Origin of the sequence: Pontibacter sp. HSC-14F20 (assembly GCF_019599265.1) — a bacterium.
Taxonomy (GTDB): Bacteria; Bacteroidota; Bacteroidia; order Cytophagales; family Hymenobacteraceae; genus Pontibacter.
In genome coordinates, this window is sequence record NZ_JAHZTC010000001.1 from 115343 (window position 1) to 173013 (window position 57671).

The following is a 57671-nucleotide window of genomic DNA, read 5'->3' on the forward strand; positions in this document are numbered from 1 at the left end:
GCCCAGCATAGCGTCAATCACATCGTTTAGCAGAAAGCCGATGACAGCCGCAGGTATAAACGCGAGGAGCAGCTTCTTGTAAAACTCAAAACTGTTAATGAAGCGCTTCCAGTAAAGTACCACCACCGACAGTATGGCCCCAAACTGAATATTGACAGCAAATATTTTGGTGATCGGAAGTTCGTTTATACCCATCAGGGCCGAAGCGATGATCATATGGCCTGTAGAGGATACAGGCAAAAACTCGGTAAGTCCTTCAACTATGGCTAAAATAATAGCCTGCCATTCACTCATCTAACTAATCTTGTGTGTTTTCATGTGTTCTGTCTTTTACCATGATCGCAAACAGCTCGATCACGAAGCCGGCCATCACCACGATCGGACCCAGCGTGATGCCCATAAAGCCCAGTCCGTACTGTTCCTTATCGAGCGTCATGATGATAAAGCCAAGGGCCAGCACAACGATGCCAACCAGCATCAGGATGTAGTTTTTTTTGCCAAAGGCAAGCTTATTCTTATTTTCCATATTAATATAGTTCGTCTAGTGAAAGGCCCAGGTACTTGCGTACAGCACGGTAAGAGCTCAGGAATCCGATTACGGCGCCCAGTACAATCAGCGCAATCATGAGCATGTACATCTGCTCATCGTCTTTCAACAGGCTCAGCTCTGTAATCTCGCGATAGGCATACTGCATCAGCGCAAAAAGCAGGATAGAGGCAACAATTCCACTGATAATGCCCTGGAATGCGGCCCGGTTAAGGAAAGGACGCTGAATAAAAAATGACGTGGCTCCAACCAATTGCATACTCCGGATCAGGAAACGCTGGGAGTATAATGCAAGTTTGATGGTATTGTTGATCAGTATAATCACCACCAGCACCAGTATAGCGGCAAAGCCAAGTAGCAGGATACTGATTTTCTGGATGTTGCTGTTGATGGATTCGATCAGGCTTTCGACATACTGTACTTCGTATACCCCCTCAATTCCTTCGATGTCGTTTTTTATACCTTTCAGTTGGGCTGAACTGGAACTCTCAGCGTTGATCCGGATCACATAGGTGTCACGCAGCGGGTTATCGCCCAAGAAGGCTGTGAAATCTTCGCCGGTTTCTTCCAAAAAGGCCTTGGCACCCTCTTCTTTTGACAGGAACCGCACTTGGGCCGTGTCTCCTTTATAAGCAACAAACTCTTTTGCAGCCAGTGTTTTTTGTAAGCGATCCAGCTGCACCTGCGTCAGGTTGCGATCCAGGTATACCTGCATCTCAATGCTTTCTTTCACAATATCCGACAGCTTACCGGCATGAATCAGGAGCATGCCAAACAGACCGATCACAAACAAGGCCAGGGAAATGGAGAACACCACCATGGCATGCGGGTAATTACCGAGCTTCTTCTTCTTAACTGTCTTGGGGGTAGTTGTTGCCATACGATACGCTTCCGTGCAAAAATAGAAATATTATTTAAATATGAGGTGCTTCCGTGCTGCTAATACAAAAAGCCCGGCTTACTATACCGGGCTTTAGAGATTCATGCGTGGGTCAGAGTCGAGGATGATCGGGTCTTCCCGCTGTTCCCGACGGCGTTCGCGACGTGCTTCCCGATCCCGGCCAAAAAGCTCCCGCAAACTATCAAAGTGTTTGGTATGGAGCAAGCTGAGTCGCTGAGTGTTGGTGATACGGCCATTCGTAGTCGGCAGCGTATTATACTCCAGGCGCCCGCGCAACTCGCCGCTCTTTGTAATATAGTACTCCACTGACCAACTGCCCTGGTAAGTGTTGCGGTTAGCACCGCCTGCCTGCCCAGTCTGCAAATTGTTGGACCCCAGGCCTGTCTGACTACTGACACGCAGACGGCCCTGGAAGAAAGAGTAGCTCAACCTTAGCTGTAAAGCAGAGAGGTCAGCCTGACTGATGTCACCCAGGCCAATATCAATTTCCAGGTTGCTGTCAATAGAGTTGAGGAAGCCACTTAGCTGACCGGTGAGCAAACTACCCAGACTTCCGCCTACTGCCGCCGCACCGGGGTTCTCACCGAAGAATGTGCCTGGCGGAGCCAGTCTGCGGAGTACCAGCAAGCTGAATACCTGCCTGTTTAGTTCGTTTTCATCGTTCCTTATCCCCAGCAGAATCGGCTCAAGGCCAAGCCTCACACTGGCTGGCAGGTTCTCAAAATCCAGGTCCAGACGTATGTCTGGTGTCAAGATAGGGCCTTTCAAATCAACAATGGCTGTTACAGGATAGCTGCCCTGTACACTGCCTATTTGAGCGCCGCTCGGTGTAAGGTCGTCTATTCGGGTATTTTGTACATAAGTGGCCCTGATGTCCATATTACCTTCCAGCGGATCGCCGTTCCAGGACAGCGTACCCCCAGGCGTCACCCTGAATTCGCGTGACACCACGCCCTCGAGCAGGTTAAGGTTATAGGCACCGTTAGCTATCACAAAATTGCCAAACATGTTAAACTCGCCACGGGTATCAATAGTCATTTGAATCTGTCCACTTCCTGAACCCCGGATCACATCCCCGGTTTGCCGGTCGATGATGATCTCAAAATAGGCATCGTCGGTTACGTCGAGGTCGAAGTTCATGTTGATGCCGGACAAATCTACCTTTTGCTCTTCAACAGCAACGGCCACGCCGGTAGAGTCGCTGATGTTGCGGTTTACGAAGCGGATAAAGTCTTTGCGGGCCAGGTCCGTCTGGTTATCAAGCGGCACTACAATGCGGGTATTGGCATCGCTGCGGGCGTTCACATCTATCTTAAGGTTTTCAACGGGACCCAACACACTGGCTGTTCCTGTGCCAAAGGCGGTGCCATAGTAGAGCTCGTTCTGTTCGTAGGTCGTGTTCAGAATCATCAGGTTCCGGAAGCGGGCGTTCAGATCGAGCACCATATTTTGGAAACCATCATGAGCAATGCCGCCGGTCACGTAGCCAACGTTACCGTACAGGTCGCGCAGCTGCGCATTGCGGAAGCTGATGCTATTGGCCCCAAAGTATACGCGATCGGAGAAGCGGTAGGTGGTGCCCAGGTAATCGAATCGGAACTGCCCATCGGTTACCATCACCGACCCTGTCAGCACCGGAGCGGTCAGTCTGCCGAGCACCCGGATGCGCCCTTCCATCGTGCCTTCCAGTTCCGACATGATCGGTTTCAGGATCGGCTCCACGATCTTGAGCTGGGTTTCATCCAAAACGGCCAGCATGTCCAACTGCTCTTCTTCGGCACGGGGGAAGTAGTTGCCGGTCAGTGTCAGTACTTTTTTATTATTACGGTCTATGTCCACATCTACCATCAGCTGCTGCTGGGCATTGTTCCAGTCACCTTTACCCTGAATGTCACCGATCAGTACATTGTCCAGGTAAAAAGAGTCTACACGCATACCTGCGTTCAGGATGGCATTATTATAAACATCCTGTGCTGTGAGCTCGGCATTAAGCGTACCCCTGATCTGCTCCGGCATGAGCGGGTTTAGGTTGCGCAGGTCAAAGTTCTTGATGCTGGCTACCAATGTACTTCCCGGGTCACGCCCGACAGCCCCGTCTACCCGAATGATCTGGTTCTGATTGGAAAGTATCAGTTCCTCGAAATCCAGCCGCTTTCCGTTCTCGCTGATGTAAACCATACTGCCGGGCTGGAAGGCCCAGGGGGTTTCACGGAGCGTGATGTTCGATCGGCCAAATACAACTTGCAGGCGATCCTGCAGGAAATTCACATCGCCTACCACGGTTGCCTGGTTATTATAGGCCGGTTGCAGCAGGTTGGTATAAAACCCGATGGTGCGCTCACTCCAGATTGCTTCAAGCAGCAACCGTTCTGTTTCCCCTACAGAGGGCAGCAACTGCTTGTCAGAGGTGAACTGGGCACTGGCCAGTACATTCGGACTATTCTGCAACTTGGAAGTGCTAAGTTCTATGTCATTATGGTAGAGCGTGACGTCGTCATATAATATCGTGTCCACTCGCGCATAGGAAGTCAGGATGACTGTGTTGCCGTGCCGGAAAGTGCCTTCTAGCTTAGAAAAGTCAGAAATAGTGAGTTCCGGCACAAACAATTGGAGCAGCGGATTTACCCGCCTCAGGTATAAGTCATAGTCAAGACTGTATTCGGGCTGTGTATCCGGGCGCTTCCTTCTGTAATAAGCTGCTGTGGCGTCATCATTACTCTCAAAATTCAGCTTGTATTCCTGTACCAGTTGTTTCAGGTCGTCAATCAGGGCAGAATAGTTGAAGTCGCCGCTCACACGTAAAGCCAAAGGAGTAGAGCGCAGGGTCAGGTTGCGTATACCTTCGCCAATGTAGGACTGCACCCGGATCGTGTCGAGCGCGATGCGTCGGCCTTCGTAGGTAACGGCGGCACTATCGAAAAAGGCAGTGCCCTGGAAGTCGTCCAGTCGGAGGCCCTGGAAGTTGAGGTCGGCATTTGCCTGCACGATTAGAGACTTATCCGTAATGCGGAGGGCTTTCAGGTCGGCTTTGTTTAGGTCAGCTCTCAGGTTAAAGGCTTGATTGTTGTTTGCCAGATTTACCTCTCCGTTGGCCGTAAAGACTAGGTTCGGATCAGCAATAGCAAAGCGGCCTTCATAACGCTGATGACTGAAAGTACCATCGGTGCGGATATTACGGTAATTGTAATCCAGCACATGGAGTTGGGCAATGTCAGCATTGATCTGCAGGCGGGCATCCTTCATCGTAAAGCCGGAACCGACCACGCGGCCATCCATTGTGATTGTTTTAATGACATCGGCCTCACCAATCAGACGACCTATGTGGAAATTCTGGGTTTTGAGGCGACCACGGTAAGATGAGGTATTGGTAGCCCGGTTGATCTTCATGTTGATATCCGACTGCACATTGCCCAAGGCCGTAATAAAACTACCATTGGCCACAAAGTCGTTGTAAAAACCCAGAAAGCGCCCGTCAATTTTCACAGTACCCAGCCGGGAAGCAATAGTATAGGCATCGGCAGGCAGAAACTGTTTGATATCTTCCGCATTCAGAGTCGAGGGCTGCAGACGGATGTTGGCAAAAGTTTCACCCCAGTTAGGCAGCCCGTCCACGTTCATGGTGCCTACAATGTGGGTGTTCAGTCCATACTTTATGTCCAGGTTCGACGCCATAAACTCCGCCACGCGGCCCTCCACCTCGGCAGAGGCGATGTAGGCATTTTCATCATAGTCTTTGAGTGGGGGAGCAAACAGGGCAATATCGCGGGAGTAAAGGTGCGAATCCTTGATGCGACCCGTCACAGTCACGCTGTCCATGAAGTTGGAGAAGTTGCCGAAGCGGCTATAGTCGAAGCGTATGTACTCCTGCACGTTGCTGTCGTTCACTCGCAGGTCGAGCTCGTCCCATTCCCAATAAGTGGAAGCGTAGGTCATCAGTACATCGAGGTTGTGCAGGCGTATACCTGACGGACGTTCGCGAGCGGTCAGATCCGAAACCCGTACCTTCAGCGTATCACCGGGCTCAAACTCCGTGAAGCGTGCCGAGATGCTGTCGATGGCCAGGTGAAAGTAATCAATGCCGTAGTCGGTGCGGGAGCGGTTAAAATCGTCGTATGTAAAGGCACCGTTCTTTATGACAAGTTCATCGATTGAAAACTCAAAAGGCTGGGAGGCTTTAGTGGTGTCTTTGGTGATCAGGTCGCCAAGCGATTTCAGGAACGTAGACAGGTTAAGGGAGTCGGTACCCTCATACATTGCCAGGTTAGCCCGCGGCTCTTGTAGTTCCAGGGTAGAGATGCCGAGAGTGTTTGGCTGGAAGATGGAAAACAGGCTGACGTCGGCTTCGGCACGGCCTACGTAGAACAGCTCCTTGCCTCGGTAGTCGAGGACCTTCACCTGCTCCAGGATCACATTGCTGAAAAACTCAATATCTACCCGTCCGATGGTAACCTCATGGTCAATAGTGCGGGAGATATACTCGGCCGCCTTCTGGGCGACTCTGGTTTGCACGCCCGGGTAACGAATGGCCACAAAAACTACCGCAAATGCCACCAAAAGCAACAGGATTACCGCCAAAACTATTTTTAGAATAGCTTTTCCTATAACTTTGAAGAGATTTATGGACTGTTCTTTTTCCAAAAGATGACCGAACCTACAATATTAGCGATTGAATCTTCGTGTGACGAAACGTCTGCTGCGGTTATACGTGGCGGCAAAGTTTTGTCGAATGTCATTGCTACTCAGGCCGTTCATGAAAAATATGGCGGCGTTGTGCCTGAGCTTGCTTCGAGAGCGCATCAACAGAACATCATTCCGGTGGTGCAACAGGCTTTGAGTACAGCAAATGTAAACAAAACTGACTTAAATGCAGTGGCTTTTACCCGTGGTCCGGGCTTGCTGGGTGCGCTGCTGGTCGGTAGCTCTTTTGCCAAGTCATTTGCGCTGGGCCTCAACATCCCGCTCATCGACGTGAACCACATGCAGGCGCATATTCTGGCACACTTCATCGACGATCCAAAACCCAACTTCCCATTCCTGTGCCTGACCGTGAGTGGAGGCCATACCCAGATTGTGCTCGTAAAAGACCACCTGGACATGGAGATTATCGGGCAAACCACGGACGATGCCGTAGGAGAGGCCTTCGACAAAACAGCCAAAATGCTTGGCCTGCCATACCCGGGCGGACCCATGCTCGACAAGACGGCGGCACAAGGCGACCCGAGGGCATTTCCGTTTCCGGTTGGCAACATGCCCGGCTACGACTTTTCGTTCAGCGGCATCAAGACCTCAGTGCTCTACTTCCTGAAAGATAAAACGAAAGACAACCCGAACTTCGTACAGGAGAATCTGGCTGATATCTGCGCCAGCGTGCAGTATACCCTGATCAAGACCCTGTTGAAGAAAGTGGTTCAGGCAACCAAGGACTTAGGTATAAAGGAAGTGGCTATTGCCGGTGGGGTTTCTGCTAATTCAGGCCTGCGGCAGACCTTGCAGGACTATGCCAAAAAGTACGATTGGAAGGTATACATCCCGGCTTTTCAGTATTGTACCGATAATGCAGGTATGATAGCTATAACAGCACATTACCAATACCTTAAAGGTGACTTTGCTGACCAGTACGTGAGCCCGGAACCGAGGATGAGGTTTTAGTAAATTTAGTAGTTTGAGAGTTGGCGATTTGGAGAGTTAACCTGTAGGGTCAGGTCGCGACCTGACCGAATCGTGCGGGGTTAATCATACACGGACATCAATCAACAATTAACAATTCATTAAATCACTCATTCACAAAATCACTCAATCAAAAATGAAACACCCTCTTCAGATCGGCGACACCAAGGTATACCGCAAGATAATAACGGCGGCGGACTTTGCACGTTTTGATGATGGGTTGGTGCATGCGGTTTGCTCTACCTTTTCGTTGGCGCAGGCGGCTGAATGGGCTGGCAGGTTGTTTGTGCTGGAGATGAAAGAAAAAGATGAAGAAGGTATAGGTACCTTTCTGACTATCAATCATAAAAGTCCGGCATTTGAGGGCGATACTATTGAAATAATTGCTCAGCTGAAATCGCAGGAAGGTAATAATGTAATTTGTAGCTTTGAGGCCCGGGTGGGAGATAGGCTGGTGGCAGACGGGGAGACCGGGCAGAAGATTTTAAAGAAAGAAAAACTGGCCAGCGTGCTGGCTACAACAAACTAGCATGACGAAAGCAAAAGATAAAGAAAGAATCAAAAAGCACGTCAATATCCAGAACCGCAGAGCTTCTTTTGAGTTTCAGTTCCTGGACAAGTATACGGCAGGCATCATGCTCAAAGGCACCGAGATCAAATCGATCCGGGAGGGGCAGGTGAACCTGCAGGATGGCTACTGTGTGCTGCACAACGGCGAGCTATACCTGCACAATGTGCACATTTCTACCTATACCGAAGGCACGCACTACAACCACGAGCCCATGCGCACAAGAAAACTCCTCGTGAACAAGAGCGAACTCCGAAAATTGGAGAAGGGGGTGCAGGAGCAAGGAGTAACGATTATACCTACACGAATGTTTATAAGCGAGCGTGGATATGCTAAAGTAGAGATTGCACTGGCACGTGGTAAGAAGCTGCACGACAAGCGGGAAGACATCAAAGCAAAGGATATAAAACGCGAGCTGGACAGAAGCGGGTATTAAGGGAATTGTAAATGAGTGATTGTGTGAATGAGTGAATTTATTGAGGGTATAACGCTCAATGAGATTCGTGCATCACTAAGGCGAAAGTAAGGCCAATTACTCATTCAAAGCCAAATAACTATTCGCTCAATTACTCATTCACTCAATCAAAATTAAAGAAAGTGGACTACGGAATATGCATGCTCAGTTTGGTGCCGATGCGCGCTGAGCCTTCGGATAAAGCAGAAATGGTGACGCAGGTGCTCTTTGGGGAGTGTCTGGAGGTGCTTAGCAAGCAGGGTAACTGGGTGAAGGTGCAGCTGGCTTCGGATGCGTATACCGGCTGGATCGATTTCAAGCAATATGTACCCGTCTCGAAAGGTTATTACCAGGAGTGGAAGGCAGCGCAGCATCCACGGGCGCTGGATATTGTGCAGGTAGTGAGCAATGCGGAAACGCGCATACCGGTAGGTATAGGGGCTTATCTGCCTTTTTTTGATGGCATCAGCCTGCGCATCGATGGGCAGCATTACCAGTACAGCGGCCGGGCCACGAATCCTGCTATACCTGTTACGACGGCTCAACTTGCTAAATTAGCCCTTGGCTTTCTGAAAGCACCTTATCTGTGGGGTGGCAAGTCTATGTTCGGAATTGACTGCTCGGGCTTTACACAGCAGGTATACGGCCTTTGCGGCTACCAATTGCCTCGTGATGCGAGTCAGCAGGTGGCGGTGGGCGAAGAGGTGCACTTTGCTGCACAGACTCAACCTGGCGATCTGGCTTATTTTGCCAATGAAGAGGGGCGTATAACCCACGTAGGTATCATGCTGGAGGGTCAACAGATCATGCACGCCCACGGCGAGGTCCGCATTGATACCCTGGATCACAACGGTATTTACAATGCCGAGCGCAAGCGTTACTCCCATAAACTACGTATCATCAAGCGCATTTTTTCCTGATTCTCAGCATTTTTCTTTGAACTTAGGCTATAACGAGTTGGTTAATTCTCGTAGAAGCTATAGCAAAAGTTCAAACAAGTGCCATGAGAGACAAAGTGCTGATATTAAACCAGGACTTCAGCGCGATCGCCGTTTGCACGGTGACCAGGGCCTTTTTGCTTGTATTCCTCGATAAAGCAGAGCTCATTTCCAAAGCCAACGGTTCTGTTTTGCGCACAATCAGCACTTCCTATCCTGTTCCCTCGGTTATCCGGCTGCAGCGCTATGTCAAGGTGCCCTACTACGGTATAGCCCTGAGTAGGCACAATGTGTTGCGACGCGATAACTTCCTCTGCCAGTACTGTGGAGCCTCCCGTAACCTGACTATGGATCACCTGCTGCCCCGCTCCAGGGGAGGGGAGACCAGTTGGTACAACATCGTGACGGCCTGTTCAAGGTGCAATTCCCGCAAAGGCGACCGGACCCCCGAAGAAGCCGGCCTGAAGCTGTATCGCACCCCGTCCCGCCCTTCCCTCTATACCTTCCTGCAACAGCACCTGAATGACTCCAACGAAGACTGGCAGGTATACTTGAAAGTGTCTAAAAAGTAGGACTATATGGTTGCTATTATATTTAGCCTAATAGTTTCAACTAGCTAATATTCAGAGTTTAGTAGTCTGTTGTGTTTATGTAAAGTTGAAGTTGTGGAATTGTGTTGGTGCTGCTTCACGTTCACAATGAATTTCTCCCTGAAGCAGGTATAGATTAGATGCGTTTTAGCTGTGCGCTATACCTGAAAAGGCAAAGGTTCTCAGGTGGGTTATACCTGTATGTTCAAAAGCATATACCTTGGTTTTGTTCAAATGCCAGGAGTCAAGGATAATCAGACGGGAAGGACCGCTTGGCTATGCCTGCTGTTCGCTTTGTTGGTATGTGCTGTTTGTATACCTGTTTGTGCCCTCTGAATCAGGTACTTATACCTGGCAGATCTTTTCTAAAATCTATACTATATACTAGCATTATTTTAAAGTATTTCTTACTTTTGCCCCTTCATTCGAGTGAATGGCCCCGGCACCGCGTCCAGGGAAATGTAAAACCAAACCAAACCGGCCCATTGCTCTAAGCCGGTGGCTTCTCCAGAGCAGTAAAACATTATGAGTAATTCTCCAGATAATTTCGATTGGGACAAGTTTGAGTCCCAAGGTTTCGGTGGCGGCTACAGCAAAGACGAGCGCGCTGAAATGGAAAAAATGTATGACGACACCCTGACTACTGTACAGGAGCAGGAGGTTGTTAAAGGAATCGTGGTAGGCATCACTGATCGTGACGTGATCCTGAACATCGGTTTCAAATCTGACGGCCTGGTGCCGGTTTCTGAATTCAGAGACTTGCCAGAGCTGAAAGTTGGCGACGAGGTTGAGGTGTTCATCGAAGACCAGGAAGACCCGAATGGCCAGCTGATCCTTTCCCGCAAGAAAGCGAAAATCGTTAGCGCATGGGCTAAAATCTATGACGCCCTTGAAAACGACAACGTGCTGGAAGGTGTGGTTAAGAGAAGAACTAAAGGTGGTCTTATCATGGACCTCTACGGTGTTGAAGCCTTCTTGCCAGGTTCTCAGATCGACGTGAAGCCGATCCGTGACTTCGACGTGTTCGTTGGTAAGAAGATGGAAGTGAAAGTTGTGAAAATCAACGCCGCTTTCGACAACGTGGTAGTATCTCACAAAGTATTGATCGAGAAAGATCTGGAGCAGCAGCGTGCAGCCATCCTGAACAACCTGGAAAAAGGTCAGGTGCTGGAAGGTGTTATCAAGAACATGACAAACTTCGGTGTGTTCATCGACCTTGGTGGCGTAGACGGTCTGCTTCACATCACAGATATCTCTTGGGGACGTATTAATCACCCAGAAGAAGTATTGAACCTTGACCAGAAGGTGAACGTGGTAGTGCTTGACTTCGATGATGACAAGAAGCGTATTTCTCTTGGCATGAAGCAGCTTACTCCGCACCCATGGGATGCATTGCCAGCTGATATGGAAGTTGGTACAAGAGTAAAAGGTAAGATCGTTAACGTGGCTGATTACGGCGCATTCCTTGAGCTGATGCCAGGCGTTGAAGGTCTGATCCACGTATCTGAAATGTCATGGTCACAGCACCTGCGCAACCCACAAGACTTCATTAAGCAAGGCGACGAGGTTGAGGCAGTTGTATTGACACTTGACCGCGAAGAGCGTAAAATGTCTCTGGGCATTAAGCAGCTTACTGAAGATCCTTGGACAAAAGAAGATGTTATCACGAAATATGCAGTAGGCACCAAGCACACTGGCGTAGTTCGTAACCTGACAAACTTCGGTCTGTTCCTGGAGCTGGAAGAAGGTGTTGATGGTCTGGTACACGTATCTGACCTGTCTTGGACTAAGAAGATCAAGCACCCATCTGAGTTCGTGAAAGTTGGTGAAAACCTTGATGTAGTTGTTCTGGAGCTTGACGTAGCTAACAGAAGACTTGCTCTTGGTCACAAGCAGCTGGAGGAGAACCCTTGGGATACGTTCGAGTCTGTATTCAACATCGGTTCTGTGCACAAAGCTACAGTTCTTGAGAAGTCAGACAGAGGCGCTACACTGGAGTTGCCATACGGCATCGAAGGTTTCTCATTCCCGAAAGGTCTTGCTAAAGAAGACGGTTCTCAGGTAGAGGCAGGCGAAACGCTTGACTTCCGTGTAACTGAATTCTCTAAGGACGACCGTAAGATCATCCTTTCGCACACTGCTACTTACTCTGAGGCTGACAACGCACGTATCGCGAAGGCCACTAAGAAAGCTGCTCCTGCAGGCGGTGGTGAGAAGAAAGAGAAAGCTCCAAAAGTTCAGAAAGAAGTAGAAAACAAGTCTACTCTTGGTGATCTGGATGCCCTTTCTGCCCTGAAAGAGCAAATGCTTGAGAATGAAAAAGAAGCCGGTGTGAAGAAATTGGAAGCTGCTGCCGCTAAAAAGGCAAAAGGTTCTGACGAAGCGTCTGCTGAAGAAGAGAACAACGCTTAGTAGTAAGCTTGTCTTATAATGAAAGGCCCCGGAGCAATCCGGGGCCTTTTTTTGTGTTATACGATCTGTTACAGGTTTACTGTCGCAACTCAGCCCTCATACCAGAAAGGTCACCTGTTACATAACTAGTAATAGCGATCATGTGGTAATGGGCAGGGAATACCCAAGGGTCCTGTTTTTTCGTTTCAGAATTGATCGGTTTCATTTTCTTGTCCTACTTCAAAGTTATTGATGATGCAGAAGAAAGACGTTGCTATTAATGCTGTAGAAATTTACCGGCTCGGGAAAGAGGACCTGGGCAAATTTATCGCGCTCATCCGATTATTTGAGGATATATTTGAGATGAAAAACTTTTCACTTCCTCAACCGGATTACTTGCAAACACTGCTGCACAAGCATGATTTTTATGTTTTTGTAGCTATGTTGGGCGATCGTGTAGTAGGCGGTTTAACAACCTATGTGCTCGAACAGTACTTCTCAGTGAAACCCCTGGCTTATATTATGGACCTGGTCGTTGCCACAGAACACCAGCGACAAGGTATAGGGAAGAGGTTAATAGAGGCAACCACCCGTTTTTATACAGAAAAGGGTTTTGAAGAGGTGTTTGTCCAGGCAGATAAAGTTGACGTTTATGCAATCGATTTCTATCGTTTGACAAAACCGACAGCAGAAGAGGAGGTTGTGCATTTTTACTATATTTTGAACAAGTAAAGTTGAATAGGCGGATGCGATTTGCTTACTATTGATTTCCAAATCAAAAACCTGAACTCAAAAATGCGAAAAGTAATCTTGGACTTGGCCGTAACCCTAGACGGCTACATTGAAGGACCTACTGGCGAAACAGATTGGTGTATCCTGGATGACGACATGGACTTCCCAAGATTTCTGGCAGGTATAGATACGATTCTCTGCGGTCGGGTAAGTTATGAAATGTGGGGTAACTTCGAGCCAGAACCCAGTGCAAACGAAACTGAGAAGGCTATCTGGTCGGCTGTTCACGCTAAAGCGAAGATTGTTTTCTCCAGTCGGGAGCAGCAGGACAGCAGGGTTACTTATATTACATCCGGTATACCTGAAAAAATCGCCGGGATGAAACAGCAGGAGGGCAAAGACATTTGGTTGTACGGAGGATCAAAACTCATTACCACCTTCATCCAGCATGGCCTGATTGACATCTACCGTATTTCTGTGCACCCCACCGTATTGGGAGCAGGCAAGCCGCTGTTTCAAGACCTGAAGGAAAGGATAAATCTCAACTTGATAGAAGCGAATAGATTCAGATCCGGGGTGGTACAGCTGATTTATGAGCATAAGGGCTGATTAACAAATTGTTAGATAGATATGCCTGACGTATTCGCCAGCGCAATAATTATTTAATCAGGTGTAAGATGAAAAGCTTTAGTTGAGTTCAATATCCAAATTAAAGAATCCCTCAAAATCAGAATAACTCCATGAACCCTTATTTGGAAATTCTTCCCGAAGTACAGCAGGCCCTGGCCAATGGTAAGCCCGTTGTAGCATTGGAGTCAACGATTATCGCGCATGGCATGCCGTATCCGCAGAACGTGCAGACGGCGCTGGAGGTAGAGGCAGTCGTGCGGGAAGCGGGGGCTATACCTGCCACCATCGCCATTCTGAACGGCAAGTGCTGTGTAGGCCTTACGCAGCAGCAGATCGAGCATTTGGGGCAGGCTAAGGATGTCTGGAAAGTGAGTCTGGTCGATATGCCCTATGTCGTCAGTCAGCGACTGGATGGTGCTACGACGGTGGCAACCACCATGCGCATTGCCGCCATGGCAAGTATACGGGTGTTTGTGACGGGCGGAACCGGAGGCGTGCACCGGGGCGCTGAGACCACCCTGGATATTTCAGCGGACCTGACTGAAATGGGACAAACCTCCGTTGCAGTAGTTTCAGCGGGTGTCAAGTCGATCCTGGATATCGGGCTGACGCTGGAGTACCTCGAAACAAAAGGTATACCGGTTGTTACTATCGGGCAGGATGCGTTTCCGAGCTTCTACTCCCGCCAAAGTGGCTTTGCCTCTCCCTTGCGACTGGACTCTCCCCGTGAAATAGCTGATATGTTGCGTATTAAGTGGGACTTGGGTCTGAATGGAGCTGTGCTAATAGCCAATCCTATACCTGAAAAGTTCGAAGTGCCGGCGCCGGAAATGGAATGGTACATCACCCAAGCCCTGCATGCCGCCGCGCAGCAGCACATAAAAGGCAAAGCCGTTACTCCTTTTCTCTTAAAGTATATCGCTGAGCACAGTCATGGCGAGAGCCTCGAAGCCAATATTGCCCTGATCAAGCACAATGCCAGACTTGGAGCGGAGCTGGCCGCTGCCTATACCCAGGTTTAGGTTTAGTTCTGCTATACCTATTTGGTAGGGACAGTCTCCGGCTTGGCAAACCCACTGACAGGTGCTTTCTTCTCTTGTGGCAGGGCATGGCCAGACCGCTGCTTATACCAGGACTTGAGGTGGCTCACAGCAGGCTTTTCAATATAGGTAGTGATCAGCCAAGCCGCAGTGAGCGAAATGGCCAGCGGCGGTACAATCACCAGCAAACTGTCGCCGAACAAGTGACGGGTCTCGTTTATGATCACGTAGCCAATAAACTGGTGGATTAGGTATAGCGCGTAGGAGATACTCCCTAAAAAGAGCAGCACTTTGTTTACCAGAAACTCCATTTTGCCCATCAGCCCCAGGTAGAAGACAGCGAAGAATGAAATCACCACTAGGGTATGCGGCAGTCCCTCCGGCAGGTATAGCGCTACAATGGCGGCAATACTAAACAGAAGATGTCCGAGGATAATATTTTTCTTTTCAGGCTGCTTCATGAGCAGGTAGAAGAGGATGCCCGCATAGAAGAACACGCCGTGGTAGAGGTTGAGCAACGCACCAACCGGGCCAAAGCTAAACGCATACTTGTGTACCAAACTTAGCAGCACCCAAACCGGACCTACCCACAGAATACGCTTCAGGTTGTTGGTCATGAACAAACCGAGCATCATCAGATAAAACATCCACTCCGAGAACAGCGACCAGTATACCCCGTCCACATCCGGCACCTGGGCGAGCTTCTGGAACATAGTCAGGTTCACGAGCATGTCCGTAAAAGTTGTCTCAAAACCCGGCAAACCAAATGTCTGTACCACCACAAAGGTTGTGATCATGCTGAACCAGTAGGTCGGGTAGAGACGAATGCCCCGGTTAAAGAGAAATTCGCTGCCGCTCTTGATTCTGTCGAAGCTGAAGAAGATCACAAAGCCAGAGATCATAAAGAAAAGCTCTACCCCGAACAAGCCGTAGTCGAAGTCGAAGGCAGGGGAGAAGCGGTGGCCATAAAGGCTGCGATAAACGGAAGTATAGTGGAAGAGGGCCACTGAGAGTGCGGCAATGCCCCTTAATGCGTCAAGGAATAGAAGTCTGTTCATAAAGGTAATCGTTACGGGCTCCGAAGGTATAGGGCCGTAGCCTGGGTCCTTCCGCACCGCTAACAGGCAGATTCGGCCTGAATTTATAGCGTGCTATTGTAAAGGGTAACAGCCCAAACAAGTCTGGGTACGACGGTCTGGCCGTGTCTGTTTCGAACTATGGCGGATGCGCATAGTGGTTTTTCAGAATATACCGGGAAAGAAGCGATAAAGTTATGGCAGGCGCGAAGAGTTTTTAAGCAGGCGGAATTGACCGTATGTCGGATGGTTTTTGGTTTTGCGGCACCTTTTTGGTAGCTTGTCGGTTGTAACAAAAGCGCCATGGTCTGCCAAATGGATGGCAGGGGCAGAAGGCTGCTCAATTTTTAAATCATTGCATGAAAACTACCATTAATGTACTGCTGGCTGCTGCCCTGATTGGTTTTAGCGCTTGCTCAGAAGACAATAAGACAACCAGCACAGCTGCTAGCCAGTCAACCACTGCACCAACAAGCAGTAACGCTGCGACAGCCGCGCCAGCAGGCAATGTAGCCCTGAATCCGGAGCACGGACAGCCGGGCCACCGCTGCGACATCGAAGTGGGCGCACCGCTGAACCTGCCAGCACAGCCCAGACTGACGGCACCGCAGCCTGCTTTCCAGCCGCAGGTATCTGGTTCTGTTGCAGCCGGCACCAACCCGCCTCACGGCCAGCCTGGTCACGACTGTGCTGTACCTGTAGGAGCTCCGCTTTCTAAATAATCTTGCGCATTCTATTTAAAAAATAAGGGGCTTATACTTAGCGCTATACCTGATGGCGTTTAAAAAATATAGCCTGATTGTTTGATAAGCATACATCTCTGCTTATATTTGCACTCCAATCAGGGTAACGTGGCCGAGTGGCTAGGCTCAGCTCTGCAAAAGCTGCTACAGCGGTTCGAATCCGCTCGTTACCTCTTCTTCATCGCCCGGTCGGTATTCCTGACCGGGCGATTTTTTTGCCTTTCAGTTCAGATCCCACTTATCTTAGCATCATAAGCCATAGCGCGAGCGTCCTCGCTCGTGAATGGTATGGCCAGGTATAGATCTTTTGCTGTGTAGCTAAGGCTTGTTGCAGGTATAGCAAAGGGTGTTGTTCTATTGTTTGGCCTGGCCGGCTGGGTCCTACTTTTTTTCTTGACAAAAAAGTAGACAAAAAAGTCAAGACTCCCCAAACTCGCTGAACGCTCGAACAGTGGGTAGTTGTAAAGTGCACTTGGCTGTGGAGATTTGCTTCGTAGCTTCAGAGGCAAGTCAGTCTTGCTATACCTGTCAGTGAAATGAGACAGTTACGACATTGCCTACACCTAACAATCAGTAATGACAGAAGTCCCCCTATGAAGGGACAGGGGGATGTTAATCGTGCACAAAAAACCGCAGCATCAGCACTTATACCTGTAAATCTGCAGCGACAGTAAAATCCCCCTGCTGTTTTGGAGGTAGGTCCTCTACCAAAGAAGCTGCTAGGGAAGGTAATTTCACTATAAAGCTATACCTGCTACAAGCCTCAATCTCTATACTCAATCGATCTCTGGGGCCTTTCTATGCCTAAGTAATTATCTCCCAGTTACTTCAATTCGGTTGTGCTGTTTTTTCTAAACGGCCTATATCCTTTGTCTGAGTATAACGTATTGCAAGCAGGCAATTTCACGGTTGCCGTATATCTCAATACCTACAACATATCTGACAGGCAAAACAAGCTGCTTACCCATCCCATGAAGATTACAGACTTGCGCATCATGCGTGGACCAAACTACTGGTCTGTTGAGCATCCCAAAATTATCGTACTAAAGCTGGACCTGGAAGAACTGGCTGATACGCTTACCCACGAAGTGCCCGGCTTCGCTGCTCGATTACAGCGAATGTTTCCCGAGATGTACAATCATCGTGCCTCTGAAGGCGTGGCAGGCGGCTTCTTTAAGTCAATAGAGGAAGGCACTACTTTTGGTCACGTACTGCAGCACATCGCCCTTGAACTGCAAACGCTGGCAGGTATGGAAAGCGGCTACGGACGCTGTTACATGGCGCACGAACAGGGTACGCACTTCGTCATCTTCTCTTACCAGGAAGAACGTGCCGGTGAGTATGCCGCACATGCCGCCCTTCGCATCACGAAAGCACTGATCAAAGGGGAGAAGTATAACCTGGACGAAGACATTGACAGACTGCATCAGATTCGGGAAGATGAATACTTTGGGCCGAGCACGTATTCGATTGTATCGGAGGCGCAGAGCCGTGGTATACCTTACATCCGCCTCAACAGGCACTCGCTCATACAACTAGGCTATGGCGTCAACCAGAAGCGTATTCAAGCTACCATGACCTGCGGCACTGCCTGCTTTGCCGTAGAAATTGCTGGCGACAAGAACGCCACCAAGGAACTGCTCGACGAAGCAGGTATACCTGTTCCCAAAGGCACTACCGTGTATGATCAGGAAGAGCTAAAGCAGGCGGTTGACCGACTGGGGTACCCGTTGGTGCTTAAACCCTTGGATGGCAACCACGGCAAGGGCGCTACGATAAACATCACGAACTGGAAAGATGCGCTCAAAGGGTTGGCTTCAGCACAGCAATTTTCGGAGGGTGTGATCGTCGAGCGTTATATTCAGGGTTTCGATTTCCGCTTGCTGGTGATCAATAAGAAGTTTGTGGCAGCCGCTAAACGTACCCCGGCCATGATAACCGGGGACGGTGTCTCTACAATTAAGCAGCTGGTAGATCGGGAGAACAAAGACCCGAGAAGGGGTGTGGGGCATGAAAAGGCGCTGACCCGCATTAAAATTGATCAGCAAACCAAAAATATTTTAAAGGCCAAAGAGCTTACTACTCAATCGGTTCTGCCTGGAGGGGAGGTGCTATACCTGAAAAGTACGGCGAACATAAGTACTGGAGGCACTGCAACTGACGTTACTGACTTAGTAGATCCTTACAACATCCTGATGGCCGAGCGAATTGCCGGTCTGGTGGGGCTGGATATCTGCGGCATCGACGTGATGACAACTGACATTGCTATCCCGCTTAACGAAGCTGGTGGTGCGGTATTGGAGGTGAATGCGGCGCCTGGTTTTAGGATGCACATTTCGCCGACATACGGGCTGCCGCGCAACGTGGCCGAACCGGTGATTGACATGTTGTTCCCGCATACCAAACCGGCCCGTATTCCGATTGTAGCGGTAACGGGCACCAACGGAAAGACAACTACGACGCGCCTGATCGCGCACATGGTCAAGAGCAAGGGTTATCAGGTAGGGTATACCACCACTGAGGGAATCTACATACAGGACAAACTGCTCGAGAAAGGTGACACCACCGGGGCCTACAGTGCACAGTTTGTGCTTAAGGACCCGACCGTGAACTTTGCAGTGCTGGAGTGTGCCCGTGGCGGCTTGTTGCGCTCAGGGCTGGGCTTCGATCAATGCGATATCGGCATCGTGACCAATGTGAGCTCCGATCACCTGGGGCTGCGCGACATCCATACCCTGGAGGACCTGGCCAATGTGAAGTCGGTGATCCCCAAGAGCGTGAGCAAAGACGGATACGCCATCCTGAACGCGGATGATGACCTGGTATACGCCATGGCGGAAGACTTGAAGTGTAAGGTGGCCTTTTTCAGTATGGACGAGAACAACCCGCGCATACTCAAGCACATTGCCAAAGGCGGACTGGCAGCGGTTTTCGAAAACGGGTACATCTCGATCTTCAAAAACAGCTATAAGATCCGAATCGACCGGGTGGGGGATGTGCCGCTGACCTTTGGAGGAAAAGCAAAATTTAACATAGAGAACATACTGGCCGCTGCGTTGGCCGGCTATGTATCGCACTTTGATATAGAAGACATTAAGCGTGCCCTGCGCACTTTTATACCTTCACCGGATAAAACCCCAGGTCGCATGAACCTGTTCCAGTTCCCGAACTTCGAGGTGCTGGTGGACTACGCACACAACGTGGGCGGTTTGAAGGCCATCGGAGGCTTTATGAAAGACCTGGACGTGTCGCGCAAGGTTGGCATCATAGCTGGTGTTGGCGACCGCAGAACGCAGGATTTCTACGAGATGGGACAAGTGGCAGGGGAGATTTTCGACGAGATCATCATGCGTCTCGACAACGATCTGCGCGGAAAGACAGCCGAAGAAATTACTTTGCCGATGCTGCAAGGTATAGAGGATGTGGCGCCGCACAAGCAGGTGAAGGTGATACCGGAAGAAATGCGCGCCATTGCTTATGCGCTGGAGAATGCCGAACCGGACTCCATTGTGGCCATTTTCACTGAAGATGTGCACGAATCGGTGAAGATGGTGGAGAGCTTTAAAGTAATACAGCACCGCAGCAGTATGCTGGTGGAATAAAGTTTTTCTTGTTGATTAAATTCTAACGCCTGCGTTAGAGAATTTCATGTGAACGATGGACTAAAACCCTTTCCTCAGGATAGGGTTTTTTTTATGGCTATACCTATACCTATCTGAGGCTTGGACATAAAAAAGCCCCGGTCTTTATGGCCGGGGCTTTCAGACTTAAGGGCTTAAATGTTATTTCAGTACGAAGCTGGTTGTTCCGATCAGGAAACCGTCAGCGTAAAGTTCAATGGTATGCTGGCCTTTTTTGTACTCGGCGTTTTTGCTGTACACAAAGCTCACCTGCTGTTGCGTGTTATCAAATACGATGTCGCGTTTGGCAGTGTAGTACATGTCCTGCCCATCGATATCAAAAGAACCTGAACCAGTAGACAGGTTATATAAGGCTGCTCCGTCCGGCTCAATCAGTCGCATGTAGATCGTCTTCGGCTCGCGTGGTGCTACATCGTTTTTACCCAGGTTAAAGGCCACACGAATCTTCTCCACATTTCTGATTCTGAACTCGTTGTCTTTATCATCCAGTTCTTTGCCACGCTTGTTTACTACCTGCACATTCATACGCTGTGCCTCGAGTCTGGAAGCCACTTTCACTTTTTCCACCAGATTATCGTTCGTCGACTTCATGGTGGTCAGGCTGTCGCTGAGGCGGTTCTGCGTTGTTTTGAGCGATGTGTTTTCTGTGAAGAGTACCTCGTTATCCTGCTTGAGCGTAGCGATCTCCTGGTCTTTCTGCTTTAGTTGCTGCTCAAAGGCCTGTGCACGGTCGCGGAAACGACGCTGGTCAGCCAGGCTGTAGCTGCTTTTTCGGAAGCCGCGCAGTTCGGTCAGGTCAGACGAAATAGAGGCGATCTGAGCTTCCAGTGAGTCATTTTCAAGTCCCATCGCCTGAAGTTCCTGGCTCTGGCGCTCGAAATCGGCCTTCAGGGCTTCGTAAACTTTTATCTGGTTCTCCAGTTCTTTATCTTTCACACGGATCACCTCGGCCTGCTCCTCGTTTTTCTCTTTTTTCTGATAATTCATGTACAACAGGATGCCATTGATACTGATCAGGATGACAAGGAGGCCACTAATAAGAAGTTTGCGGTTGCTTCGTTTTTCAGAAGGGTTCATGGGCTGATGTTCTTTTTGGGTGTCTTTTTTTTCCAGCGTACTCATAAATTAAGCTTTTAATGTCTGGAATGGTGCGTATGCAAGTTTCAAATTTAAGACTTTTGTGCTATTATCATACAACATGAAACAAGAATTTAATGCCGACTACTGGCAAAACCGCTACCAACTGGGCCAGACGGGTTGGGATGTTGGGGCTATAACGCCGCCACTCCGCGAATATTTTGATCAGTTGCCTAACACTGGCCAACACATACTGGTTCCGGGCTGCGGCAATGCCTACGAAGCGGAGTATTTATTCCGTAAAGGCTTCACGCATACCTATGTAGCCGATGTTGCCGAAGCGCCCCTGCAACGTTTTTCCGAACGGGTGCAGGACTTTCCCAAAGACCAATTGCTGCTGCAGGACTTTTTTAAACTCGAAGGCAAATTTGACCTGATCGTGGAGCAAACCTTCTTCTGCGCGATCGACCCCAAACTCCGAGCCGATTATGCCCGGAAATGTGCTGAATTGCTCGTGCCAGGCGGAAAACTGGTCGGCTTGCTTTTCGACACTACTTTTGAGCACGTAGGCCCACCTTTCGGCGGCAACCCCGAAGAGTACCGCATCTATTTTGCGCCCTACTTCGAGTTCCTACATTTCGAAATTGCCTACAACTCCATTCCGCCACGGCAGGGGAGGGAGCTATTTGTAGAGTTGAGGAGTTTGGGAGGTTAACCCGTAGGTACAGGTCGCGACCTGTCCGAATCGTGCGCAGCTATAATTTATCAGAATCCTAATTCACTAAATCACCAATGCACTCATTTCTTTATTCCCCCGCATCTGACTAAATTTGCAGACCGAAAGGTATAAACCAAGCAATTGACCATGTTCGAAATACCGAAATTAAAACATACTGGCTCCGGCAACTTCTTCCTGATGGCTGGACCTTGCGCTATTGAAGGCGAGGAAATGGCCCTTCAGATAGCCGAGCGTCTTGTTACGATCACAGATAAACTGGAGATTCCGCTGATTTTTAAAGGATCTTACCGCAAGGCCAACCGCTCCCGCCTGGATTCTTTTACAGGTATAGGCGATGAGAAAGCGCTGCGCATCCTCCAGAAAGTGAGCCAGACCTTTGACCTACCTACCGTAACCGACATCCACGAAAGCGCCGAAGCGGCTATGGCTGCTGCGTATGTGGACGTGCTGCAGATCCCGGCTTTCCTGTGCCGCCAAACCGATTTGCTCGTAGCAGCTGCCAAAACCGGCAAGGTGGTAAATATTAAAAAAGGGCAGTTTCTATCAGGTGAGGCCATGCGCTTTGCGGTGGACAAAGTGCGCGAGTCAGGCAACGACAAAGTGATCCTGACTGACCGTGGCAACAGTTTCGGCTATTCTGATATGGTCGTAGACTTCCGTAACCTGCCGGAAATGCAGACGAATGACGTGCCAGTGGTGATGGACGTAACACACTCACTGCAGCAGCCGAATCAGAGCTCTGGCGTAACCGGTGGCAAACCTGCCCTGATCGAAACCATTGCCAAAGCTGCTATCGCCGTTGGGGCCGACGGTCTGTTCATCGAAACGCATCCGCAGCCGTCTGTGGCCAAGTCAGACGGCGCCAACATGCTGCCACTTGACCAGCTCGAAGATCTGCTCACCAAACTGGTACGCATCGGCCAGGCTATTCGCTAAAAAGCTGATAAACGTATAAGAGGAGAGCATTGACTGTGGTTGATGCTCTCTTTATTTCTTTAGATTATACCTATGACCATACCTGCCCATACCCCCGAGTGGGAAGTTTATTTCTGTGATATTAACGAGCGCCCGGCCTGTGTGAGCGTCGATCTGGCTTTCGAAAACCTGGCTCCTGTACCTGAGAAAGATCGTGCTTTTGAGCTGGTGGTCGCGTTGCAGCAACCTGACGAAGACGGATTTCCGGAAGATGAAGCCGAGTGGGAGCAGCTTGAGGGGATAGAAGAAGCGCTGGTGGAGGAGTTTCAGAACTCGCTGCAGGCCGCTTTTGTGGGTAAACTGCTGCACGACGGCAAACGCAGCTTTTATTTCTACAGCGGACAGGAGGCCTTGCCGGAGGTAATCGCCTCCAACATCATGCAGCAGTTCCCAGCCTATACCTTCGCTTCCAATACCCTCCACGACCCAGACTGGGGCTTATACCTGGACTTCCTGTTTCCGGAGCCCGCTGATATGCAAAGCATCAAAAACAGCCGCATTTTGCACATGATGGAGGAGCAGGGAGATGAACATCACATTCCCCGCCCTATATCGCACTTCATTAGCTTCCCGACGGAAGAAGATCGTGCGGCCTTCAAAAACGCAGCAGAAGGAGCCGGCTATACCTTGGTGCAGGAGGGTGAGAACCAAAATGAGACGAATGTTCCTTTCAGCATCGTGATAGCAAAAGTGCAGGCTGTTCCCGAAGAAGAAATTCACACGACTACCTTAGGGCTTTGGCAATTAGCTGAGGAGTTTAAGGGCGTGTATGGCGGCTGGCAGGCGCAGGTGGTGAAGGAGAACGATTAATAAAGCAGCGTAAAATGCTCTTTCGGCTGCGTTTTACGGAAGAATACCAGGCCGACGTAGAACAAGTCGACAGTCTGGCATACCTGCGGGTGCTGCTTGATCTCCTGCCAGGCTCGCTTCATTTCAGCTGACCAATACAGATCATCCACTACAAACACACTGTGCTCGTGGTGCTTGCTGAGGCAGGCTTCAAAATAGCGTAGGGTCGGTTCGTAACGGTGATTCCCGTCGAAGAACACAAAATCCAGCCGCTTCACTTGCTGCAGTTGCTGGGGCAGCGTATCATCCAGGTTGCCGACCACCTGCTGCACGTGCTGCATCCCCAGCTTTTCAAAGTTAGCTCTTGCTTCGGCTGCTATCGATGGGCAGCCCTCGAAGGTATAGACATTCGCCTCTTTGTTACCCATCGCCAGGTATGAGGTGGTAATGCCAAGGGAAGTGCCCAGATCAAAAATAGTGGTAGGTTGAAAATGTGCTACCAGCCTGAAAAGGAGCTGCGCATATTTAGCAGGTTTAGCCGAGGTGCGGGCAATGTAGCTGATCCTGCGATTTTTCTTTAATCCGGCCTTAGGCCCCGCTCCAAAATCTGTGACAGGTATAGCACGCTCTTCCAGAAGCAGTGCACCACGTAATTCCTCTATAAGGGCATATGAATAATAATCACCTTCGTGCAGAATCACGTTCTGGTAAAGGTCAAAAACGAAAGGGGAGTGAACGCCGTGCAGCTTAAAAGCCCTGAGGCGGTAGAGCAGGTAATTTGCCGCAAGGTGGAAGGGGAGCAAAGTTTAATTGTTAAATTGTTGATGGTTGAATTGTTGTTTCACTATGTGCGCAATCCTGCAGTGAAAACCACAGATTGTGAGAAACTACAAATTTAAAGGTATAGCCGAATTATCAATGAAACAATTAATTCAGGTATAGAGGACTCAACAATTAAGCAATTATCAACTATGCAGGTATATCAGAATTATCAATCAGCAATTAAACAGGTATAGCGAAAACAGCAATTTAACAATTCAGCAATATAAACATCAATTCAGCTTATAAGGGACAATGAGCGAGAACTCAGGTATGGTCACATGAAATTTTTTGCCGTCGACCATGCGCTCCATCAGGTAGGTACCGCGCATTTTGCCCATACCTGTCTTCAGGTTGCAGCCTGACACGTACTCATGCGACTCGCCGGGCTCCAGCACGGGCTGCTGACCGACCACACCTTCTCCTTCCACTTCGCGCATCGTGCCGGTGGCATCGTGTATGTACCAGTGGCGGCGCAAAAGCTTCACCGTGAACTCACTGTTATTCTCTATACTGATCTTATAAGCAAATACGAAGTGCTGCTGTACCGGACTGGAGTAATCGGGCAGGTAGTTGGTTGTGACCGTTACTTTTACTCCTTCTGTAGTTTTTGTATCCATGTTACAGAGTTTTTTGTATAATTAGAATCTGTTTCAGGTATAGCCTTCCGGGGCCTGCTACCTGTTACCAGGCGAACCCCATACCCCTACAGACGAGCATGAATGTAAAGATAGAAGAAAGCTGGCAGAAAATCCTGCAAGATGAGTTTGAAAAGCCTTATTTCAAAAACCTTGTGTCATTTGTTAAAGACGAGTACACCTCACAAAAAGTTTACCCGCCCGGTAACCAGATTTTTAACGCTTTCGAACACTGCCCCTTTGATCAGGTAAAAGTGGTTATTTTAGGACAAGACCCCTATCATGGGCCTAATCAGGCAAACGGATTGGCTTTTTCGGTGAAGGATGGTGTGCGTATACCTCCCTCGCTGGTCAACGTTTTCAAGGAGATCAAAAATGACCTTGGCAAAGACATTCCGACTACCGGAAATCTCGAACGCTGGGCAGAGCAAGGCGTTCTTTTACTCAACGCTACCCTAACAGTGCGTGCCGGCGATGCAGGTTCGCACCAAAAAAAGGGTTGGGAAGAGTTTACCGATGCCGTGGTACGCAAAGTGAATGACCTGAAAACCGGTGTCGTGTTCATGCTGTGGGGAGCTTATGCCCAAAAGAAGGGTGCTTTCATTGACGAAAGCAAACACCTGGTACTCAAAGCAGCCCACCCATCACCCTTTGCCGCCGACCGCGGTTTCTTCGGCACGCATCATTTCAGCAAATCCAACGAGTACCTGAATGCACAGGGCAAAGAGACGATTGATTGGTAAAAGCTGTTTATACTTAATTCTTTTAAGATTTCGACCCACATTTTGTCATCTAGACGATAGGAGAGATCTGGAAAATGTTACATATGATTCAGATTTCTCACTTTGTTCGAAATGACAATAGATCATATATAAACATTAGAAGGGGCTCTGGCCACTACTGTTCGAAACCTTGTCAAGTTCGTATTATGTAACGGGCATACATGAAAGGAGGCTGATATGAAGGCGAAGGATTTACTGGCATTTATCCCTGACCAGGACCTTGCTCAGCTGGCGGCCCGGACGCGGGTGGACCACCAGGTCAAGAAGCTCAGCGGGCGGGTGATGTTTCAACTGCTGCTGCTCTCGCTGTTGGAGGGGGGCAAAGCAAGCCTTCGGGTGATGGAGGAGCTGCTGGCCGTGGGGCAGCAGCCCGAGGGGATGCCCCTCACCGTGCTGAGCGATGCCTGGGTGAGCTTCCGGGAAAAGCCCGGAAGCTACCTCGAAAAGCCCCTGCGCCTGGTCAAGGCCACCCTGGAATCGGGGGAGCAGATCTGCTTTGTCACCAACATCGCCTGGCTGGATGCCTACCAGGTAGCGGCTATCTACAGGGAGCGCTGGCAGATCGAGGTGCTCATCAAGTTCCTCAAGCAGCACCTGCAGCTCGAGCACCTGCAGCTCGAGCACCTGCTCACCCGGGACGTGAACGGCATCCAGGTCATGCGCTACATGACCCTGATCGTGGCCCTGCTGCTCATCGTCTACCGCAAGCTCAACAAGCTCGACAGCGACCGCCGCGCCAGGCTGCGCTTTGCCCAGGAATTGGACGTGGAAATAGTCAGACAGATCGTGCTGCTCTGCGGAGGGGACCCTGCCAAAATGGAAAAATTCGTCACTTGACAAGGTTTCGAACAGTAGTGGGCTCTGGCCCCCTCTATACCTGGTTACGAGCAATGACGCTCGCACCGTATATCTTACTTCCACTTCGTAGTCGAGAACTGAGCCGGGTCAAACCAACTGGGGGCTACTTTCTCGGGGAAGGAAATGTTGAAGTACTCTTCCCGCAGAAACAGCTGGCCGTTATTTTTGAACACGATCTCCGTCGCCACCATATTTCCCTCTATTTCCTGGTACTTGTTCATCTCAACATCGCGTACAACGCCGTTGCTGTTCGTTAATATACGCACCACATAAAGGTTCTCTTTGTCTACCCAATACTGACTGCGGCTTTGGTCATTTGGGTCTGTTGTGCCTACCACATAAGTTTCGCGGCCTTGCCAGGTAGCTTCCGTAAACTGGCTCAGGTCGAAGTTCAATTCCTGCGCCTTGCTGATGGTAGTGGCAGGGTCGTAGAAATACACATCGAAGCTCAGCAATACGAGCGGGTGGATGGAATACTGTTTGTTCACCATCTTGCCTTCCTTAAAGGTATAGACCGTGTCCTGGTTGTAGATCACGCCGTTACCCGTCTCAAAGCCATCGAAGCGAATGTGCAGGTTAGCAGGATAGCTGTAAATTTCCTGCCAGATCTCTTCACGGCTTACCTGATCGTCTTTATAGAAAATAGCCCGCTGGTCGAAGGCAAAGTTCGGATACCACTTGTTTTCCCAGTGGCGGTACATGGCCTCGATCAATTGCTGTCCGGTTTGGGGTTTAGTGGCGGTGTTTGTCATTTTTTGGGTACAAGCTAGGGTGACGAAGGGGAGAAGCAGGTATAGGATGCGGGAGATTAGGGTTTTCTTCACGGTTTTATCGGGGTTTATTAGTTAGGTATTCTGCTTCTTAAGCGGCTCTCAGAATTTTCTCCATTTTTTTGCCTTTTGCCAACTCGTCCACCAACTTATCTAAATACCTGACTTGTTTTGTCAGCGTATTTTCAATTTCTTCGATACGGTAACCACAGATCACTCCCGTTATGAGGTGGGCATTTGGATTTAATTCTGCCTGCATAAAGAATGTTTCAAACGTTGCTTTTTCGTCGGTCAGTTCTTGAAGTTTATTATCATCAAAGCCTGTCAGCCACCTTATCACATGGTGCAGTTCTTCCTTAGTTCTGCCTTTTTTCTCAACTTTTGTGATGTAATGCGGATAAACCGACGCAAAAGTTATCTTGGCCATGCGGGCATCGTGTTCAGGTGTTGTCTTCATCTTTCGTATCGTAATTGCTGATTGAACAGTTAAGCTCGTAAATTAAAAAATGTGAGGTTGATATGTGGTTCAGTACTCTTCTGTCACTATTACTGATGAGTTTTTCATGAGTTTATAGTCACTCTTCCAATTCAGGTAACTTGTGGCGCAGACAAGATTAAGTGAAACTGCCAAAACTATTAGTACAAAGTCAGTTGGCGTTACAGAATCCAGCACTCTTAACATGAAGAACACAAAAACTAAAAGTACAGCGATAATTAAACTGGCCACCACGCTTAAGCTGATGAATAAAAATGGATCGGCTAACTCTCTAATAATATGAAGTTCGCCAATTAGCCAAATTAAACCAACGATAAATAACAAAACAGAAAGGGTTCTAACAATACTCTTCTTCTTTTTCCTGTCTCTATCATCAACGGATGAGATAAAAATCGGCAACTCTGAGAAAAGGTCAAGAATACCCATTAATGGTTTTAAGTTTTTCTATTATTTACTCCTTATCCCTAACAGGGTGGTGCAGCCGAAGCCTGGCAAAGGTTAAGGCTGAACAGGGTTAGGCTTCTACTAAGTTTTGCGGGTTTTAAAACAATCTTATTTACCTGATTCGGGTTTGTGCTTTAGTTGCAAGCCGTGTAGGAAGTTGCGCAGAATCTGGTCTTGAAGCGGGCGGTAATGCTGGTGGTCGGATTTGCGGAAAAAGGCGCTGAGTTCGTGCTTGCTTAAACGGAATTTTACCAGTTCCAGAATATCCAAGATGTCTTCGTCTATCAGGTTCAGGGCAATTTTGAGCTTACGAAGTATGATGTTGTTATTCAGTTTATTTTCGGGCTTAGGTTGCTCGCCTTCCTTTTTGCCGCGTTTCTCGGTTATAAAACCATTGAGGAAAGCAGCCAGGTGCAGGTCGCTCATTTCCTTGAATCCGGGCTCATCTTCCTTTTTCATCAACTCGATGATTTCTGCGCGGGTTACCTGCTCCCCCCCAGACTTAAAAAGCTCCATCAGCTTAGCGTCATTAAAATCGAAGGTATAGCGGAGCCGGCGTAAAATATCGTTGTTTTTCATGTTTATACTTTGAGTGATTTCTTTATAAATACCGCCTTAACGGATTAAGCTTTACGGTGGCATAGCTTACGTAAAGCTCGTGTTGCACTAAACCTTCGGTAGCTGGTTTTAAAAGCAGCGGATAAGGGCTATCTTTTGGAATCACACTTAACTCTTACATAAGATGAAAAAAAAGAACCTACCCTTATCCAGACTGCCTGTACTAATGTAGCGGGATTCAGCGAGCTTTACGAGAAGTTCCGAAAAAAATCACCGTCGCCGGCCGCGGCCAGAGCACGCTCAAAAACTACAGCCACCACCTGGCCCAGGTGGCCCTGCACTTTAACTGCCTGCCCACCGAGCTGGACTGCGACCAGCTCAACGACTACCTCTACCTGGTAAAGCGGGAGCACAACACCCCCTCCAACTCCTACTTCAAGTTCACCGTCTACTCCCTTCGCTACGTCTTCCGCATGGAGGGATTGAAAGACAAGCGCATTGAGCTGCCTGTCGTGCTCAGCAAGCCCGAGGTTAAAAGGCTGCTCTCGGCGCCAAAGCTGTTAAAACACCGGGTCCTTATTGCCACCCTCTACGGCTGCGGGCTGCGCTGCGCCGAAGTGCGTAACCTTCGTCTTTCGGACCTGGACTTTGACCGCCGCATGCTCCACGTGCGCCAGGGCAAGGGAGGCAAAGACCGCTACGTGCCCCTGAGCCAGCACCTGATCCGCGGGCTTTAAAAGTACATCCAGTCAGAGTGCCCGCAGACCTGGCTCTTCAACGGCCAGGTGCAGCAGAGTGAAGAGGGCCTGACAGACACCCGCTATTCCCAGCAAGGGGTGCAGTGGGTGGTGCGAACGGCACGTAATGAAGCCGGCCTCTCCAAGCAGGTCAGCACGCATACGCTGCGCCACACCTTTGCCACCCACCTGCTCGAGGACGGCCTGGACATCGTCTCGATCAAGGACCTGCTGGGCCACGCCTGCATCGACACCACCATGGTCTACCTGCACGTGGCCCAGTCCGGGAGGAAAAAGCCCTTCTCTCCCCTGGACACGCTCTACTGCTAGTGCGCCCCAGACATGAGGTGGCCCACGTGCTCCAGGCGCACTGGCCGGCAGTGGAGCGCCACCCGCAGATCAATTCCTGGCAGCTGCGCACGCTGGCGGCCATCCTGCGCTGCCGCACCCAGGCCATGGGCGGGCACGTGGACGCCTGCTCAGACTGCGGCCAGGTGCGCGTCAGCTATAACTCCTGCCGCAACCGCCACTGCCCCAAGTGCCAGGGCAGAAAGCGGGAGCAGTGGATACAGGCCCGCCAGGCAGAGCTCTTGCCCGTGCCCTACTTCCACGTGGTCTTCACCCTGCCCGACACGTTAAACCAGCTGGCCCTCCAGCAGCCAAAGCTTGTCTACGACACCCTCTTTGAGGCCGCCTGGCAGACGCTGCTTGCCTTCGCCACGGACACAAAGCACCTGGGGGCAAGGCCGGGCATGGTGGCCGTGCTCCACACCTGGGGCCAGACGCTGTCGCTGCACCCCCACCTGCACTGCATCGTGCCCGGTGGCGGGCTCAGTGAAAGCGGCAGGTGGAAAGGGGCCCGCGGCAAGGGACGCTACCTCTTCCCGGTGAAGGCCATGAGCCAGGTCTACAGGGCCAAGTACGTGCAGGTGTTGAAGGAGAAACTGCCAACAGTAGAGAAAGAACTACTAAAGGCACTGTTCGGCAAACAGTGGGTGGTGTATGCCAAGCGCCCCTTCTCAGGGCCCGGGCACGTGGTGGAGTACCTGGGCCGCTATACCCATAAGATCGCTATCTCCAACCATCGGATAAAGGAGGTGGATGCCCAGTCGCTCACCTTCACCTACAGGGACTACCGGCAAGGGGCCAAAAGGCTGGAGATGAAGCTCGAGGGCATGGAGTTCATCCGCCGCTTCGCCCTGCACATTCTGCCCCGGGGCTTTGTGCGCATCCGCCACTACGGCATCTTGAGCGGCACTGCCAAGGGCTATAGCATACCCGTGATCCGGGAGCAGTTGCCCGAGGAGAAAAGGCGGAAAGCAGAAGTGCGCCAGCTCCGGGAGTACAACCCGCTCGAGTGCCCATGCTGCAAAAAGGAGACGATGGTCACCCTGCAGGTGCTGGCTAAACGGGGGCCGCCACAGGGGATGAGGACGCAGCGCCCCTACCAGGAGTTCGAGTAAGAAGCTAAAAAAAGCCACCCGAGAAGGTGGCCTGGCGCAGCTATGTCCATGTGGCAGCAAATGCCCTGAAAAGAGTAAGAATTTTCCCCGGAAACAGCAGAAAGTATCTACTATTACCCTTTCAGGCTCACATCCGTTGGGCCAGCCAGCTGCCAAATAGCCCAAAGAAGTAGTTCAGGGGCAAGCCTCTTCCGACTTAAAACCCATAACGCGTCGCACGGTTAGTGCAACCACGGCTTCATTGTCGGCACTCCGTGCCCAACGAAGCCTTAGTTGTTGTACTAAGTTTTACTTAACTAACTTAAAGGCAACTAATACAGGAACTACCAGTGCCAAAAACCAAAATAGGAAGTTAAATACACCAAGTCTCATCAGTTTAATGTTCATTGACCAAAAGGTATCTACTGGTTCCTCTTTAAAAGCTGATAAGTAAGTCCAAAATAGTAATCTGTAAATAATATACGCCATCAATGGGACCATTAAAAGAGGGAGAGTTTTTATCTCAGAACCATATATGTTGCCCAAGGTAAGCCCAGCTATGAACAAGATTGCAGTACCTATCCAAAGCCAAATTTCATTTCTGTTATCTGTCAACATTTTTCTCTTGTATAGGAAAATGAGTTGTATAGAAAGCCCTATAAGTGCAAATAGAAATTCAATCATGATTTTATATTAAGTACAACTACCTCAAAAGCGTGAACATACGCTAATTAACTCAAGTTGCGTGATAGTGCAGGCGGTATAAAACAAAAAAATCTGTCCTGCCAGTGGCCGTGCTTACGTTTTAAAGTTTGCAAAGACTCTTAAACCGTAACAGCCATGACAGAACAGACCATTACAATTTACTGCTTTATCGATGATTTCTTCCATGCCACGGGCAGAAAAGATGACGCCCACTGCAAAATAACTGACGCCGAGCTGTTGACCACGGCTCTGCTCTCAGCCCGCTTCTTCTACGGCAACCTCCACTCGGCCTACGGCTACATGCAGGCCCACCACGGAGTCAGGCACATCGACAAGTCGGGCTTCGTGCGCCGCCTGCACAGGCTGCAGCCCCAGCTGCTGGCCCTGTTCACTGCCTTGGGCCGCGTCATCAAGGAGCTTAACTGCTCGTGCGTCTACCTGATTGACTCCTTCCCCGTCCCGGTCTGCGATAACATCCCCATTCCCTGCTGTCACCTGCTCGAGAGCGAGGCCTACCGCGGAAAGTGCGTGAGCAAAAGGCGCTACTTCTATGGCTTCCGCGTCCAGGTCGTCACCACCTCGGACGGGGTGCCGGTGCAGTTCTACATCCATGCCGGCTCCTTTGCCGACATCACGGCCTTCAAGGCCATGGAGCTTGACCTGCCTCAGGACAGCGAGCTCTACGCCGATGCCGCCTACACCTGCTATGAGGTGGAGGACCTGCTGGCCGAGTGCGAGCAGATCGAATTCCGCTGCTGCCGCAAGTCCAACAGCAGGCGAAAGGACGAGCCGCACAGGGCCTTTCTCAAGGAGCACTACCGCAAACGCATCGAAACCACCTTCTCTGGCATCACCGGCTTCTTTCCAAAGAAAATACACGCCGTCACAGCCCAGGGCTTCATCCTCAAACTCATCCTCTTTATCTTCGCCTATACTTTAACCCAAGTCATCGAGTAGCTCGCAACTTGAGTTTATTAGTACTATGTGCGAAGCTATACCAACGCATATCATGTAAACTCCCAGTGAACTATATCAAATATACAATATTCCATTTAGCAAAAACTCACCCCAAAAACAAAAACCGCCAGCTCTTCCCAGAACTGGCGGTTTTATTTCATATACCTATACCTTACTCAATCGTCTTAAACAGTCGGCTCCATCTGATCTTATCGAGGAAGCCGCCGTATGGGTCGGTGGACATCCAGATCATAACAGCCTTACCCACAATATGGTCAGCAGGTACGAAGCCCCAGTAGCGGGAGTCGAGGGAGTTGTGGCGGTTGTCACCCATCATGAAGTAATAGTCCTGCTTGAAGGTATAGGTCGTGGCTTCAGCACCGTCAAGGTATAGCTTGCCGTCACGTACCTCGGCGTTTTCATTGCGCTCGTAACCCACGATCACCTTTTCATAGAAAGGCAGCGTTTCAGGTGTAATGGCCACTGTAGCGCCTTCTTTCGGGATGTATAGCGGACCGAAGTTATCTTTGTTCCACTCGTACTTGCTCGGCACATGCGGGAATACCTCCGCATCGCCTTTACCGGCTTCATCCATAAGGAGCGTAGCCTCTTTAATAAAATCAAGTTGAGCGAGGGCCTTGGCTTTCTCAGGTGAAGTATCAACAATATAGCCGCCCTGCCACTGGATCACATCCGTAATATCACGATCCAGGAAGAATTTCTCTGCCAGGCGCTGCTCCGTAGAAAGGAAGTACTTGTACTGCATTTTATCCGGGTTTTCCGCTGGCTGTCCGTTGATGTATACCTGCATGTCGCGCAACTCAATCGAATCTCCTGCAATGCCGATGCAGCGCTTAATGTAATTGGTGCGCAGGTCAGCCGGGTGATGCTCCTCTGGTGGGTAGTTAAATACAACTACATCGTTTCGCTTCACTTCAGAGAAACCTGGCAGTCGGTATGACTTCAGCTGGATGGCGTCGGAGTAGGAGGGGATGTTCGTGCCCCAGATGGTCTGGTGCGTAAGCGGCACCTGCAGCGGTGTGATCGGAGTGCGCGGACCGTAGTGCAGCTTGCTCACAAACAGGAAGTCACCTACCAGCAGCGACTTCTCCATAGATGGCGTCGGGATAGTATAGGCTTCAAAAGTAGCCCAGCGAATTAAACTGGCCGCAATAACGGCAAACAGGATAGCATCGCCCCACTCACGTGCAAAGCTCTTTTTCTTTTTAGGGGCCTTGTTAGCGGGCTTCTTCTCCCAAAACTTTACTTTCATTTATAAAGCGTTTTGTTTCTACAGGTTGAGCATGTCTTTCATGCCGTACACTCCCTGGCGGTCTTTAAGCCACTCAGCTGCCATCAGGGCACCTTCGGCAAAACCGGCACGGCTATGGGCAATGTGGCCCAGTTCTATTTTGTCTACTTCCGACGCATAAGTCACAATGTGGGTACCTACCACATCCGGCTCACGTTCCGAAACAATGTTAAGCTTTGACTTATCTGAATCATCATCAGCCGCCCAGCCTTGCAGGACAGGGTAGCTGGCCAGTATACCTTCGGCGGTAGTTATACCTGTGCCGCTCGGCTTGTCGACCTTCTGGAGGTGGTGGATCTCTCGGATTGACACCTGGTACTCCTTGTAGGCCTGCATTTTACTGGCAATATATTCGTTAAAATGGAAAAACAAATTAACGCCCACGCTATAATTGGATGCATAGAAGAAAGCACCCTTATTTTCCTCGCACAAAGCTACAGCTTCGCTATACCTGTCAAGCCAGCCAGTAGAGCCCGAAACCACAGGTATACCTTGTGTGAGACAGTAAGAGATATTGCCGAAAGCAGCCTCAGGATGGGTAAATTCAATGGCAACATCGGTATTGGCAGGACTGTAGTTCTGCAGTGTTTCAGCGTTAGTATGGTCGATGGTGCCGGCTATCTGGTGGCTTTTGGCAAGGGCCATCTGCTCAATGGTTTTCCCCATCTTGCCATAGCCTATCAACAGGATTCTCATTTAGTTCGGGTGTATAAAGTAAGGGTAAGACCGGGCGTAATGCCGTTGGTGGCAGGTGTACGGAATACATCGGGCTGCACACGCAGACTCAGGTTGTCGCTTACGTCAAACTCGCGCAGGTGGCCGTGCACATAAGCTTCCGCTATCTGCATGCCATAAGCCAGCACGGATAAAATAATGGTCAGGTCACGGTTGCGGCGGTAAAAATCCCGGCTGTAGCGCAGGTTTTGAGTGCCCCGCTGGTTCTCAAAACCATAGACTGGATCATCATAATAAGCATCGACTTCCTCGTCAGGGGCACCAGTCAAATCCGTACGGATATTCAGTGCCGTACGGAAATCCTGGTACTTGTTGTTGTTGTCGATAATAAAGTAGCCTAGCACGCCGCCCGTGGCATAAATGATGGGCACTTTCCACCAGGCGCGATTGTATACCTGGCCCGCTCCGGGTATAACAGCCGAGAAAAGGGCTGCACGGCCGGGCCGTCCCAGGTTTTTGAAGCCACTCAGGAAAAACTTCTTCTGCTGCGCGGTATCAGCTTCGGAGGTAATGACCAACACCGAGTCCGGGCCGGATGTGACCACTTGCGCCCTGGCCTGCGTAGGCAACAGCTGCGACACAAATAATACCACCAATAAAGCTATACCGGGCGCTAACCTCATGCTGTATTCTTAGTAGTTCAGAATCTCCAGTATACGGTTCAGCTCTTCTACCGATACAAACGGGATTTTGATCTCTCCTTTGCCATCGTTATTGGCTTTTACCAGAATCTTGGTACCAAATTGAGAAGAAAGCTTCTTCTCCACTCCCTTCAACTCATCATCATACTTGTTGAAGACCAGTTTTTGTTGCGGATCCGGCTTTTTACTTGCGTTCTGTACGTTACGAACCAGCTCTTCCACTTTACGTACCGACAGCTCATCGGCTACTACTTTGCGGAAAATTTCCAACTGCTTGTCAATTGTGTCAATGTTGATCAGCGCTCTGGCGTGGCCCATGCTGATTACGTTGTCGCGCAGGGCGATCTGGATATCTGGTGGCAACTTGAGCAGTCGCAAGTAGTTTGTAACAGTTGTACGCTTCTTACCTACGCGGTCTCCCAATTCTTCCTGCTTCAGGCTACATTCGGTCAGCAGGCGCTGATAGGAGAGGGCAATTTCGATGGCGTTCAGGTTTTCACGCTGAATGTTCTCGATCAGGGCCATCTCCAACATCTGCTGGTCGTCGGCTTTGCGGATGTACGCCGGTATTTCGGTCAGGCCAGCCATTTTGGCGGCCTGGTAACGGCGTTCACCCGATATCAGCTGGTAAGTGTTCTGGTCAAGCTGACGAACAGTGATGGGCTGAATAATGCCCTGTATGCGGATAGACTCAGCCAGTTCCTCCAGCGCCGTCTGATCAAAGTGCGTGCGGGGCTGGTAGGGGTTCGTCTGGATTTGGTCAATGGCTATATCTGCGATGGTATTAACTTCGTTAATGGTGGTAGATTCGGCTGTTTTGCCGGTGTATTTGTTACCCTCCAAAAGAGAGCCAAGGCCCCGGCCGAGACCGCCTTTGCGTACTGCTGCTTGTTTCTTGTTATCGGACATGGAATCGTAAGGTTATTTCGCCAGCGCAACGCTGTTCTTCTCTGCTATCTCACGGGCGAGGTTCAGGTAGCTCACAGCCCCTTTGCTTTCTGCATCATACAGTATAGCAGGTATGCCGAAGCCCGGAGACTCGCTCAACTTCACATTTCTAGGTATAATGGTGTCGAATACCATCTGCGGGAAGTGCGTTTTTACTTCTTCCACTACCTGGTTGCTCAGACGCAGTCGCACGTCATACATCGTCAGCAAAATGCCCTCGATAGCCAGCTCCGTGTTCAGGCGCGTCGTAATGATTTTTATCGTGTTGAGCAGCTTCCCCAAGCCTTCAAGCGCAAAATACTCACATTGTACCGGTATCAGTACCGAGTCCGCAGCCGTAAGCGAGTTCACCGTAATCAGGCCCAGCGAAGGAGAACAATCAATTATAATGAAATCGTATAGCTCTCTAAGCGGACCCAACACCTCACGCATCTTCTCCTCGCGGTTTGGTACGTTGATCATCTCCACCTCGGCGCCCACCAGGTCAATGTGCGAAGGCACCAAATCAAGCGTTTCCAGGTTAGGCGAATTCAGGATGATATCTTCTATATTCGCTTCACCTACCATGCACTCGTAAATGTTGCTGCTAATACTGGCCGGATCGAAGCCGAGTCCCGATGTGGCGTTTGCCTGTGGGTCTGCGTCAACCAGCAATGTCTTATACTCGAGGGCTGCCAGGCTCGCAGCCAGGTTTATGGCTGTGGTGGTCTTGCCTACGCCACCTTTTTGGTTTGCAACCGCTATTATTTTTCCCATCTACAAATTATAGGTTTATAGTCTGACCTATCTCCATCAATATTAGTTCCTTGCCGGCCATCTGTGCCACTTCTTTCACTTCCTCATGATCGATTTCGATATATGGGAAAGTGTCGTAGTGCATACCAATCACCTTGTCTACCTGCACAAAGTCAGCTGCTACCAGGGCATCGTGGATGTCCATGGTAAAGTTGTCGCCGATCGGCAGTAAAGCAAAATCCAGGTCAAACTGCTCCGGGATCAGCTTCATGTCGTAGGTAAGGGCCGTATCACCGGCAAAATAAAATGTCTGATTCTCTGTTTCCACCACAAAACCGGCTGCTATACCTGCGTACGTGCCATCCGACAACGAGCTGGAATGCACGGCGTTCACCATTTTCACGGTGCCAAACGGCAGGGTTACCTTACCGCCGGTGTTCATCGGGTGGGTCTTTTCTATACCTTTGTCCTCATACCAGCTCACGATCTCAAAATTGGCTACAATGGTGGCACCGTTGTTTTTAGCAATGCGCTCAGCGTCGTGCACGTGGTCCTGATGACCGTGCGAAAGGAGGATATAATCTGCCTTGATGCTGTCTACGTCAATGTCCTTAGCCAGCTCGTTGGGAGAGATGAACGGGTCGAATAGAATGCGGTGCTCACCGATTTTGAAAAGAAAGCAGGATTGTCCGTAATACGTTATTTCCATTGTTTGCAATTTTTAATCTGTTAGCCCATTCCGGGTATAGAACTTTTACAAAGATACATTTTTTTACACAGGACCTATGATGTTCCACGCGCTGAGGCGTATATTTTTATCCACGATTTTGGGGGTTATCCACATTCTGGACAGGAGCGATGGAAATGTGGCTGCTCAGGATATAAGCGCATTTTTGGGTGTATATAAGCAGTCGGGTCCAACTGCCTGTTAAGCTGCCGGACCCGCTGGTTTCGATGTTGCGATTTGTGTAAAACGACCCGTGGAACTATATATTTTAAACCATTTCCTTTTTATGAACCTAATGTTCGGTTCTGTTGGGGTCGTTCCGTTTCCGCTCTACGCGTATTTCTTCCCGCAGCAGCTCTACATGCTCGGTATTATGCTCTTCAGTACGTCTTTTGGTCACATGAATTTCTTCCACCACCAATAGACGCTTCTCCACGACAAGCACCTCCTTTATCACAGGTATTATCATTTTATCACCTTCGTAGCGCACAGGCGGGGGAGGTGTGTCTACATACTGGTTTATTTCAACGCGCTCTATTTCTGCTTCTTCGTGAATGATGGGCAGGTCTAGATCCACATTTTCACGGTGAACTTCCTTGGCAATATGTACGCTGCCGGTTTCCCTTACTTCTTTATCCACCCGTACCTGCTCTTCAATTACTGGTATGGTCTTGTTATATTCTATGTTGACATCTAGTTTTTCCCGATCATCCCGGCTATACTCATCCTGCATGTTCCGCTCTTCCAATGGTTTATTAACTTGGCCTTCACGCAATTTTTCGTCGAATTCCGATTTAAGTTTGTCTGTTTTCTTGCTCATATTGAATGGGGCTTGTCTTCATCAGTTTACTACGATTGAGTCAAGGTATAGTTCCTGGCTTTCTGTTTGTTAATGACCTAAGTACCTCCATTAAAAAAGCAATAGGCAGCCATAATCATGACTGCCTATTGCTTTTTCTAAAGAAATTCTCCCTAAATATTGCGAGGGCTATCAGGTTTGTTGCCCTGGTTGCGAAGGTTCTGGTCTCTATCCCGATTTTTATCTATTTCCACATCCGTTTTGCGCACGGTTCCTCGTATGGTTTCGTCACGCTCTTCTGTGTGTTTGTTGATCTTTACCTCTTCCACTACGCGCGCCTCTTTGTTCACAACAGGCACCTCTGCGCGTTCTGTGATATTGATTTCGCCTTCCTTGAAATTCTGGAAGTCACGGTCCGTGGCAGGGCGGTTTACCTTGTTGCGCTCTATGTCAAGGTGTTCCTCCCGCAATCGCAGGTGCTCTTCTACTGGGCGCTCTACGATGCGGCTTCTCATGTGCACGCCGCCACGCTCTACTTCGCGTTTTCCTACATTTAAGCGCTCTTCCATGATCGGAATCGTCTGACTCGAATCGCCCATTTGCCCTGTTCTGGGCTGGGCCGTATCCTGTTGGGGCCTGTTTATACCTGCCTGCGGACTGCTTTGCGTGGCATGCTCGTCAACGTCTACGGCACCACAAGAATCCAGCACCGCGGCAGCCTGTTCAGCCTCCTGACGTGAATCGGCATGCACTGTTACTACCCAGCCTTTGCGGGCTGCCTGTGTATGTTTACTGGCTTCGTCGTTCTTGCCAAATAATGACCCGAAGAATCCACTTACACTGTCATTGTCTCTATCGGTTGTGCTACTGCCCACGTGTTTCGCTGAAGCGGAGGCAGGGTTAGCTATATCTACTTTATCATGGCCAATGTGGTGCGTGCTTTCTAACTTTTGCACCGCAGCCTGTGCGTCTATACCTTCTTTAAAAATGCCTATTACAGTTTGTCGTTCCATAGTTGTGTGTATTATTTTGTACTAGGAGTACTTTGCCTTAAAAAGGCTGGGGACTCCACCACCCAAATATTATCTTATGTTGAGAAATCTGTTCTCCTTATTTCTACTCAAAATCAATTCTATAACCAAGCCTTGTAACTGAAAGGCGGTCCAGGCTCTTCTTTAAAATGTTGCCTTAAATTTTTCTAAATTTTGCAATCCTGATGAAAGCTATTTCATTCTTATATAGCTTGTTTTGAATTAAGACTTATTGTAGCCAATTATTTGAAATTTTCAAAATATGTTATATATAAATATTACTTTTCAAATAGTGTTCTTTGATTTGGTGCTCTGTTTTTTTACGGCCTGAGATGGGTTTTGTTATCGATTTCTTAAAACCAGAACTGGAGTTTGTTCTATATTTAAAAGTAGTGTTATTAAGATACAGTACACGAAAAATGGGCTGTCGTGGGGAGAGGCAACATTTGGGAGTTGATTACGGCAGGGGAAAGGAATCGAAAAAAATTAAGAACAGCGGGAGGTCTTGTTGATCACTCTGCTCTTATCTGATGGGTAGTCTTTTTTTCGCTTCATCATCAGCCATACCCATTATCAGGGTGTGTATTTTCTCCTGGAAGTCCAGCAAGGTATTTGGTCCACCTTCTTCCTGTTTCACCTGCTTCACTACTTTGCCACTTTCATAAAAAATTGTGATCGTGGAAGGCATGTCGCTCCAATTGGTGAGGTATGTGTCCTGCAGCGAGGTATAGTTTAATTGTGCCACTTCTTTGCGCAGCATCTCTAGCTGTGGAGCAGGTAGTGTAAAAATAACCGTATCTATAACCGGAACATGGCTATACCCGATGTACCGGATGCTGCCATTTTCCAGGATAGTTGCTTCGTAAGAGGGGCATATGCCAAGGCAGGGGGTCTTCTGGAAATGTAGCAAAGGGGTACCGGGCGTCCGCGCATTACTGGTCTGGGCGGTACTGCAGGCAGTCATTAGAAAGAGTCCCAGGCCGAGCCCCAGTTTAAACAGGATTGGTAGCGTGTGCATGATTGTGATGCTATTGCCCTTGCGGCAGTTTACGGAATTTGCCCTGCTCCAGCACATAAGCAGCCGGCTCGCAATAAGGGCACTCCACATAGTTTTGAGATGAATCCGGTGGATTTACAATGAAGATACGGCTATCCGGATTAAACTGTGCGCCCGTGCTGCTTTGTAATTTGTCGAGCACTTTACCGTCCTGGCGATCAACCACATAGTGCTCCTGGCAGGTAGTGCCACAGCCAATGGTAACGACCGTATACCTGCCGGCAAAGTTTATACCTTGTTTCAGGCCTTCCTGCAAAGCCGCGCGGTATTGGCGGGCATCGGCATGACTAGCTTCATCTAAAGGAGCCAGATGGCCTTGAAATGTCTCCTGTACCCGAAAAGCTTCGTCACTCTGGTAGGCGTCCATGCGCAGACGGTAGCGCTGGTATAGTTCCGGGTTTTCTTCTGAGGTAACGGGCGTACGTACCGAGTCGCGTTGCAGGCGCTCTTCCAGCTTCGGGTGTGTGCTGGCAATGGTCTTCTCTTCGTCTGTCTGTTGCTGACAAGCGACTCCCAGCAGCCCCACAAAAGTCAGTGGCAGCAGGAGGTAGGGTAGTGTGTTCTTTCGCATGGTATTTATATAGGTATAAGCCTATACGTAAAACTGCGACTATGGTCAAACAAAAAACCCCGAACTATTTCGGGGCTTTTTTGTCAGGTATAGAACATTATTTTTTCTTCACTTTCGGATTGTTGCGGCGCTCCTGCTCTTTTTCAGATGCAGCACGCATGGCTTCCTGCATACGCTCCGTGAAAGACGGACCGCCTGATTTCTTCTTGTCCTTGCGCTTGTCTCTGTTATCCTCCAGTTTCTTTCTGATTTTGTCTTCGTCCACAAACTTGCGCATCAAAGCCATTTGACCGAACGTCACCATGTTCGACACGAAGTAGTAGAAAGAAAGACCTGCCGGGAATGAGTTCAGCACGAACATGAAAATGATCGGCATCAGGTACATGTAGTACTTCATCGGGCCCTGCATCGACACGTTCATTTGGTTGTTCGACCAGGTATAGAGGATCGTAGAAGCCGTCATCAGCAGCGTAAACATACTCACGTGGCTGCCATAGAAAGGTATGGTAAACGGAAGGTTCACGAATACATCATAAGTCGAAAGGTCATTGGCCCACAGGAAGGCTTCCTGGCGTAGCTCGATCGAGTTCGGGAAGAAGTTGAACATCGCAAACAGGATCGGGATCTGCAGCACCATCGGGATACAGCCACTCAGCGGGTTCACACCCATCTCGCCGTACAGCTTCATGGTCTCCATCTGCGTTTTCTGCATATCGCCGTCGTTGCGCTCCTTAATGGCGTCAATTTCCGGTTTCAGCACTTTCATCTTCGCCATCGACATGTGCGACTTGTAAGTAAGCGGCAGCAGGATGAGTTTGATGTAAAGCACCAACAGGATGATGATGATACCGTAGTTGCCGATGTAGTTCTCCAGGAAGTCGAAAGCAGGAATGATGATCCACTTGTTCACATAGGAGAAGATACCCCAGCCCAGGTCGAGGTTCCTGTTGAACTCGTTGCCCATGTGCTTGAGAATCTTGTAGTCGTTCGGACCGAAGTAATAGGTAAACTCACCTTTCCCGCTCACCAGGTCAGCTGTTGGGATCAGAATCTGAGAGCTCAGGGCTTTTACAACCGAGGTATCGGCCGGATTGGTCACTGACTCCAGTTTGGCACCGGCAAACGTGTTGGTGGCAATAATGCCAGCTGTAAAGAAGTTTTGCTTGTTGGCTACCCACTTCATTGGCTCGGCAATCGTCTCAGTCTCTGTGCCTTCCGAGATAGACAGGTGATCGAAGCTCTCGTCGGCGGTGTAGTAGTTGATGGTAGACTTGGCTCTGTTCTGAGGCATGTCTTTCTCCAGCTGCTTCAGCTGATCGTTCCAGATCATGGTCACGTTCTCGCCGCTGATCTGATTGTTCAGGCCTTTGAAGTCAAGCTTATACCCTACCTGAAAGCTATTGTCAAATAAAGTATAGATCTGGTCGATGGACTGACCATTTCCGAGTTCGGCACGGTAGGTAATGGTTTTGGCGGGCACATCGCCCACGTTTACCGTCTGCACCTCCGAAGGAGTGAAATACAGGTCGGAGAGGCGGATGTTCTTGCCATCGTTGGTGGTGAACTGCACATCGGTCTGGCTGCTTTCGCTGTCAAACAGCACCAGGGTATTGCCTTTGTAGTCTTTGTAGTTTTTTAGGACCACTTCCTCTACCTGGCCGCCTTTGCTGTTGAAGCTAACGGTCATGTTCTGGTTTTCGAGGGTGGTGGTGCTGGCTTCGCCGGTAGCGGCTGCACTGAAAGTACCCATGGCAGCGGCACGACGCACCTGCGCCAGCGAATCGTCCTCGACTACAGGAGCGGGTCCCGTCTGCACCTGCTCTACCTTGGCTGTCTGTTCAAATGCCGGTGTGTTGGCTTCTTCGTTCGTTCCCGCGAAGAAGAAGGAGTAAGCCAGCAGGAGCACGGCAATCAATCCAAAGCCAATAGCTTGATTTCTATCCATCTAATAAGAAATAATAATGTGTGTTGGTTAATGCTTTATCGATTTAGTGTAATTCATGGCCGCCTTCACAAACTTCATAAAAAGCGGATGCGGGTTAAGAACGGTACTCTTTAATTCCGGATGGTATTGTGCCGCCACAAACCATGGATGATTTTGCAATTCAATTATCTCTACCAGTCCAGTATCGGGGTTTATACCCGTTGCCATCATACCTGCCTTTTCGTAATCGGCCAGGTACTTATTGTTGAACTCGTAACGGTGGCGGTGGCGCTCTGAAATTTTAGGCTTACCGTAAATAGAAAATGCTTTTGAGCCCTTTTTTAGTTCACAGGTATAGGCGCCCAGTCGCATCGTGCCTCCCATTTGGGTAATGTTTTTCTGGTCCTCCATCATGTCGATCACCGGGAATGGGGTATCTGGGTCCATTTCGGTAGAAGCAGCTCCCTCCAGCCCCAGCACATTGCGGGCAAACTCCACGGCGGCGCACTGCATGCCCAGGCAAATGCCCAGGAACGGTATACCTGACTCACGTACAAAGCGAATGGCTTCCAGCTTGCCTTTAAAACCGCGCTCTCCAAAGCCCGGTGCTACCAGCACACCGTCCATACCCTGCAGGAGGCTGGACACATTCTCATCGGTAATATTCTCTGACTGGAACCACTTGATGTTTACCTTACACTCGTTGGCGGCTCCGGCATGCACAAAAGACTCTACAATGGACTTATAGGCGTCCGGCAGCTCCACATACTTACCCACAAGGCCAATGTTTACCTCAGCAGTCGGGTTTTTGAGTCGGCCCAGGAATTCTTTCCATCTTTCGAGTTCAGGCTCACCACGCTGCGGCAGTTTCAGTTTGGCGATCACACGCTCGTCGAGCTTCTCCTTGCGCATGAGCAGCGGCACATCGTATATCGTTTCTGCATCAATCGATTCGATCACGGAGTTTTGTTTCACGTTACAGAACAGCGCGATCTTCTTGCGCAGGTCGGCAGGTATATGGTACTCAGAGCGGCAAACCAGGATATCCGGCTGCACACCGGCCTCTGAGAGGTCTCGCACTGAGTGCTGTGTTGGTTTGGTTTTCAGTTCGCCGGCTGCCTTCAGGTAAGGCACCAGGGTCAGGTGGATCACACAGGTTTCGTGTACTCCCAGTTCCCAGCGTAACTGACGCACGCCTTCAATGAACGGGAGGGATTCAATATCGCCCACACAACCGCCTATTTCTGTGATCACAATGTCAAATTCACCTGATTCACCCAAAAGCAGCATGCGGCGCTTGATTTCGTCTGTGATATGAGGAATTACCTGTACTGTTTTGCCCAGATAAGCACCTTCGCGCTCCTGCGTGATCACATGGTGGTAGATGCGACCGGTTGTCACATTATTTGCCTGCGAAGTAGGAACATTCAGGAAACGTTCGTAGTGGCCCAGGTCCAGGTCGGTTTCAGCACCGTCTTCGGTGACGAAACATTCGCCATGCTCGTAGGGGTTGAGCGTGCCCGGGTCGATGTTGATATAGGGGTCGAATTTCTGGATTGTTACAGAGAAGCCTCTTGCCTGCAGCAACTTAGCAAGAGAAGCGGAGATGATACCTTTACCAAGTGAGGAGGTAACGCCTCCTGTAACAAAAATATATTTAGCAGCCATAAGTTAGGTTAAACTTTATGGGCTACAAAGGTACAAGATATATTTGATTTTCCGGTACGATGTCCCATTGATCTGTTTTTTGCATAGGATATCTTAGTTAATATTCAACAGAAAGGATAAATAAAAAGCCCCGGGCCAATCGGGAGGGCACTGAAAAAGTCCCTCATTTAGGAGCAACCCTTAGAAGCGATCAGGTAAAACCATGTTTTTACCTGATCGCTTCTCTTATTATCAGAAGTCGTGCTGGCCAACCGAACGATCACTTGTATAGCCAATCGGACTTTCAATTGTGTGTAGGGTCGGAAAGGGAGGGCGCCTGGGCGCTTTTGTGGGGAATTCCCGAGGCTTAAGCGCTTAGTTTGAGGATTCGCTTCAGATTTACTGTGAAGATGGCCAGCGCTCCCTGCAGCTGCATGCTGGTGATGCCATAGGAGATGGCCCTGCCATAGCCATGGACGTTTTTGAGCTCGCTGTTCTTAGCTTCTATTTTATAGCGCTCCCTGGTCTTCTCCTTGAAGTAGGCTGTCTGTTGAAAGGCCTGCTGCTCCACATGGATAGGCGACTTGATGGTCACGGCATAGGTTTTTGACTTGGCTCCTGGTTTGTAGCAACCCTCTTGTAAGGGGCAGCTCCTGCATTTTTGAACGTCAAAGTAGTAGATGGTTGCCTGGTTCTTGCCACGGTTCTTTTTCCCCTGACGTGCCTTTCGCATGGCCATATGCCCGGCAGGACACACAAACATAGCTGCGTCTTTGTTATACTCAAACCTGGCTTCCTCCTTTCGGCTGCCCTGGCTGATGACAGGGTTGAGTCTGGCCACCAGCTTTAGACTGCGGCCCTCCTTGTCCTGGAGCTTGAGGTTTTCCTTGCCTGAATAGGCCGCATCGCCGATTACTGTGTCCACCTGAAGGCCGTTGGCGCGGCTTATTTCCACAAGCTTTGGAAGTTGGGGGCCATCGCCTTTTTCGCCCGAGGTGACAAGGGCGGCGGCAATGATGCGCTCCTCTGTCATGGCCAGGTGCGTCTTGTAGCCAAAGAAGCTGCTGTCAGCCGATTTATGGCCCATTCTGGCATCCGTGTCTTTGGAGAGCGTATGGCTTTCGTGGGTATCCTCCACCGTTTCCCTGAGCAGGTTGAGCTTCTCTCTGACGGCGGGAATCACGCACAGCGCCTGGTCCGCTTCAACGAGCTTTTCAAGCCTGCGGCAGTAAGCCAGCTGCTCTTCCAACCCGCCCGAGTCATTCTGTTCGGGCATACGGCCTTTGATGTCTTCATCGATGCTGCAAAGGGCTTTGCGCAGCAGCCTTGAGCGTTCCCTGAGCACCTCCAGGGCGGATTGTGGATTTGACCTGGAGAGCGAGTGGGTGGCGTCCACGATAAGGGAGTGGGACTTGATGATGCCCTTTTCAAGGGCAATGGCGACCGTCTTGCTGATCAGAAGGTTCAGCAGGTCGGTGTCCTTTAAGCGGAGCTTACGGAACTTGGTCAGGGAGCTGGGGTTGATCAGAGCCTCCTCGGGTGAGAGGTCGAGAAAGTATTTGAAGGACATATCGTAGCGCGAGCGCTCCACCACATCCACATCGGAGACGGTGTAGATGGTCTTCAGCAACAGGTATTTGAACATGCGCACCGGGCTTTCTGCCCTGCGGCCATTGGTGGTGCAGTATTTACTGGCCAGCTCCTCGTAGATGAAAGTGAAGTCTACCAGGTCGTTGATTTTACGAAGCAGATTGTCCTGGGGGACAATCAGATCATAGAGCCCTGAATAGGGGCTTGGTTGAATTTGTTGCTGTTGCGCTACCATCTGAATGCTCTCTGATTCCACCAGGAGATACGAAAAAAGGAGCAGAAAACTTAATTTCTGCTCCTTTAATTCTCCAGTTTTCACGGAGACTTTTTCAGTGCCCTCTCCAATCGGCAGGGGCTTTTTCTATCATCAAAGCAGGAAAATTAGCTTTTCGGATTCAGGATGTTGTCGATGCGTGCCAGTGCGTCCTGCAAATGGTACTTCGTCATACTATCCTTCGTCTTTGGCAAAGTGGCCCTGATCTGGTTACGCAGAGTGGTCAGTTCGCCGCGCACCATCGGACGGATATCTGATTGGGAAACCTTCACCGAGGTGACGCCTGCAAAAGCACGCGCGCTGCCCGAAACAGAAGGCTGTTCTTCTTTCATCAGGTATTCCATGCGGTCGAGGTAACCACGCTGCAGGTTACGGCGGTACATGTCTACGTTCTTGCCGCTTCCGATCTCAGACCATACGCCATTGCGCAGGTCCGCCATCATCTCTGGCAGGGTATAGGTTTTGCTGCCCAGTGCTGCCTGCGATTCCAGCAGACGCTGCATACGGCCCGGCTCCAGTACGTTGTTCAGGATATTCACCTGCGCCGTACGAACTCGCTCCACTGCACCAGCCGACTCGATCTTGCGCAGAATGTTCTGGTCCAGCATCCAGGTTGGTGTGGCGAGGCCCTGCTCGTTGAGGAACTTCATGGCGCGCTGCTGCTTCTCTTTCGGTACGGCTGCATACACGTCGCCTTTCTGGTCGTAGGTTTTGTAGTTTTCGTACACTCCGCCAATGTTAGCGGTTACATGGCCCATGTAGCGGTTCCACTGGCCCAGCACCTGGCCGTACATCTCCTGCAGGTCGGCGTAGTTCTTGTTTTCCTCTTTCGTCCACTCCATCAGGTTTGGCATAATGCGCTTCAGATTCAGGATGCCGTAGTGGCTGGCCAGCATGGCGTCATCACCCAGGTCTTCAGTCTGCGAAGAAGGGTCCACGGTGTTGCCTTGCTGACGCCCGAAGCGGTACATCGGGTCGTCACCTTTGTCAAGAATCCATTGCGACAGCTTGGCCACATTGTCGTATCCGTTCATCTCCGGGAAGTAGGTGTAACCCCACTTCACAGAATACTTGTCGTACACGCCTATACCTGGCATCAGGGCAACACCTTTGTCTTCCGGTTGGGCCACATAGTTGAAACGGGCATAGTCCATGATGGAAGGGGCGGTACCCATTTCTTTGGTAAACTTGGCATCACGCAGTTTTTCTACCGGGAAGGCAGCGCTGGAGCCCATGTTATGGGGCAGACCCAAGGTATGGCCTACTTCGTGCGCTGACACAAAACGGATCAGTTCACCCATCACTTCATCTTTAAACTTAATGCTACGGGCATCCGGGTTCACAGCAGCTGTCTGCACAAAGTACCAGTTACGGAGCAGGTTCATCACGTTGTGGTACCAGCCGATGTGGCTCTCCAGAATCTCACCGGAGCGCGGGTCGTGCACGTTTGGTCCGTAAGCGTTCTGTGTTTCAGAAGAGAAGTAACGGATTACTGAATAACGCGCATCTTCAGTGCTGAACTCCGGATCTTCTTCCGGGGTAGGCGCGTCTTTGGCGATAATCGCATTTTTGAAACCGGCAGCTTCAAACGCTTTGTTCCAGTCCTCTACACCTTGCTTCAGGTAGGGGCGCCACTTCATTGGTGTGGCCGGGTCGATGTAGTAAACAATTGGCTTGATCGGCTCTACCAGTTCGCCACGGGCATAAGCGTCTTTGTCTTTTGGCTCCAGTCTCCAGCGCACGATGTAGCGGCGCTTGGCAGCACGCTGTTCATCGGTGCCATAGTCCGTCTGCGACAGTGTAAAGTAACCTACGCGCTCGTCGAAACGACGGGCTGGCATTGGCACTTTCGGCAGCAGGAGCATGGAGTGGTTCAGCTCTACGGTAATGGTGCCGGCATTGGAGTTTGCTGGCGGATCAGTCGCTTCGTAGGTCATTAACGAGCGCGCCTCGATGTTGAGCGGGAAGCTCTTGATGCCCTCTACAAAAGAACGTTTATCATCCAGTCGCTTTACTTTATAAGAATCACGCTGGCGCTTGTTCAAACCAAGGGCCTGCACGTCTTTCGAGAAGAAATCGGTTACCTCTACCACAGAAGCACCATTATTGAAGGCTTTTACATCGAAGGCCTGGATAACAGGAGCGAGGTTGGAGTTCTGTACCGAGTGGAAGATCTCGAGCGTGTCGCTGGCTACGTTCTGGTAAGAGATCAGGCGCAGCAAAATGCGATTGCCTTTTTTCTCCCAGCGCAGCATCTGGCGGTTGAGCTCCTCACCACCGTAGCCGAGGTTGGTAGCGGTTTTCGCGATACGGCTTACCATCAGCATGTCGCGGTTCAGGAGCGTATCCGGAATTTCATAGAAGTACTTCTCATCGATGCGGTGCACCTTGAAAAGACCCTCGTCAGTTACGGCGTTGGGGGTGATGACACTGGCATAAGGTTTTACGCCGTTGTCGTCTTTCTTAACTGCCGGGGCAGCCTGTGTTGTGGTGGCTTCCTGCTTGGCTTTTTTCTTCTTCTTCTTTTCCTTGCTTTGGGCGAAGGCTGGAGGTGCTACAAGTGCACCTGCCAGAAGCAGCGTAGCCAGCCGGGCATAGCGTACATTTTTGCTCATAATGGGGTGAAAGATTAGGTTAGTTTTGGATTAGTATTTCACAATATACCTGTTTCTGGTATCTGATAAAAGACTAAGCCGGAGAAGAATGGTTTAATCATATGGGCAAGCATCCTCTATTTTAATGGTTTAAAAAAGTTCAATGTTATTATTGATGAACATATCATTAAAAAATGAGTAAGAAAATAAGACAGGTTGTACCTGAGTTATACCTTGTCTGACCCCTTTCTATTAAGCGTTTCGCTGCTTAACTAGTGACGTGCATCGTCCTGACTCCTGGCACATATTTTTTTCAATGACTACTCAACAACAGCATGCGAACATCACTTGTTATAGCTATTGCAGGGTGCATTGCCTTTGCTATACCTGGGTATAAAGCGACCGCACAGGGGCATGCCACCAAACACGGCACCGTGAACCTGAAAACCTCCTGCCATGAGCAGGCACAGCAGCTTTTCGACAATGGCCTGGCGCTCATGCACCACATGATGTATGAGCAGGCCGAGCAGCAGTTTACAGCAGCTGCCCAAACCGCCCCGGATTGTGGTATGGCGCAATGGGGCATCGCGATGAGTTACATTCACCCGCTGTGGGGCGAACGCCCTACTGATGAAAACCTGGCCAAGGGGAAGGCAGCCGTGGAGCAGGCACAGCAGCAACAGCACCTGACAGAGAAGGAGAAAGCGTACATCAGGGCAGTATCCCTTTTTTATGATAACTGGGAGAAAACGAGTTATGCAGATCAACTGAAAGCTTTTGAACGTGGGTATAAGGAAGTGCATGAAGCATACCCGGATGAGGTAGAGGCGGCCGCTTTTTATGCCTTAGGTCAGCTGGGCACAGCCCCAAAAACAGATAAGACTTTTGTTAAACAGAAAGAAGCCGGAGCGCTGCTGGAACAACTACACACCAAAAACCCGGATCATCCGGGATTATTCCATTACATCATTCATGCCTACGACAACCCCTTGCTGGCTAACAAGGCCGTTAAAGTGTCGCGGGAGTATGAGCGCATAGCCCCGGATGTGCCGCATGCTCTGCATATGCCCAGTCATATCTTTATTCGGCTGGGGCAGTGGACGGACGCCGTAGACTGGAACATACGCTCAGCTGATGCCGCACTGCGGCAGTCAACCAAAGAAGCGGTCTCCATGCATTACGCGCATGCCCTCGATTACATGGCTTACGGCTATCTGCAGCAGGGACGTGATAAGAAAGCGCAGGAGGTAGTTGTCAAAATGCAGGCCGTGCCAGGCTATACACCCACCTTCGCGACGGCCTATGCCCTTGCCGCTATACCTGCACGCCAGGCATTGGAGCGGGGCAAATGGGCCGAAGCAGCTGCCTTGCCTGCCCGCTCTCCCTCAAATTTTACCTGGTATAATTACCCGGGCGCCGAAGCCATCACGTATTTTGCCAAAGGTATAGGCGGAGCCCGTTCCGGTAACGTGGCTGTGGCAGAAGAGGCGATTGCAGCACTGGAGAAACTGCGGACGCAACTGAGCAGCTCCGGCGACACCTATTGGGCAGCACAGGCAGAAGCCCAGCAACTGGCGGTGCAGGCGTGGCTGACGTATCAGAAAGGGGACAAGAACAAGGCTTTGACTATGATGCGGGAAGCAGCTGACAAGGAAGATGCACTGGACAAACATCCGGTAACACCGGGAGCCGTTTTGCCGGCAAGAGAACTGTTGGGCGATATGATGTTGCTGAGTAAAAAGCCAGCGGAAGCCCTGCAGGCCTATGAGGCGAGTCTGAAGGTGTCGCCCAAGCGATATAACAGCTTGTATGGCGCAGCCCTCTCTGCCGAAAAAGTCAAAGACAAGCAGAAGGCGAGAAGTTATTATCTGGACTTACTGGAAATTTCTCCGGAAGCCGATGGAAACCGGGAAAGCTGGGTACAGGCTAAAAAGTACGCCAGTAAGAAATAAGTCCTCTAAAACTCGAGGGTGAGCTGGTAGCCTTCCATTTTGTCGTGCTGGTAGAGGAGGGAGGAGGCTGTTATACCTAACAAACGCACAGGGTATGCCGGCAACTGGGGCGTGCGTAACAGATCGCGGGCAATGGTAAAAATGGCATCGGCTGATTTGATCTCGCCCAGAAAAGTCTTGCTGCGGGTAGTCTGATTGAAATCGAAGTACTTGATCTTAACTGTGATGGTTTTGGCCGTGGTTTGTAGCCGCTCCATGTCATGCGCCACTTCTTTCGCCAGTCTTTCCAGCTCCGGTAGCATCACTTCCTCCTCTGTCAGGTCTACCTCAAAGGTGCGCTCCGAGCCGATGGATTTGCGGATGCGGTGCGGCTGCACCTCTCGGTCGTCCTGCGCGCGGGCGATGCGGTAGTAGTAGCGCCCCGTTTTACCGAAGTGCCGCATCAGTTCCTCCTCCGATTTCTCCCGCAGATCAGCTCCGATGAGGATGCCCATGCTCTGCAATTTGGCTGCTGTTACTTTCCCGATGCCATAGAATTTCTCGATAGCCAGTGCGGCCACTACATCCTCAGCTTTGTCCGGTGTGATCAGGGTGAAGCCGTTGGGCTTGTTCATGTCCGAGGCGATCTTGGCCAGAAACTTATTGTAAGAAACCCCAGCTGAGGCGGTCAGGCCGGTTTCTTGCTGAATTTTGGCCCGGATCTCGTTGGCGATAATGGTGGCGGAAGGCATGCCGACCTTGTTTTCGGTTACGTCGAGGTAGGCTTCGTCCAGAGAAAGCGGCTCCACCAGATCGGTATAAGAGTAAAAAATCTCACGAATCTGGCGGGACACGGCGCTATATACCTCAAAGCGGGGCTTTACAAAGATCAACTGCGGACAACGCTGCGCCGCGATCTTAGAGGCGAGGGCAGAGTGCACGCCATACCTGCGGGCCTCGTAACTGGCGGCAGCCACCACACCCCGAGCCCGCGAACCGCCCACTGCCACAGGTTTTCCGCGCAGCTCCGGATTGTCGCGCTGCTCCACGGAGGCAAAGAAAGCGTCCATGTCGATGTGAATGATCTTGCGGATAGGCGTATGCATAAGGATAGTTACAAAGATAATAGTTTAGGAGTTGAAGAGTTTGAAAGTTTAGGAGTTTATTGTGATTCAAGAATGATATGTCCTATACCTGTGCAGATATTTCCCCGGGTTTTATGCCTGCTTCACTACACGATGGCTCCAATTCTAAAGTTAAACACGTACTAGGTATACAGATGCAAAAAGACAAAATATGAAGACACACACGCTGCTGGATTTTATCGGCAACACGCCTTTGGTGGAATTGCGACTATGGGCGTGTCGCGCTACCTGAAAGAGCAAAGCCCAGCGGTGCAGATCATTGGTCCCCAGCCCACGGAAGGTTCCCAGTTTCCTGGCATTCGGCGCTGGCCGGAAGCATATCTGCCCAAAATTTTCGAACGGGAGCGGGTTGGCCGCATACTGGACGTCTCGCAGCAGGAGGCTACCGCCATAATCCGTCGACTGGACCGAGAAGAAGGGGGACGGTATGGAGCAGCGGCCATCCGACTGGTCTCTGAGCTCGATAAAGGCGTGGTGGTTTGCATCATCTGTGACCGGTGAGACCGTTCCTAACCTCCGAACTGTTTGGTTAAAACATTGCCCTACTAAATCTGGTTAAAGAAATTGACTCAAGCATCATCTAAATAACAACAACTATGAAAGTACTATTCGTTTTGACTTCACACGATCAATTAGGCGACACCGGCAAGAAGACCGGTTTCTGGGTAGAGGAATTTGCCGCCCCTTATTATACGCTGGCAGATGCAGGCGTGAAGGTGGACCTCGCTTCCCCGAAAGGTGGTCAGCCCCCGATTGACCCGAAAAGCACAGAAAAAGATGCGCAAACCGAGGCAACCAGACGATTTTATGAAGACGACGATCTACAGCATACGCTCTCGCGCACCAAAAAACTGAGTGAAGTACGCGCTGATGATTACGATGCCATCTTCTTCCCGGGCGGCCACGGACCACTCTGGGACCTTGCCAACGACAAGGAATCTACCCGCCTGATCGAGGAATTTGCAAAACAGCAAAAGCCGGTGGCAGCTGTTTGCCATGGACCCGCTGCCCTGATGCAGGCCAAAGGCCCGGATGGAGAATCCCTTGTAAAAGGTAAAAAAGTGACGGGCTTTACCAATACCGAAGAGGAAGCTGTGCAATTGACCGATGTGGTGCCTTTTCTGGTCGAAGACCGCTATCAGGAACTGGGCGGCATCTACTCCAAAGCCGACGACTGGCAGCCATATGTGGTGACTGACGGATTGCTGATCACTGGGCAGAATCCGGCATCTTCGGAACCAGCAGCAGAAGCCTTGCTTAAAATGCTTAAAAATGAGAAGGCGGCTTAAGCTCCCAGATTTCCGTATACCTGATTATCAGTGTAGCGTGAAAATCCCACCCAATCCGATTTGGAATAGGTGGGATTTTTATGTTAAGTATACTAGCTTGAACCGTATACCTGTCGTTGACTTTAGTTCTACCGGTATGTTTAGTAGTCTCCGGATTTGAAACAAACGAGCAGCTTTTGGGTAATTGATGTATATACATTAATTTGCAAGTGAACTAGAATTAGCCTTATGCGAAATATAAAGAAATTACATAAAGCGGTGCACGCGCCCATGGGGGACCTGGTGACCTACCGCGCTATACCTACGCACGAAGTAGAGTACATTGATCCGTTCCTTTTTCTGAATCACCACGGCCCGCAGGTATACAAGCCCGGCAACAGGGGGTTGCCTTTCGGTCCGCACCCGCACCGTGGCTTTGAAACGCTGACTTTTATTCTGGATGGTGACATTATGCACCAGGACACAGGCGGCGGGCAGGACATTATTGAAGCCGGTGGCGTGCAGTGGATGACGGCCGGCAGCGGCCTGATCCATGCGGAAATCTCGTCTGATAAATTCAAGCAGGAGGGAGGGCCTTTGGAGATTCTGCAACTGTGGTTCAACCTGCCTGCTCAACACAAAATGGCGGCGCCTAAGTATATCGGCCTCCAAAAAGATAAGATTCCGGTGGTGGAGCTCGACAATGGGAAGGTACGCGTCAATGTGATTTCCGGCAGTTGGGGAGAAGTGCAGGCACCTATCCAGAACCTGAGCGACATTCACATAGTGAGCATTGAGTTGCAGCAAGGCGGCGAATTTGTTTATAATATACCTTCAGAGCGCAACATCTTCTTTTACGTAGTGCGCGGCAGTGTAAAAGTGAATGGTCAGGCAGCGGATAAACTTACCTTAGTTGAATTCGGAAACGAGGGCAAGGAAGTGAAAGTCGAAGCGACCGAAGATGCCTTTATCCTGTTTGGTCATGCACATCCGTTTAACGAGCCGGTGGTATCGCACGGACCATTCGTGATGAACACCGAAGAGGAGATTCACCAGGCCTTCCGCGACTACCAGATGGGAAAAATGGGAACTTGGGAGAGTTGAAGAGTTAGAAAATTCAGGAGTTAGAAAGCTTAAAAATTTAACGCTTCGGTAGTAAGGATAGGTCGTGACCTGTGTAATCTTGCAGCAAATTTACATTAAAAAGGCACTTCAATAAAAAAGCTCTCTTCCGGTCAGGAAAGAGAGCTTTTCAGGTATAGCATCAGCTATTTCATTACGATTGAGTGCTTATCTGCCGCGCTTCGGACCACCTTTGGATGCATCCCCTCGCTTTCCGCCGCTTTTCGGAGCTGCACTTCTGCCGGCTGCTGGTTTTGGTGCCGCTTTAAAGCTACCACCTCGTGAGCTCGAGCTCTTGCCCGGGCTGCCGGCGCCGTCTCTATAAGTACTTGTTTTTCTAGAATCGGCACCATCTTTCGGAGCACCTGATCTTTTGGTGAACTCGCTTCCTTTTGTTGATGATCCGGGTTTGGCGCTTCTTGCCGGACCTTTGCCTGAACCAGTTCTGGAAGGCGCACCAGAAGCACTTCGTTTAGGAGGATAACTTCCAGCGCCACTTCTCTCTCCGGATCGTTCGCCACGAGCTGGTCGGTCATAGTTACTATCGGAGGTTTTGCGGCTGCTGGTTCCCTTGCCACCAGGTACCAGGCTGGTCAGGCTGTTCACTTCCTGTGGTGTCAGCACACGCCAATGGCCAGAAGGTAATTTAGTTAAGGAAAATTCACCGAAACGAACGCGTTGCAAGTGTACTACCTTATACCCCAGGCTCTCGCACATGCGCTTCAGGTAGTGGTCCGTGCCCGGCTTTAAGATAATGCGGAAGCGGGTCTGTGTTTCTTTTGACACGGCGTTGTTTACACGCTCTTCGCCAGGTATAGGAGCACCGCCACCGCTCATCTTCTGCAGAAAATCAGCTGTGATCATTTTGTCAACGGTCACCACATATTCCTTCTCAAATTTGTTGTCGGCACGCTTCACGCCACGCACAAAATCACCGTCGTTACTCAGGAAAATAATGCCTTCTGCCTCACGTTCCAGCATGGCTGTCGGCTCCAGCGTAGCCGGAAAATTAATGGCCCGCACCACGTTATCGCGCACCGCCATATCAGAAGTGGCCGACATGTTGGCCGGTTTGTTGAAGATCAGGTATACGGGCTGTTCCTGTTTCACGCGCAGCATCTCGTCGTCGATGCGTACCTTGTCTTTGGGCGTTACTTTCATGCCCGGGTCGGTCGGTATCTTCCCGTTCACCGTCACACGGCCCTGTTCTATCAGCTCGTCTGCATCGCGGCGGGAACAGAAGCCCGAGTCGCTGATGAATTTATTCAGTCTTTTTGGTTCCATGTTGTTTGAGACGTTTGTGTAAGCCTTCGTCAGCACAATTATCTACGCCAATCCTATAATAAGAAGCAAAATTACGGGAAAATATAGGTTTATCTACTTCTTAAGCTTAACCAATCGATTTCTTTACGCGCATCACTTCACGCACTACTCATTTTCGAAGGCGTAGGGAGCCTGCCTCATGGAAGCAACATAGCCGATCAGACCACCCACCAGTGCCGGAATAACCCAGCCCATACCTAGGCTATAGAATGGCAGGTAGCTCGCGAATACGTCGCTGATGCCCAATTCAAATCCTGCAGCGCTCAAGCCTTCTACTATGCTTACAACACTTGTCAGCAGCACCGACCAGGTATAGACAGCGTTCCTGCCGCGGAGCAGGGAACCGATTAAAGTCAGCGCGATCAGCACGATTACGATCGGGTAGATAGCCACCAGCACAGGTATAGAAAAAGAGATGATCTGGGTCAGACCAACATTTGATATAAGGGCACTGATCAGCGTTAAACCTAACACATACTTATTGTAAGAAATAGAAGGACGCAGCTTGTTGAAGAAGCTGGCGCAGGCTACAACCAAGCCGATGCTCGTGGTAAGGCAGGCGAAAATAATAGCAATACTCAGGATCAGGCTACCCGATACACCGAACTGCAGGTTAGAAATCTGGCTTATGATAAGCCCTCCGTTTTCGAGATGGCCGAGCGCCTGCACACTTGTGGCACCTGAGTAGGCCAATCCGACATAGACCAGACCCAAACCGGCAGCCGCAATGAGACCCGCCGTGGTACAGACTTTCGCAATTTGCCTCGGGCTGTCAACTCCCTTGGAACGGATAGCGTTGATCACGATTAGTCCAAAAACAAAGGAGCCAATGGTATCCATGGTCAGGTATCCTTCCTGAAAGCCCTTGAAGAAAGGAGCCGCCTTGTAAGCTGCAAGCGGAGCAGTAATTTCACCCAGTGGAGAAAAAATGTTAATTGCCAGCAGAAGTGTCAGGATAATCAGTAGCACTGGTGTCAGGACCTTGCCGATGGTGTCCACCACCTTACCAGGATTCAGCGCCAGGAAATAGGTAACTACAAAGAAAACAATTGAATACAGTCCCATGGCCCAGGGAGAGGTTTTCAGGTCTTCAGACAAAAACGGAGCAATCCCGATTTCATACGATACTGTGCCGGTACGAGGAACCGCAAACAAGGGCCCGATGGTCAGATAGATCACAACCGGGAAAAGGAGCCCAAAAATAGGATGCACCTTGGCTGAAATAGACTGTACGTCTTCGTTTTTAGAGATGCCAATTGCAATAACGCCTAGCAGGGGAAGCCCCACGCCCGTCATCAGAAAGCCGATAATGGCAGGTATAAGTTCAGTGCCAGCTGCCTGGCCCAATGACAAAGGAAAAATGAGGTTGCCAGCGCCGAAGAAAATGGCAAATAGCATTAGGCCAATGAAAAATGTTTCTTTAAAAGAGATGCTTCTAACTTTCACAATAATGTTTGCTCGGTGGGAGAATGTATTTAACTGTTATGCAAGTAAATATCCAAACGGTCAAAATCCTACATTTATCTTGTGTTTAGTAACGAACAGCCTGATTCCTGCCTTTCTGAACTATGGAAATTCAGGACCTGGAAGTAT

Annotated in this window: 51 protein-coding genes, 1 tRNA gene and 1 pseudogene (1 of these 53 cut by a window edge); 23 read left to right on the plus strand and 30 right to left on the minus strand. The window is 50.0% G+C overall.

The genetic code is table 11. The features are described from left to right. From K3G39_RS00530 to K3G39_RS00545, 4 genes are all read right to left on the minus strand, one after another. On the minus strand, positions 1–294 hold the 5' portion of the coding sequence (locus K3G39_RS00530; RefSeq protein ID WP_220624213.1) for an undecaprenyl-diphosphate phosphatase. The gene continues 540 nt to the left of window position 1, outside the view; 294 of the gene's 834 nt are visible here — the first part of the coding sequence; it begins with the start codon at positions 292–294; the stop codon falls past the left edge of the window. A gap of 4 nt (positions 295–298) precedes the next feature. Further along, positions 299–526, minus strand: coding sequence for a DUF3098 domain-containing protein (locus tag K3G39_RS00535; RefSeq protein WP_220624214.1), 228 nt, complete (start codon positions 524–526; stop codon positions 299–301). A gap of 1 nt (position 527) precedes the next feature. Continuing rightward, complete coding sequence (locus K3G39_RS00540; protein WP_220624215.1) at positions 528–1427, minus strand: ABC transporter permease; 900 nt, start codon at positions 1425–1427, stop codon at positions 528–530. A 93-nt stretch (positions 1428–1520) separates the two neighbouring features. After that, complete coding sequence (locus K3G39_RS00545; protein ID WP_255593679.1) at positions 1521–6086, minus strand: translocation/assembly module TamB domain-containing protein; 4566 nt, start codon at positions 6084–6086, stop codon at positions 1521–1523. Positions 6087–6089: 3 nt separating this feature from the next. On the opposite strand from K3G39_RS00545, the gene tsaD reads away from it, so the two are divergent. The 9 genes from tsaD (at position 6090) to K3G39_RS00590 (ending at position 14440) form a co-directional block, all read left to right on the plus strand. Next, positions 6090–7097 carry a tRNA (adenosine(37)-N6)-threonylcarbamoyltransferase complex transferase subunit TsaD gene (gene tsaD, locus K3G39_RS00550; protein ID WP_220624217.1) on the plus strand — a complete coding sequence of 336 codons (1008 nt, stop codon included), beginning with the start codon at positions 6090–6092 and terminating at the stop codon, positions 7095–7097. 154 nt (positions 7098–7251) lie between these two features. Further along, positions 7252–7644 (plus strand): thioesterase family protein, encoded by a 393-nt coding sequence (locus tag K3G39_RS00555; RefSeq protein WP_220624218.1) that lies wholly within the window; start codon positions 7252–7254, stop codon positions 7642–7644. Between the two features lies 1 nt (position 7645). After that, positions 7646–8119, plus strand: a complete 474-nt coding sequence (smpB, locus tag K3G39_RS00560) for an SsrA-binding protein SmpB (protein WP_220624219.1) — start codon at positions 7646–7648, stop codon at positions 8117–8119. A 161-nt stretch (positions 8120–8280) separates the two neighbouring features. Beyond that, on the plus strand, positions 8281–9057 hold the full coding sequence (locus K3G39_RS00565) for an NlpC/P60 family protein (RefSeq protein ID WP_370627163.1): 777 nt from the start codon (positions 8281–8283) through the stop codon (positions 9055–9057). Between the two features lie 83 nt (positions 9058–9140). Further along, entirely contained in the window at positions 9141–9647 is a 507-nt protein-coding gene (locus K3G39_RS00570; RefSeq protein ID WP_220624220.1) for an HNH endonuclease, read from the plus strand. A 543-nt stretch (positions 9648–10190) separates the two neighbouring features. Further along, positions 10191–12077, plus strand: a complete 1887-nt coding sequence (rpsA, locus tag K3G39_RS00575) for a 30S ribosomal protein S1 (RefSeq protein WP_220624221.1) — start codon at positions 10191–10193, stop codon at positions 12075–12077. A gap of 231 nt (positions 12078–12308) precedes the next feature. Further along, on the plus strand, positions 12309–12788 hold the full coding sequence (locus tag K3G39_RS00580; protein WP_255593681.1) for a GNAT family N-acetyltransferase: 480 nt from the start codon (positions 12309–12311) through the stop codon (positions 12786–12788). A 63-nt stretch (positions 12789–12851) separates the two neighbouring features. Next, on the plus strand, positions 12852–13397 hold the full coding sequence (locus K3G39_RS00585) for a dihydrofolate reductase family protein (protein ID WP_220624222.1): 546 nt from the start codon (positions 12852–12854) through the stop codon (positions 13395–13397). Positions 13398–13528: 131 nt separating this feature from the next. Next, positions 13529–14440, plus strand: coding sequence for a pseudouridine-5'-phosphate glycosidase (locus K3G39_RS00590; protein ID WP_220624223.1), 912 nt, complete (start codon positions 13529–13531; stop codon positions 14438–14440). A gap of 17 nt (positions 14441–14457) precedes the next feature. On the opposite strand, the gene K3G39_RS00595 is transcribed toward K3G39_RS00590, so the two are convergent. Then, positions 14458–15516, minus strand: a complete 1059-nt coding sequence (locus K3G39_RS00595; RefSeq protein WP_220624224.1) for an acyltransferase — start codon at positions 15514–15516, stop codon at positions 14458–14460. Between the two features lie 377 nt (positions 15517–15893). Here K3G39_RS00595 and K3G39_RS00600 point away from each other — a divergent pair, with 377 nt between their 5' ends. From K3G39_RS00600 to cphA, 3 genes are all read left to right on the plus strand, one after another. Then, positions 15894–16256: a hypothetical protein gene (locus K3G39_RS00600; protein ID WP_220624225.1), complete on the plus strand. Its 363-nt coding sequence runs from the start codon at positions 15894–15896 to the stop codon at positions 16254–16256. 123 nt (positions 16257–16379) lie between these two features. Then, positions 16380–16450, plus strand: a tRNA-Cys gene (locus tag K3G39_RS00605). A gap of 798 nt (positions 16451–17248) precedes the next feature. Beyond that, positions 17249–19879: a cyanophycin synthetase gene (cphA, locus tag K3G39_RS00610; RefSeq protein ID WP_220624226.1), complete on the plus strand. Its 2631-nt coding sequence runs from the start codon at positions 17249–17251 to the stop codon at positions 19877–19879. Between the two features lie 180 nt (positions 19880–20059). On the opposite strand, the gene K3G39_RS00615 is transcribed toward cphA, so the two are convergent. Continuing rightward, on the minus strand, positions 20060–21040 hold the full coding sequence (locus K3G39_RS00615) for a hypothetical protein (protein WP_220624227.1): 981 nt from the start codon (positions 21038–21040) through the stop codon (positions 20060–20062). 76 nt (positions 21041–21116) lie between these two features. Here K3G39_RS00615 and K3G39_RS00620 point away from each other — a divergent pair, with 76 nt between their 5' ends. The 3 genes from K3G39_RS00620 to K3G39_RS00630 all read left to right on the plus strand — a co-directional run bounded on the left by K3G39_RS00620 (position 21117) and on the right by K3G39_RS00630 (position 23519). Further along, on the plus strand, positions 21117–21710 hold the full coding sequence (locus tag K3G39_RS00620) for a methyltransferase (RefSeq protein ID WP_220624228.1): 594 nt from the start codon (positions 21117–21119) through the stop codon (positions 21708–21710). A 150-nt stretch (positions 21711–21860) separates the two neighbouring features. Continuing rightward, a complete protein-coding gene (gene kdsA / locus K3G39_RS00625; RefSeq protein ID WP_220624229.1) occupies positions 21861–22670 on the plus strand; it encodes a 3-deoxy-8-phosphooctulonate synthase in 810 nt (269 codons plus the stop codon). 72 nt (positions 22671–22742) lie between these two features. Next, positions 22743–23519: a DUF695 domain-containing protein gene (locus tag K3G39_RS00630; protein ID WP_220624230.1), complete on the plus strand. Its 777-nt coding sequence runs from the start codon at positions 22743–22745 to the stop codon at positions 23517–23519. On the opposite strand, the gene K3G39_RS00635 is transcribed toward K3G39_RS00630, so the two are convergent. Both K3G39_RS00635 and apaG read right to left on the minus strand, forming a co-directional pair. Further along, positions 23516–24301, minus strand: coding sequence for an O-methyltransferase (locus K3G39_RS00635; protein ID WP_220624231.1), 786 nt, complete (start codon positions 24299–24301; stop codon positions 23516–23518). The two genes, K3G39_RS00630 and K3G39_RS00635, sit on opposite strands and share 4 nt — an antisense overlap. A gap of 249 nt (positions 24302–24550) precedes the next feature. After that, the gene (gene apaG, locus K3G39_RS00640; RefSeq protein WP_220624232.1) at positions 24551–24937 is read right to left on the minus strand and encodes a Co2+/Mg2+ efflux protein ApaG; all 387 of its coding nucleotides are present in this window, start codon (positions 24935–24937) and stop codon (positions 24551–24553) included. A gap of 98 nt (positions 24938–25035) precedes the next feature. Between apaG and ung the strand changes: the two genes are divergently transcribed. Beyond that, the gene (gene ung, locus K3G39_RS00645; RefSeq protein WP_220624233.1) at positions 25036–25698 is read left to right on the plus strand and encodes a uracil-DNA glycosylase; all 663 of its coding nucleotides are present in this window, start codon (positions 25036–25038) and stop codon (positions 25696–25698) included. A gap of 216 nt (positions 25699–25914) precedes the next feature. Next, complete coding sequence (locus K3G39_RS00650) at positions 25915–26574, plus strand: transposase (RefSeq protein WP_220624234.1); 660 nt, start codon at positions 25915–25917, stop codon at positions 26572–26574. 74 nt (positions 26575–26648) lie between these two features. Here K3G39_RS00650 and K3G39_RS00655 read toward each other — a convergent pair whose 3' ends face one another. The 4 genes from K3G39_RS00655 to K3G39_RS00670 form a co-directional block, all read right to left on the minus strand. Then, positions 26649–27419 carry an outer membrane lipoprotein-sorting protein gene (locus tag K3G39_RS00655; protein ID WP_220624235.1) on the minus strand — a complete coding sequence of 257 codons (771 nt, stop codon included), beginning with the start codon at positions 27417–27419 and terminating at the stop codon, positions 26649–26651. Between the two features lie 37 nt (positions 27420–27456). After that, positions 27457–27822, minus strand: coding sequence for a DUF2200 domain-containing protein (locus K3G39_RS00660; RefSeq protein ID WP_220624236.1), 366 nt, complete (start codon positions 27820–27822; stop codon positions 27457–27459). 69 nt (positions 27823–27891) lie between these two features. Then, positions 27892–28287, minus strand: coding sequence for a hypothetical protein (locus K3G39_RS00665; protein ID WP_220624237.1), 396 nt, complete (start codon positions 28285–28287; stop codon positions 27892–27894). Between the two features lie 126 nt (positions 28288–28413). After that, the gene (locus K3G39_RS00670) at positions 28414–28884 is read right to left on the minus strand and encodes a DUF1456 family protein (protein WP_220624238.1); all 471 of its coding nucleotides are present in this window, start codon (positions 28882–28884) and stop codon (positions 28414–28416) included. A 452-nt stretch (positions 28885–29336) separates the two neighbouring features. On the opposite strand from K3G39_RS00670, the pseudogene K3G39_RS20660 reads away from it, so the two are divergent. Together K3G39_RS20660 and K3G39_RS00685 are read left to right on the plus strand one after the other, a co-directional pair. Then, positions 29337–29930: pseudogene (locus K3G39_RS20660) on the plus strand (tyrosine-type recombinase/integrase). Beyond that, entirely contained in the window at positions 29930–31063 is a 1134-nt protein-coding gene (locus K3G39_RS00685) for an IS91 family transposase (RefSeq protein ID WP_370627164.1), read from the plus strand. Before K3G39_RS20660 ends, K3G39_RS00685 begins: the two are co-directional and overlap by 1 nt. Positions 31064–31351: 288 nt before the next feature. Here K3G39_RS00685 and K3G39_RS00690 read toward each other — a convergent pair whose 3' ends face one another. Then, on the minus strand, positions 31352–31726 hold the full coding sequence (locus K3G39_RS00690) for a hypothetical protein (RefSeq protein WP_220624241.1): 375 nt from the start codon (positions 31724–31726) through the stop codon (positions 31352–31354). Positions 31727–31882: 156 nt separating this feature from the next. Between K3G39_RS00690 and K3G39_RS00695 the strand changes: the two genes are divergently transcribed. Next, on the plus strand, positions 31883–32704 hold the full coding sequence (locus tag K3G39_RS00695) for an IS982 family transposase (RefSeq protein WP_220624242.1): 822 nt from the start codon (positions 31883–31885) through the stop codon (positions 32702–32704). A 172-nt stretch (positions 32705–32876) separates the two neighbouring features. Here K3G39_RS00695 and lepB read toward each other — a convergent pair whose 3' ends face one another. From lepB to K3G39_RS00765, 14 genes are all read right to left on the minus strand, one after another. Then, a complete protein-coding gene (lepB, locus tag K3G39_RS00700) occupies positions 32877–33977 on the minus strand; it encodes a signal peptidase I (RefSeq protein WP_220624243.1) in 1101 nt (366 codons plus the stop codon). Positions 33978–33995: 18 nt separating this feature from the next. Continuing rightward, a complete protein-coding gene (gene dapB, locus K3G39_RS00705) occupies positions 33996–34712 on the minus strand; it encodes a 4-hydroxy-tetrahydrodipicolinate reductase (protein ID WP_220624244.1) in 717 nt (238 codons plus the stop codon). Continuing rightward, complete coding sequence (locus K3G39_RS00710; protein WP_255593684.1) at positions 34709–35374, minus strand: DUF5683 domain-containing protein; 666 nt, start codon at positions 35372–35374, stop codon at positions 34709–34711. The genes dapB and K3G39_RS00710 overlap by 4 nt, the downstream gene beginning before the upstream one ends. Before the next feature lie 9 nt (positions 35375–35383). Next, positions 35384–36301 carry a ParB/RepB/Spo0J family partition protein gene (locus K3G39_RS00715; protein WP_220624245.1) on the minus strand — a complete coding sequence of 306 codons (918 nt, stop codon included), beginning with the start codon at positions 36299–36301 and terminating at the stop codon, positions 35384–35386. Positions 36302–36313: 12 nt separating this feature from the next. Beyond that, positions 36314–37096 (minus strand): ParA family protein, encoded by a 783-nt coding sequence (locus tag K3G39_RS00720; protein ID WP_220624246.1) that lies wholly within the window; start codon positions 37094–37096, stop codon positions 36314–36316. A 7-nt stretch (positions 37097–37103) separates the two neighbouring features. Beyond that, positions 37104–37784: a metal-dependent hydrolase gene (locus tag K3G39_RS00725; RefSeq protein ID WP_220624247.1), complete on the minus strand. Its 681-nt coding sequence runs from the start codon at positions 37782–37784 to the stop codon at positions 37104–37106. Between the two features lie 310 nt (positions 37785–38094). Further along, on the minus strand, positions 38095–38622 hold the full coding sequence (locus tag K3G39_RS00730) for a YsnF/AvaK domain-containing protein (RefSeq protein ID WP_255593690.1): 528 nt from the start codon (positions 38620–38622) through the stop codon (positions 38095–38097). Positions 38623–38774: 152 nt separating this feature from the next. Beyond that, on the minus strand, positions 38775–39614 hold the full coding sequence (locus K3G39_RS00735) for a YsnF/AvaK domain-containing protein (RefSeq protein ID WP_220624248.1): 840 nt from the start codon (positions 39612–39614) through the stop codon (positions 38775–38777). 541 nt (positions 39615–40155) lie between these two features. Next, positions 40156–40650, minus strand: coding sequence for a DUF6438 domain-containing protein (locus K3G39_RS00740; RefSeq protein ID WP_220624249.1), 495 nt, complete (start codon positions 40648–40650; stop codon positions 40156–40158). A 10-nt stretch (positions 40651–40660) separates the two neighbouring features. Next, positions 40661–41260: a hypothetical protein gene (locus tag K3G39_RS00745; protein ID WP_220624250.1), complete on the minus strand. Its 600-nt coding sequence runs from the start codon at positions 41258–41260 to the stop codon at positions 40661–40663. 97 nt (positions 41261–41357) lie between these two features. Next, a complete protein-coding gene (gene yidC, locus K3G39_RS00750) occupies positions 41358–43205 on the minus strand; it encodes a membrane protein insertase YidC (RefSeq protein ID WP_220624251.1) in 1848 nt (615 codons plus the stop codon). Positions 43206–43232: 27 nt separating this feature from the next. After that, the gene (locus K3G39_RS00755; protein WP_220624252.1) at positions 43233–44852 is read right to left on the minus strand and encodes a CTP synthase; all 1620 of its coding nucleotides are present in this window, start codon (positions 44850–44852) and stop codon (positions 43233–43235) included. 346 nt (positions 44853–45198) lie between these two features. Then, on the minus strand, positions 45199–46656 hold the full coding sequence (locus K3G39_RS00760; protein ID WP_220624600.1) for an IS1182 family transposase: 1458 nt from the start codon (positions 46654–46656) through the stop codon (positions 45199–45201). A 146-nt stretch (positions 46657–46802) separates the two neighbouring features. Beyond that, positions 46803–49310 (minus strand): zinc-dependent metalloprotease, encoded by a 2508-nt coding sequence (locus tag K3G39_RS00765; RefSeq protein WP_220624253.1) that lies wholly within the window; start codon positions 49308–49310, stop codon positions 46803–46805. A 314-nt stretch (positions 49311–49624) separates the two neighbouring features. Between K3G39_RS00765 and K3G39_RS00770 the strand changes: the two genes are divergently transcribed. Next, on the plus strand, positions 49625–51241 hold the full coding sequence (locus K3G39_RS00770) for a hypothetical protein (protein ID WP_220624254.1): 1617 nt from the start codon (positions 49625–49627) through the stop codon (positions 51239–51241). A gap of 5 nt (positions 51242–51246) precedes the next feature. On the opposite strand, the gene dinB is transcribed toward K3G39_RS00770, so the two are convergent. Continuing rightward, positions 51247–52326: a DNA polymerase IV gene (dinB, locus tag K3G39_RS00775; protein WP_220624255.1), complete on the minus strand. Its 1080-nt coding sequence runs from the start codon at positions 52324–52326 to the stop codon at positions 51247–51249. Positions 52327–52961: 635 nt separating this feature from the next. On the opposite strand from dinB, the gene K3G39_RS00780 reads away from it, so the two are divergent. Beyond that, the gene (locus tag K3G39_RS00780; protein WP_220624256.1) at positions 52962–53654 is read left to right on the plus strand and encodes a type 1 glutamine amidotransferase domain-containing protein; all 693 of its coding nucleotides are present in this window, start codon (positions 52962–52964) and stop codon (positions 53652–53654) included. A 228-nt stretch (positions 53655–53882) separates the two neighbouring features. Continuing rightward, positions 53883–54737: a pirin family protein gene (locus K3G39_RS00785; protein ID WP_220624257.1), complete on the plus strand. Its 855-nt coding sequence runs from the start codon at positions 53883–53885 to the stop codon at positions 54735–54737. Between the two features lie 186 nt (positions 54738–54923). Here the strand turns inward: K3G39_RS00785 and K3G39_RS00790 are convergent, their stop codons facing one another. Next, positions 54924–56039 carry a S4 domain-containing protein gene (locus K3G39_RS00790; RefSeq protein ID WP_220624258.1) on the minus strand — a complete coding sequence of 372 codons (1116 nt, stop codon included), beginning with the start codon at positions 56037–56039 and terminating at the stop codon, positions 54924–54926. A 144-nt stretch (positions 56040–56183) separates the two neighbouring features. Continuing rightward, positions 56184–57524, minus strand: coding sequence for a branched-chain amino acid transport system II carrier protein (gene brnQ / locus K3G39_RS00795; RefSeq protein ID WP_370627165.1), 1341 nt, complete (start codon positions 57522–57524; stop codon positions 56184–56186). Between the last annotated feature and the right edge of the window lie 147 nt (positions 57525–57671).

Coding starts and splice junctions, on each gene's coding strand:
- K3G39_RS00600 (WP_220624225.1), top strand. CDS start 15,894: ATGAAAACTACCATTAATGTACTGCTGGCTGCTGCCCTGATTGGTTTT.
- dapB (WP_220624244.1), bottom strand. CDS start 34,712: ATGAGAATCCTGTTGATAGGCTATGGCAAGATGGGGAAAACCATTGAG.
- K3G39_RS00765 (WP_220624253.1), bottom strand. CDS start 49,310: ATGAGCAAAAATGTACGCTATGCCCGGCTGGCTACGCTGCTTCTGGCA.
- K3G39_RS00770 (WP_220624254.1), top strand. CDS start 49,625: ATGCGAACATCACTTGTTATAGCTATTGCAGGGTGCATTGCCTTTGCT.
- K3G39_RS00555 (WP_220624218.1), top strand. CDS start 7,252: ATGAAACACCCTCTTCAGATCGGCGACACCAAGGTATACCGCAAGATA.
- K3G39_RS00570 (WP_220624220.1), top strand. CDS start 9,141: ATGAGAGACAAAGTGCTGATATTAAACCAGGACTTCAGCGCGATCGCC.
- rpsA (WP_220624221.1), top strand. CDS start 10,191: ATGAGTAATTCTCCAGATAATTTCGATTGGGACAAGTTTGAGTCCCAA.
- K3G39_RS00760 (WP_220624600.1), bottom strand. CDS start 46,656: ATGGTAGCGCAACAGCAACAAATTCAACCAAGCCCCTATTCAGGGCTC.
- apaG (WP_220624232.1), bottom strand. CDS start 24,937: ATGGATACAAAAACTACAGAAGGAGTAAAAGTAACGGTCACAACCAAC.
- K3G39_RS00540 (WP_220624215.1), bottom strand. CDS start 1,427: ATGGCAACAACTACCCCCAAGACAGTTAAGAAGAAGAAGCTCGGTAAT.
- tsaD (WP_220624217.1), top strand. CDS start 6,090: ATGACCGAACCTACAATATTAGCGATTGAATCTTCGTGTGACGAAACG.
- K3G39_RS00690 (WP_220624241.1), bottom strand. CDS start 31,726: ATGATTGAATTTCTATTTGCACTTATAGGGCTTTCTATACAACTCATT.
- ung (WP_220624233.1), top strand. CDS start 25,036: ATGAATGTAAAGATAGAAGAAAGCTGGCAGAAAATCCTGCAAGATGAG.
- K3G39_RS00695 (WP_220624242.1), top strand. CDS start 31,883: ATGACAGAACAGACCATTACAATTTACTGCTTTATCGATGATTTCTTC.
- K3G39_RS00630 (WP_220624230.1), top strand. CDS start 22,743: ATGACCATACCTGCCCATACCCCCGAGTGGGAAGTTTATTTCTGTGAT.
- K3G39_RS00650 (WP_220624234.1), top strand. CDS start 25,915: ATGAAGGCGAAGGATTTACTGGCATTTATCCCTGACCAGGACCTTGCT.
- lepB (WP_220624243.1), bottom strand. CDS start 33,977: ATGAAAGTAAAGTTTTGGGAGAAGAAGCCCGCTAACAAGGCCCCTAAA.
- K3G39_RS00730 (WP_255593690.1), bottom strand. CDS start 38,622: ATGAGCAAGAAAACAGACAAACTTAAATCGGAATTCGACGAAAAATTG.
- kdsA (WP_220624229.1), top strand. CDS start 21,861: ATGTTCGAAATACCGAAATTAAAACATACTGGCTCCGGCAACTTCTTC.
- dinB (WP_220624255.1), bottom strand. CDS start 52,326: ATGCATACGCCTATCCGCAAGATCATTCACATCGACATGGACGCTTTC.
- K3G39_RS00615 (WP_220624227.1), bottom strand. CDS start 21,040: ATGAGTACGCTGGAAAAAAAAGACACCCAAAAAGAACATCAGCCCATG.
- K3G39_RS00745 (WP_220624250.1), bottom strand. CDS start 41,260: ATGCGAAAGAACACACTACCCTACCTCCTGCTGCCACTGACTTTTGTG.
- K3G39_RS00790 (WP_220624258.1), bottom strand. CDS start 56,039: ATGGAACCAAAAAGACTGAATAAATTCATCAGCGACTCGGGCTTCTGT.
- K3G39_RS00785 (WP_220624257.1), top strand. CDS start 53,883: ATGCGAAATATAAAGAAATTACATAAAGCGGTGCACGCGCCCATGGGG.
- K3G39_RS00620 (WP_220624228.1), top strand. CDS start 21,117: ATGAAACAAGAATTTAATGCCGACTACTGGCAAAACCGCTACCAACTG.
- K3G39_RS00595 (WP_220624224.1), bottom strand. CDS start 15,516: ATGAACAGACTTCTATTCCTTGACGCATTAAGGGGCATTGCCGCACTC.
- K3G39_RS00725 (WP_220624247.1), bottom strand. CDS start 37,784: ATGGAAATAACGTATTACGGACAATCCTGCTTTCTTTTCAAAATCGGT.
- K3G39_RS00740 (WP_220624249.1), bottom strand. CDS start 40,650: ATGCACACGCTACCAATCCTGTTTAAACTGGGGCTCGGCCTGGGACTC.
- K3G39_RS00590 (WP_220624223.1), top strand. CDS start 13,529: ATGAACCCTTATTTGGAAATTCTTCCCGAAGTACAGCAGGCCCTGGCC.
- K3G39_RS00535 (WP_220624214.1), bottom strand. CDS start 526: ATGGAAAATAAGAATAAGCTTGCCTTTGGCAAAAAAAACTACATCCTG.
- K3G39_RS00780 (WP_220624256.1), top strand. CDS start 52,962: ATGAAAGTACTATTCGTTTTGACTTCACACGATCAATTAGGCGACACC.
- yidC (WP_220624251.1), bottom strand. CDS start 43,205: ATGGATAGAAATCAAGCTATTGGCTTTGGATTGATTGCCGTGCTCCTG.
- K3G39_RS00660 (WP_220624236.1), bottom strand. CDS start 27,822: ATGAAGACAACACCTGAACACGATGCCCGCATGGCCAAGATAACTTTT.
- K3G39_RS00710 (WP_255593684.1), bottom strand. CDS start 35,374: ATGAGGTTAGCGCCCGGTATAGCTTTATTGGTGGTATTATTTGTGTCG.
- K3G39_RS00720 (WP_220624246.1), bottom strand. CDS start 37,096: ATGGGAAAAATAATAGCGGTTGCAAACCAAAAAGGTGGCGTAGGCAAG.
- K3G39_RS00585 (WP_220624222.1), top strand. CDS start 12,852: ATGCGAAAAGTAATCTTGGACTTGGCCGTAACCCTAGACGGCTACATT.
- cphA (WP_220624226.1), top strand. CDS start 17,249: ATGAAGATTACAGACTTGCGCATCATGCGTGGACCAAACTACTGGTCT.
- smpB (WP_220624219.1), top strand. CDS start 7,646: ATGACGAAAGCAAAAGATAAAGAAAGAATCAAAAAGCACGTCAATATC.
- K3G39_RS00715 (WP_220624245.1), bottom strand. CDS start 36,301: ATGTCCGATAACAAGAAACAAGCAGCAGTACGCAAAGGCGGTCTCGGC.
- K3G39_RS00755 (WP_220624252.1), bottom strand. CDS start 44,852: ATGGCTGCTAAATATATTTTTGTTACAGGAGGCGTTACCTCCTCACTT.
- K3G39_RS00665 (WP_220624237.1), bottom strand. CDS start 28,287: ATGGGTATTCTTGACCTTTTCTCAGAGTTGCCGATTTTTATCTCATCC.
- K3G39_RS00670 (WP_220624238.1), bottom strand. CDS start 28,884: ATGAAAAACAACGATATTTTACGCCGGCTCCGCTATACCTTCGATTTT.
- K3G39_RS00735 (WP_220624248.1), bottom strand. CDS start 39,614: ATGGAACGACAAACTGTAATAGGCATTTTTAAAGAAGGTATAGACGCA.
- K3G39_RS00580 (WP_255593681.1), top strand. CDS start 12,309: ATGATGCAGAAGAAAGACGTTGCTATTAATGCTGTAGAAATTTACCGG.